The sequence below is a fragment of the Candidatus Neomarinimicrobiota bacterium genome (assembly GCA_016784545.1).
Classification (GTDB): Bacteria; Fidelibacterota; UBA8477; order UBA8477; family JABMPR01; genus JABMPR01.
Genome location: JADHUM010000017.1, coordinates 1 through 57,671, shown reverse-complemented (window position 1 = coordinate 57,671; position 57,671 = coordinate 1). Strand labels below are relative to the sequence as shown.

Here is a 57,671-nt window from a genome sequence, read left to right as displayed (position 1 = left end):
ATCAATGAGATTGAGCGTCTGCTCTTTACCCTCATGTTCATAGAGAAAGGTCACCAAAAGAGGGGGACGACTTGCAAAATTGTAATCATTACTGGCAAATAAACTCTCTGTGTATATGGGTAGAAAGGAGTCTTGCTTATAAACGATAGCCAGATGCATAAAGGAGGTTTCATCAGAAATAATCACAGAGTATTGATCAAGCTGATCAACGATATCCTCGAGAGCGCCCTTATCTTGAATCTCCTGTAAGCAGTAAAAATCAGCATTCAGTGAATCCATAATTAATTCAACTCTATCAGTGGTACGTTTCCCCTGTTGCGGGAAATTTTCAATGTTCCAGGTGACGATGCTAATGCTTGCATCGCTATCAATTGAAGGAACCTGTGGTCCTGTGGGCAAATCTGAATCAACCGGTTCCGCACAGCTGAATAATAAGAGCAAGATGATTGGAACAAAATTAAAGAAGAATAGTCTTCGCGAAGGAGCTTGCGACTGCGGCGATCTCGGACTTGAGATTGCTTCGCTGTACCCGCAATGACGGGTGAAGGATTTTTGAATCATCAATCTGCAGGTCAGTGTGACATATTGAGCTGCATCAGAACAGGACGGTGATCTGATATGAGCAGCTCATACTCTTCCCAGCTACCTAACCAGTCAGCCACGGGTAAAGTTTGTATGGTACTGTTATTTTCAAATTCATCAAAAAAGCCCTTCCCGATCAAAATATGGTCAAGAAAACTGGGCCAACTTGGATAAGATGCCTGTTCCACATCCCCGGCAATACGATCTGTGGCAAATCTGAAATTTTTCCCATCATCAAGAAATGCTGTAAAGCTCTGGACAACACCTACATCATCGATCTGGTCATTCCAGTCTCCCAGGACGATGATATTTTCCTCACCCATTTCTATACCAAGACTCAAATATTCATGCAGTTCCGCCACTGATTTTTTGCGACGTTCAAGACCGTTGCCACAACACTTCAAGTGCAAATCGATAATTGATACAGGCTCGTTTTTGCCATCCACAGTCCATACAAAATCAACGCGCAATGGAGGACGACCGGCAAAATTATAATCGGCGTGAGCAAAAGGTTCTTCCCGACCTACATAGGCCAGCACACTTTTTTTGTAAATCACAGCCTGGTCAAAGAAACTTGATTGTCTGGTGACCTGATAATCATAGGCCGGTAAAAGATCCATCATGGCTGCGAATTGCTCAAGACTTCCAATTTCCTGGACGGCGTAGACGTCTGCATTAACTTTTTGCATAAGCTCTGCAACCGCAGTAATCGTACTATCTTTTGATTTTGGGAACCATTCCATATTCCAGGTGGCTACATCGAGATAATTATCTCGATTGAAGTCGGGTACATCAAATTTCCATCGCTCAAGTTTTATGGATTCGCCTGCATCAGGGCTATTCTTGGCCTTGCTAAAATCGCGTTTCCCTACAAAGCTGCGTTTCTTTTCCAGATCAGTGAGATGTTTTGCCATGGTCTGGTGTGGGCGAATATCATCAGTGCTCAGCGTAAACAGCACGCCTCTGGAAAATGGGTTCTTATAGCCGGCCAATGTGCCTGTCTTGCGATGAACATAAAGTACGATGTGTCCAATATTACTGGCTCCCCCATAACCCTGCAAAATGATAGTATGGGTCTGTGGATCCTCCCAGGGGGTGTTGTAGCCGGCATTGGTGCCACCAGAAACAATAAGATCAATTCCTTTTACCACATGTCCCAATTCAAGATTTGTAATGACTCTGTCACTGAAATCACTCTCATCTTCATAGGTATCGACAAATTCAGCAAATTCATCTTCACGCTGATAGGGTACACCCAGATGAGATAAACCGATTATACAGTTGGCTCCCTGATCTTTGAGTGCTTTAACCTGTGCTTTGGCAGATGGAATTTCTCTTGAAAATTCAACACCTTTTGTTTGCTCTGGTAACAACTTTCTCGGTGTATTGGAAGTGGATAAGCCGAATATCCCCAGTTTGACACCTTGAAATGATTTGATGAGATGAGCCTGGGGTGAATAGTTATCACCCTTCAGATTGGCACCCAGGAAAGGAAATTGAGCCTGCTTGTCCAGGACGGCAATATTATCCATTCCAAACATGAATTCCTGCAACCCAACTACTGAAGCATCATACGCCATCTCGTTCATCCAGTCAATCATGGCACGACCTGAATCAGCCATACCCAGGGGCGTTCCCTGGAATATGTTACCGCCATCCAGGAGCAGGACTTCTGAACCTTCTGTGGCTGCCTGCTCGCGAATCTCTTTTACATAAGTGAACATGGAAGCACCGCCACCAAGATCAGGTGGGAATTCGGGATTCATGAACCAGGCTTTGGAAGGAGCGATCCCCCCGTGCAGATCATTGGTGAAGAGCAGGTGAATTTTCAGGTATTCTGGAGAATCGAACTTTTTATTGAAAGTTGATGTCTGGGCATCCACAATATCTGGTTGCACAAGCACCAGCATCAATGCGACAATCAAGAGACCCAGTATAGGAAGCCGTTTCACAGGCTATAACTCACTGATATTGAATAATTAGTTTTGGATTCGCGGACATTCTCATAGGAGTTAGCTGACATGCCTACGGGAACAAAGATATCATAATACTTATATCCTACCGATGAGAGTTGCACTGCCACATCGAATTGAAGGGGTCCACTTTTCCACCCTGAACCACCGCTGAGAACTGCCTGAGAGAGATCACTATCAAGAGGTGATTCTGCCCAGGTAAAACCTGCTCTAAAGGGTACATTTTCATTCACCCAATGTTCGATACCACCGCTTAAAGTAAAGGTTTCCTGCATGGGGTAATCAAATGGGGAATCAGCATCCATGAGCGAATCACCATAGCTTACTTCGTATTGGGTCCAGTCCTGATAGGCCAGGGACAAATAAACCGATGTTGGCAAGCTGTTGGAAGGTTTCATCCTCAACCCGAGCTCCATGCGAGCCGGAATATCAACAGTGGAGCCAATGGAATCGGAAGACCATTCCACAATTGGCAAGCCCAGTGTGAGATCGTACATGGGTATGGCGCCCTGACGAGTGGCTTCAATAGAATATGCCGTCTGATAACTCGCACTAATTCTCCAGTGCAATCCAAAATCTTTGATGAGTCCCATATTGACGATGAGCGGTGTGTTGTCCAACTCCCAGCTCTCGGCTTTTAGAAGGTTTGAACCAGCTGCCAGGGCAGAAACATCTGCACTATCCAAAACTGATATGCCCCACTCATTTTCCAGATCGACCCCGTGGAGCAAACGCATTCCAAGACCAACAGACCAGGACCCGAAAGCCGTCCCAATACTGGCGCCACTGGCCTGTATTATACCAGCTTGATTCAGGTGATGGTATCCGATGAGAGGATCTCTATTGATATTTGGTGAGTAAAGGCTGCCTCTGATCTCCTCTTTAAACGCAAATGCAGGGGTCAGGAAGGGTGTAGAGGCCAGGGATAGCGACAACAGCCCCCTACCCCATGTTGCACCCCCGGAAAAGGTGTTTTGCATTCCCTTGGAGACCACATAGATGTTATTGGTGACCACATCCCCAAATTGATCGATGGCAGGAAAGGATCGATTTTCATTGGTAGTAATCGCACCAAAGGAACCACTCAACTTGAGACCGATAAACCCCGCCTGATTGGCAGGATTGCTGAAAGTACTCATGGCCGAACTATAATCTGAAGTATTTGCCCCTGATAAGGCCACATCTCGACTATGGGACAATCCCAATTGATTCATCAGGAGTGGATTAAAATAGCTCTGGGAAAAAAGCGTGGAGCTTAATAATAGCAGCATAGCCATGCTGAAAATTCGGGTTGGTCTCATAGCATCCATAGAGGTCTTCTTATCATTCATTTTAAGTATCTTTATCATAGTCACTACCTAGAAGGCATAATCCAATTGAATCCGGAAATCAGTAGCCTCTGTATAAAAATTTATTCCTGTCTGAGGTGACCTGGTTGACGCGGAAGGTGCGCCAAAGGCATAATTGGAAAGTGCAGATCCTTCGTCCCAGGTGAGCTTGGCTCTGACTGCCCAGTGATTTCCCAGACGGGAGAAGGCGGTGAGATACCAGCGTATTGCGCCATTGGGTGAATCAAATACCTGGAAATCCGTATCCTCAAAACTCCAGAAAAAGCCTTTGTAGTAGGCGACATGTCCAATGAGCTTGAAACTTTCCGTGAAATTGTGAGTCACCGTGAAGCCCAGGGCATTTCCAGGACTATATGCCTGTCCCACAGCAGAGTTATTATTTGCGCCAGTGGCCAGATCAATGGTTAATCGCCGACGAGGATCAAACTGAGTCCCAGAGTTGGCGTATATGACCTCCAACTGATCAAAGCCTGAAAGTCTCATTCTAGCGGTGAGGATAGTTTCCCGATTTTCATAACCGGTTGGTGCAAAGATATTGAATCTTCCACGGGCTTGCCATTTTTGCCGTACCCGGAACCGATAATTAAAGGTAGGCCGATATTCAAGCGTCGCCACAGTACGGAAATATCTGGATGCATCAGCTACCCGAGTCCAGGTATCGAAATTTGTTGTCAACAGCCAGGCGCGATGCATCTGATAACGGCTACTGACATAAACACCCCGCTCCGCCTGCGGTTGGGATGCCCCATTGTATAGGTAGGCAAAAGCAGGATTCTTCAAGTAATAGTAATCTTCCAGAATACTGCTTTTGTAGCGCTGGTAGTTTGAAAAACTGCGTTGATAGGGATTATCAAACCCCAAATCATAGTCCCGATAGAGAACCATGAAATTAAAATTGTCAAATTGGAGATATGCGTTGGCCACCAGTGCTCTGGGGTCGTTTTTAACCGATAATATCTCACTATCCTTATCCAGGACAGCCCATTCAAGCTGCAGCGCCAGATTGCTGATAACCGTGCTGAACTCAAGTCCTTGTACCCGCCGATTGGATTTGGCTGCATCCCATAATGAAGATGCTGCTGAAGAGGCATGCATGGCCGCCACTTCTGTATCAGCACCATTCCCAGAGGAATTCAGAAACAGGCCTGTGTTGGCAGGAAGTATGAGCGTGAGGAGTGGATCTGGTCGCAATTCCTTGTCATAGAGACTTTCATAGCTGGAAAATCCCACAAAGGTTCCTGGGGTGAATTCATACCGAATGTTGCCGCCATAGGTCACTTCCTCAACTGCATTGAGCATACCCAGAGTGTCTTGTACAAAATATCCATAGTCATCCCGTGGATACATGGTGATCAGGGATGTGAAAGATTCTCCATCTGGATTGAGTATTGCATCCCTGTCATTTTTGGATGCAAATGCCATGAGCTTGATCTTATTGAATATGGAACCCTGAATACCAGCGCCCCTCAGTGCGTATTGTTGAGTCCTGGAGAGGTCAGAAAAGATACCATTGACACGTTTATTCCATCCATAGCCGGAATAGCGAGGTGATCGAAAATCAGTGGATTGCATGACCAGCCCCTGGGCGATAGTGGCGGAAAAGTTTCCCAGTACCAGACGATCCAGATGAAGAGGTCCCAAATTGAAATCTGAAACTGTAAAGGAGAGCTTCACCTCTGGAATATCACCATCATCAAAGTAGCGATGAGATTCACCGAGATGACGATTGTAAGATATGCCAGCCTTCCAATGCCTGCTGTTACTAAAAGACAATTTGTGGAGGATATCCGGCGGTCCTTTCTTAAGAAAGAGCTGACCAGACTCCTCTTCAGTGGAATTTGTTGAGGGGATGGTTTTCATGACCATATTGTACCAGACATGCATTTCCCCACGCTCTGGCTCATTGTAGGTCACGAATTCCCGCAAATTTCGATATCCGTAGTATGAGAGACCTACGGCATTTCTGAGCCATCTTGCAGATCCAATGGAGTCAACTTCAGCACGCAGTTTTAACACGGCTACTGCATCGATCTGACTCACATTCTGGAAGGAAACCAGGTCATCATAGGAGGCTGTATTCACGTTGATGGGTTCTGCCAGACGTTCCAGCCAAAGCTCCATCAATCCCTCACTGGCACCCTCAGTGGATGTCCAATCCTCCACTTTCCTGTATTGATCTTGAAGACGTGTATTAGTTGCAGCGTTTTCATCTGGTTTTAGCACGAGGAGTGGCTTTAATGCTTCTATATCACTATGTTTCAGCTCGGCAACATTTACCAGCTCGTAGATACTTTCAAGGGGGCCATGATATTGGACAAATTCATAGACAGCCCTGACCTGTCCCTCTGTGAGCGGCAGATCCTGAAGCTCTAGAAGGGATGCGTTATTGATATCCACAGGGTTTGCGAATAACACTCCCAGCGAAAAAATACTGAAAGCTATGACCCGTCCCATTTTATTGAATATCTCTGTCATTTGTCTTCTCATTGGATAGCCTAGAAAGGATCAACAAAGTCATAGGCCAGCGATAATTGATGGGTCGCAGGAAGAACTGGATGGGTTAACAGGGCATAGTCTAAAGCAATCCCTCTGGCTTTGAAACTGAAACCAGTCCCAAAACGGTTGGGTTGTGATTGAATCCCGGCACGCAACGTGAAAAAAGTATTCAGGTCATACTCCAGACCAGCATGCAATTCAGTATCAAAACCGGGGCTACTCACCAACATAAAGCTGGTGACGACCTGCTGGGTGGGTGCATAGGAAAAACCAGCCTGAACGTCACGATGGAGATTAAAGCCTGCGCTTCCTGAACCAATCATGGGACGGTTGATATTGTGGACAACCACACCAAGCCAGTGTCTTTTGGAGAGTGTCGCCTGAAAGCCCAGATCAACTGCAAAGGCTGTAGCACTTCCAAGATCCATACCATCAGATCCGTCGCCAGTTACACCGGCAGATTGGCCATAATTAACGGATAGATATTTAAGTGTATAGCCCATATTTAAACTTGATATCCTGTCTTCGCGCAGGTTAAAGGCGTGAGATAGTCCCAGGGCAGTTTCACCGCTCAGCGTGCGATCCTGGTAGGAGACGGACATGGATTCAAAACTTAATCCAAGCTTCCCCAGCCCGCTGGGCAGGTCCATGACTGTCGCCAGGATACTGTGGGGTAAATAGGCCTGATTATAGATGCGCTGGGTACTGGCTAGCAGCGTTCCATCTTTAATATTTCCAATGGCTGCGGGATTGAGGAGTAGACTGCTTCCATCAACAGAATAAGCAATATTACTTCCCATCAGCGCCCCCATTGCTGGGCTCTTGTAGGAAACATCAGTTGTCACCTGTCCAAATGAATATCCAGTCAACAGACAAAAAATTGTGCACCGGAGAAAAATTAAATTCTTCATGTTATCTACTCCCGATGACTACAGGAGCCATATCTGTCAAAATCTCACCTGTTGACCGATTTACTGTTTCCAGATGCATGATATAGGTCCCTGGCGCCACAACCTGATAGATTTCATTGCGACCGTTCCAGGTTTTTGTCACCTCAAGTGCCAAACTTCGATAATCTTCAAAAAGTGTGGTTACAATGTGTCCAGACATATCAAAGATTCTGAGAGTCACCCGAGAGTTTGCAGGAAATTTATAGGTGTATTGAATTTTTTCGGCCAATTGTGGTACAAAGGGATAAGGAGCAACTGTAAGACTGGTTCCACCCTCACTCTCCTCACCTTCCTGGTAAGGTTGTATGTCACTGGCGTAGGCTGCCAGGAGCTGACCATCTCCATTGTATTGACTGGCAATACCGAATACCTGGACCAGATTGCCTACCTGGAGCAAACTATCGGCAGTGGGATCATCCAGTAGGTGTGTTGTATCCCAAATTCTAACAGTAAGCAGGCCATCAGCATCCTCCAAACCAACATTAGATCCACCACCGACACCATCACTTCTGGATTGGACAGCGCCCCAGACTTTGACAAAACTACCCTGATTTGCATCAGCAGCCAGCTCAGCACTGGTAATGGTTCTGATACCTGGTACAGGCCTACCTGTAGCAAGAGATGTACTTGAAAAATTAATTATTTGTTTGGTCCCATTATACTCAGACACCTCACCAACCAGGTTGATGGAGTCACCCTGAACCAGGGCTGGATTTAAAAGTCCCGTAGCTGACAGCACTATACCATAGCCAGATTCATCCTGGACATAAGCTTCTGTTCTGTCAGTTCTGGTAATTCCAGAACCTATCGCTACCACAACATTCAAATTCACGATGGTGCCAGAATAGCTACTAAAATTATCCCGAATGGTCTGAATGGTTACCGGTGGAGGTGGATCGGCGATGGTTATTCCTTTTATCGAACTGGTCCGAGATAGACCACTGGTGTTTACGGCCACTATATAGTAGGCCATGGTTCCAGCTGCATTGGTGGCGGGAATCGTGACGGTGTAACTATTCGCCCCTGTTGCGGTCATGGCCACGCTGGTGGGACTGCCTGTTGCTGATGGGAAAGTATAGGTCAGGGTTACCGTGCTCAGACCACTGGCATCTGTGACATCAGCGGTGATAATGATGTCTTCAGTTGTTTCAGGATCTGATGGTGTGGCAACAATGTTGGAAATAGTTGGTTTTACGATGGTCAAGTCAACAACGGACCAGGTATGAGCCAAATTTTCACTGGTCTCATCATGACCCGTGATACCATTACCTCCACTGCTGGTTTCAGTCCCCTCCAGGCTATTTCTGATGAGCTTGAATCCATCGGTGTGGGTTGTCATATAGGACTGGCTTGTCACGGGGGTATCTGCCAGATACCCAGCGACATCACGCTTATCCAGCATGTAAACTGCTGCTGAAGCATTATCCGTTCCCCAGATCAGATATTCCACATCCTTCACCGTGGTTGAGGTGCCATCCCAGGAAAATAAGACCAGGGTTTCAGCCACATTGTCAAGTTTGACATTGGGTGAACCACCAATGGTGGTAACCCCGTCCACTGCATTCAGCATATCGTCCTTTAATGAAAGATGAGGAGATGACCCATAGGTTGTTACATAATCAATTGTTCGACCCAACCCAAGAATAAGTGAACCCCCAGCTGAAATCGTAGTATCAGGGAAGCGCGCTATAAAATCTGTGGAGCCACCCGACCAATAATCGGCGCCAGAGGGCAGATTATAATAATATTTTCCAGTGGTTGTATCGGTAGCATCTGTCAGATAGTAATCGCTGAGATTGATAGTGCTGCTACTCGGGTTGGTGATGCGGATGTATTCACCTGCTGAGGGCTGTAATACAATCTCATTGATCAAGAGATGATCAACCGCCATGGCCAGATAGGGCATGAGCAGAAAAAATATGCTTTGAATTGTTATTCTCTTCATTCTCTCACTTCATCATATAGTAAAACATTAAAAAAACACTCTAGATACAAAAGGCGCCCGCTGAGGACGCCCATTTGATAATCTCAATAAAACTATTTCAGCAGCATGACCTTCTGAATGGCTGATTCACCTGGGGTAATCAACTGAATAAAATATACTCCTGAACTTAATTCGGAGGCATCCCATGACATTGAGAACTGTCCAGGGCCACTGTTGCCTTCAGTCAATCGGGCCACCTCGCGGCCTTTCACATCCATAACCCGCAACATCACCTCTGAAGTTGAGTCCAGATTCCAGCTCAAAGTTGTGGAGGGGTTAAAAGGATTTGGATAAGCTGGATTCAGGGCAAACTGTGAAGGTTTCGTATCTATCACGTCAATGTCACTGGTGCTTATGATATCAGCATCATAGGCTACAAGAAGTTGGAAAACACTATTATACTGACTTTCAACACCCAGGAATGACCATTCTGTGCCCACGGTAAGTGGCGTGACATCTACCCCTGTTGTTTCCCAGATTCGAACCACACAGGTGTCCGATCCATCACCAACCAGAACATTTTGACCACCCCCTGCTGACCAAGTGTCTGTGACAGTACCAGTTATTTTGAGCCAGGTTCCTTCGTATTCAGTCTCGTTGGCCTCACCAGGTGTGAGCGTAACGGGATTTGGCAAGGCATTGCCTGTGGAAATAAGCTGGTATGAAAAATCTTTGATCTCAACGGTTGAGAGATACACATCAACCACACCAACTGCCTTGATCATATCGCCACGATTTAGCGCCAATTCATCATAATGGAAAAGATTGATTCCACGACCAGAAGCATCCTGGATATAGGCTTTGGTGAGACCTGATTGAAGCAAACCAGAACCAATAGTCAGGACACCTTCAACTGTTACCACCTCTCCAATTACAGGATTGGCTTGAATGGAGGCAATCGTGGTGATTTGAGATGAGGCAATGGCCAGCTCGTATGTCCAGGAGTCGAACTGGCTACCATCATTGGTTGTGGCAATAATCTCATACTCCAGGAAGGTATTGGCTGCCTGGGCTGGAATGATTCCCATCCAGGTATTGCCATTGTCCAGCCACATTTCGCTTTCATTCAGGAGCGTGCCATCAGTTCCATACATAATCACTGCAGAGCTAATGCTTTGTGTCTCGTCTCCAGGAACAATATCAATAGTTATTGTGATCTCACTGGCAGATGTGGCGAATTCAGGTGAATGGGTTTCATTTGAGAAGCTAGGTGTCACGATATCTGAGATAAAATCTGAGAGTAGACGGGGTAAGATCTGATAGGTCCCATTAAACTCTGAGACCACACCGATTACATCCATGGGCCAAACTGGTTCTGAAGAACCATCGATCTCCGTTTCCTTGTCAATACGCATCACCGTTGATCCAGAGGCATCAGAAATATCCACGTTTGCATTTGCGCCTGAGGCTGGCCATGATTCTCCAGTACCTGCATTACTTACAGCATTGATCTGTATTAATTCACTCTCGTAGTTCTCACCATTGCTGGCCAGTTCAGCAGCTGTAATCACCTGTGGGTCAGGAAGGGTATTCCCGGTACTATTGACAACAATATCACCTGATGTGGCTGGGATGATTTCATATTTGCCGCTGTATTCAGCAGTTTCTCCAGTTACAGTGATCTCATCACCCAGACCAAGATCCAATACGCCACCAGAGAAATACATGTCGATACCAGCAGTGGCATCTTCAACGGTGTATTCAGAACCGCTGCTAGAAAAATTTACACTATTTACCAATCCAGTGATTGTGATTAGCGTTCCCAGGGCCTGTCCACGTGCTTCCAGAATGGTCATGGATGCGCTGATCTGGACTGAGATAACTACCTCATCTGTGTCAGTAGCACCATCATCATCCGTGACAGTCAGGGAAAAACCCCAGCTTGTAGTCTCTGTCACTGTGGGGACCACAAAACTGGCGCTTGCTGTTGTAGCACCGGTCAGCGTTACTGTGGAACCGGAAGTTTGTTCCCAGAGGTAGCTGGCAATGGTTCCATCTGCATCTGCACTGGCGGTTCCATCCAGAGTAACGTTGGCACCACTTTCCACTGATTGATCTGGTCCAGCATTGGCTGAAGGTGGATAATTGACTGTGGGATCAAAGGTCTGATTGGTGTTTATGGCACCAGGTGAAAAAGGACCGTATTCCCAGGGAGAACCGTCAACACCAATTCTACTGGCTGAGGAATCGATACCTGAAAAATCACCCTCCAAACTCTCCATGGCATTCCCATCAGGGTCGTTCATCTCCCCTTCCCAGGCAATTGCATCCACGATACTGCCATTCACCTTAAGTACCATGCCATCTGGAGCACCATTTTGAATGGAACCGGAAAATTCATAGTCTACATTTGGGACACCGGCAACACCGAAGACATAAAAACCATATCCTGAAGCTTCATCACTAAGGGTAAATGTAGGAAGATCAAACGACCATATCAGCGCTCCACCGTTTCCATTGTAATGGTCAAGAGTTACATTTTGATAGGTCCCTGCTGGTCCAGCGATCTCTAAAAATTCGCCAGTATCAGTTCCGGTCTGATCATAATCGATCTCATTAATAAAGAGTTGTCCAAATGCCAGGGTGGTCATCAGCATAAAGCTGATAGACGCAAGTAATGTTCTCATAATTAGAGTCCTTTTTTGTCCCATATTGTAATATGATTTGTTTAAATATTTTGTTGTGTACTTAATCATTGGACCGTGATAATAACCTTACACAGGCGCCCATCCAAGACAGTTCAGAGATCATAGGATAATCTAATGTAAATGTGAGTTTTTGGGTGAGTTCTGGATTTAGAGAGATTGCCCATGCATTTTCAGCTAAATCAAACAGATGTCCCATCCCGATGACAGCCGCATATGCTCTACCAGAGAACCGTCAAAAACACCCCTCTATACCCTATACCCCATAACTTCTAACTTTTAACTTTTAACTTCTAACTACCTCACTTCCCCTCATTCCACCCAAATTGGCAAAACAGAATGGGAGCGCCAAAACTAATCCAGCCACCCAGAAGTGTATATCGAATAAACATAGCCATATCTGTCGTGTAACCGATGGAAAGGAACACCTGTTTCAGACCCATCCAGATCAAGACAATACCCACCAGACCCAGGACCAGCTTGGAGATGACCAGGTTCATACCAGGCTTTAAACTACAAGACAGATATTTCTTCTCATGAAGGTACCCAGCTAAAAACCCAATAAATGCAGCCCCGCCCTTGATAGCCACTTCTGATAGCTCCGGGACCAGCATGAACAGCCCCATGAGAAGGACAAAAATGATCAGACTCTGCCGAGTAGGACCGAGACGCTTCCAGCCTGGAGGTGATAACTTCAATATCCAGGAATAGATATATAAGGTTATAAATCCAATCAGGAACCCACCAAGAACATCTATTGGGAAATGTACACCAAGATAAATCCTGGAGAAACCCACTCCAGCGATGAGAATGGCAGCAATGATATAGGCACGTCTGTCCTTCAGCTCATAGGCCAGCCACCCCCACAACACCATAGCGCCCTGAGAATGACCACTGGGAAAGGACCAGTCATCGGCGTGGACGAGATGCTCAATTACCTCGGGTCTCGGTATCTGAAAAATACCTTTAATGACTGCATTTAGAACAAATGTAAAAAGCAAGACCATACCTACTCGACCCATGACTTGTTTTCTCCACAACCAGTAAGTCAGGGGCAGAAACAGGAGGAAAAATTCTTCATCGCCAAGAAATGTGAAAATTTTCATTAGAGGCGTTAGCCATTCAGCACGTACTGATAAAACCCACTCCATTGCATCCTCCTGTCGATTTTGAATATGGAACTAACTTAGTGTCTGGATTGGGATCAAACCATATAATTGAAGAATGATACCAAGGGAATTTCACGGGGTGTCATGTTGACTGTCTCACGCTGAGACCGCCGAGCTGCAAATATTGAAAAGTTTAACTATTGGACACGAATTACTCGAATGGGACGAATTGACACAAAACAATTAAAGTCAAACTGCTACAAATTTAGTTCGTAGATTTCGTCGGATTCGTTGTAAAAACAGTGTTACCCATGTCCTGATTTTACCTTTTACCACTTTCGACTTTCGACCTTCAGACTTTCGACTCTCGACCTTCAGACCTTCGACCTGGGACTCCTATTTACAGATTCCATACAAGACGTGCCTGATAGCGCCAGGCCCAGGGTTCCTCACCCTCAATCGGGTGAGATTGCCAGAGTGGGAAATAAAGACCCGCTGTAAAAAAAGATTTGTGCTCAAAACCGAATCCAGCGGCATAGTGAGGTTTAACTAAATCCCAACCGATCTCATCCATATCTACAATCATACTACTGGTAAATAATTTCAGCTGAATACCTTTCATCCAATAACCACCCGATATACTCAAACCCATATAATCATTGGTGTTTTCAGTGAGCTTGGTTTGCCCCCGAAAATTTGGGATGGCGGCCATTCCATCCTGCCAGGCATAGTCATGTGTGAATTGGTATGGACCTGGTGTCGATCTACTCTGAAACCCCGTCACAAATTGAACGCCACCTACGAGCCAACCCCAAAATACACCTGAAAGATCAGTCTGGGCTGTGATTATGGAGAAATTACCCTGAGGACCCTTACCGGAAGCAATATTAGATCTAAAGTAAATCCGATCTCCCAGTTTGGTGAGAGAGAGACCAGAATAGGAGCCTTTTACTATTTGAATATTTTGATTTTGATTCCAGATCAGACTATCTGCATATCTATCGTATTCAAAAGCAATTCCTACTCGCTGATACGTCAGGCGGGGTCCTTGAATCAGGTAGGTTTGTTTACCCACATAGCGAGTAAGACCGAAACTGAGACCTGTCCAATCATTATAGGAATGCGCCGTGAAGTGAGAGAAGAGACGATTATCCAGATTTATGGGGTGACCATAACTGACGCGCCCGCCCCAACTCGTTTTTGAATCATATGCTGAGTGACCATTAAGCTCAACACTGACGCGATGACGATAATCACTGGGATAGGCTGGCCAAAGATCCACACCAAAACCAGAAGTCAATTTTAGACCAAATCTTTTTTCTCCATCCCAGTCGGACCAGACGGTGGGATTAATTGTCATACGATAGCTGCTCCAATCCGGTAGCGCACCAAAGGGCTGGATGTGAATATTGTGATGCAAACGAGGCCAGCGATTGTTATATCTAAAATATTCAGCCAGAAGATGATCGGCATCCAGTATGACTTCCGCTACATCAATCTTAGGTATAGTCAGAGGCGTGGTTTGGTTCAATTCATAAATGTAGCTGGTACTGTCCCCAGAGGTGGAAATCACCAGGACCTCTACAGGGAAATGCCATATCCCAAGATGTTCGATGCCAATTTCAACTGAATTTTGCCTGGTTTTAACATAGTCCAAATTGACATCGCTCCATCGTGAACTGGTAAGAGCTCTTTCAAATTGTAGGGCAAGATCACCACAGCAATGGGTTGACATACTCTTGATGAGTTCATCTGTTATACAGCTAGGATCGGCGGAAAATTGAATGGCATCGTTCACCACTACGGTAAAGAGAGAATCTCCAATAGTGCCCTGTAGCATTCGCAAGTAGCCAAAACCAGCCACCTCCAGGATGAAGCGTTCCTCTGTCCTTAATTTGTTGAAGACCAGGTCTTCCCTGATGGACATTAGATTTCCATTGGAGAGGGCTCCCCCGGCCAATTCAACCAGATATCGTGGCGTCATATATTTGAAATCACTCCATAGGGCAGGAACTACCGCTTCAAGTCCTGCAAAGGGAACGTTTTCACCCTTTCCATTATTGCTCAGGAGCAACATGGCATAGGAACCAAAAAACCAGGACCCCTGATCCAGAGAATCCCCTTTCCAGTTACTCAGGGTACGACCCATTTCATCGATTTCATTGAGGTAGAGATCAAGTGGATGTACAGGAGCTTTTGTTGAATCAGGTGAGATTGATTGAGCCGCCAGCGTACCTGCCAGAAGGATGAATAATAGAGTGCTTAGGCTGTTAAAACGTATTGAGTTGATTGTCTATTTCTTCCTAATAGGCAAAAAGATTAAATCTCATAATCTCAAAATAATCCTCAGTTTTAAATCCTACTGTAACTGGGTTAATGAGATAAGCTCCAGGATAAAACGCGGCACGATATGCCTCCTGGTGTTTTTTAAACTCTATTGAGAATTCAAGTTTTTCCGGGATGGGAAGTAAACCTTGGGAGAAGTCGCCATCCATGGCCTTGGTCACCCCTGCATTTATCATCCTCAAAGATTGAATTGGATGTTGCGAGATGACTGAGCTGCCTTCACCACGGATAGTGGCCACTGTCTCAATGCTGGGGTTGTGCTCTGCAACTTCCTGGCACAGACCTTCATCTCCTGAGACGAAAATTGAGGGCACTCCATAGTAGGAGGCTGCCAGGCCGTGTAGATAGAATTCTGACATATCCTTACTATTGAGGGTCATTCTGGCAATTCTAGCTGAAGACATGGTATGCGCCAGGGTATTCGTGTTTTGTCCTGCTCGAGAATGATATCCAACAAACATAATAGCATCAAAACTTTGATCTACTTCTTGAACCATGGACAAGGGATGACCGGCCCAACCCCGTACAACTTTACAGAGCTCAGGCAATTCATCCAGGATAAGATTTCTTCCAGAATCATGGGCATCTTTGATAAGAATTTCGGTGGCACCGCCTGCAATGGCAGCTTCCGCGGCTGCTGCAACTTCTGATGTCAATTGTTTTTGAAACCAGGAATATTCATTGGGGAAGGCTTTATCGGTTTCGTTCCAGTGTCCAATGCCGGTGATACCTTCAATATCTGCAGAAATGTAAATCTTCATTTCAACTCCTTGAAATAGGGTGAGGTGATTGTTTTTGAACTGAAATCAAATAAACATTTATCAAGGATAAATGCACGAAGAAATTCTTTAATTATAAAAAAATGAGTGAATTGTCTGAGGCAATAAATCAGCTGTGGTTTTGCCTCGAGGGAAACATGGACCCTGGCACCCTTCGACAATATTCTGAATAAGCAATTGGATAGGCTTGATCCAGTTGGATTTCCTCCCTGGGGATAAGTCTCTTGATTAACCATAACATCACGATAAACATCATAGCCATCAAAATGGACATGAGAATAAAAGTGAGACCTGCTAAAACCATAAGAGCAGATAAATACATGGGGTGTCTGAGATTTTTATAGGGACCATGTAAGGTGAGATAGTCTGTTTGGCTTGGTTTCACTCCTGCAAGACGGAAACTGCGACGCAGTGAAAGTCGACTCCAGAGGAGCAGCATAGCGCCACCCAGAAAGAGCATCAACCCAATGGATTCAAATACAATATTCAATGGAGTGGAGGGCATGGTAATGCAAATAAAGATGGGGATGTGAATATCCAGAAGCATCATGGCACCACATAGGGGTATTAATACCAGAAAAAACAGGAGATTTAAAATATTGAAGGTCCATCCCTCCCAGCCACATTCGGGTCGCTGTAAACGAATTGAGCCCGGGGCAAGAATGAGTATCCCCCCGATGACACCAGAAGCAACCAGAATGATGGTTCCTAAAATTTGACTGTATTGTGCGATCATGGCTGAGTCTGCTTCCCTGGGTTAGGTGTCTCTTCTTATATGGATATGGGGCAAATAATATGCCGAGGTCAAATTTTTGGGATGGTTTATTTCTCATAGTTTATAGATGAAATACTTTGGAAATTAAGAGATTTAACAAGCATAGCTCTCACTGGAAAGTGAGAGGATCATACGATAACGCCTTAAGCTTAAGCTGCTTCCTGAGAAAGCATCGCTTTGTTCGATAATTGTATCCATCCACGGCATATTCGCTCTGCACTCCATTGCATGTGAGTCAGCTTAAAGCTTTTGTTAGCCGGCACTTCTAAACTTAGAGAACCTCCAATCTAGGAAGTCTGGATTTGGTTTCAGAGCTCTCCGCCGTGGGATTCGGAGGTTCTGATTATGAAGATTCTTTAGTCCATGCTGGAGAACTGGACCATCTGTCTCACTCAGGATATCCCCCCTTATGTAAATCTTATAATCCGGAGAAATTCCGATGAAAAGTGAATCGAAAGCAGCATGGTGTAACTTACAGAGGGATAGTCCGTTTGAAACAGTTTCGATGCTGTTTGGTTCACTATCTGGTACAATATGTGCTGCATCGAGCAACTCACGATGTTTCAGGTTGCACACCGCACAACTTGTCCTGTATGCTTCCAACACCCTCTCACGAAACTTATGCTGATGAATCCGCTGCTTGATTAGTTGTTGTTTGTAAGCTTTTTGAATACTGATGTCTTCACTTATTTGATATTCATCAATATCTCCGACAAGTGATACACTCTCAGCAAGGGAGACTTCAAAAGTTAGCGTATTATCGTTCGCTCCAATGATAAAAACGGGCCAATTTGCTAAATATCTGTTCTTCGCGACACCATGAAAGTATATGAGGGGTACTTGATCCACCATTGCTTGCTTTAAGGCAACATTATCCCAGAAGTTAGGATTTGTCCCACGATATCTATACTCTAAGATCTCAAACTCAGAGATTGTGTCTGTGTATGGACTATCAGGAGTTGTAGTGATGGAAAGTGGATAGCTTGCTGCTTTGGGTTTGAAAATACCAGAAGCGCCAAGTAGAGGTATTCTTAAGCTCCCAATCTGAAAACCCTGTTCCAGCAATGGCCTCCGTTTCAGGATTGGACCATATTTTGAAGTCTGATTCTGAATCCAGTCGAATGCGGCTGTTCTTAATGCACGATCATCCAATTTCGTTCTCCTGAGTTTCTGGTCCGGCTAACAAACATTGTGCTGCTGTATTCGAAGAGAGTATCGCTGGGCTTTAAATCATCAATATGTGGAATGGGTCAGAATAGAAAATCTATATTTTCCTCTGTCATCTCAAAGGGATTGGGACTCAACATGCTGACCTGGAATATGGTTTGGCCCAATACACCAGGAGAAGGTTCTTTCACTGTGCGGAGAACAGCTGATGTTCCCTCAGTAGTTTGATATGGGACTGCATTTTCTTCAAATACATGTCCGTATTTTTCGAAGTAGGCTTGCTTAAAACGCTTGGCATTATAGGGATAGTCAAAGTTATAAAGCACTTCTATGGAGTGGATAGAGACCTTAACATCGGCTTTGATGTTGAACCAGACGTAGATCTTAGCAATCCCCTTCTCTCCAATACGATATGAGTAGCCTGACAATTGGCGATTGTCAGTGTAATTCGTCTTTGTAGCTAATTTTTTATCTTTAAAGACATCCTGAAGCGCAGAATCAATTTGGACTTCAGTCATGGACCAGTTCAATCCCCAATATACCTGGGGGGTTTGCGATAGAGCGGGCAGGGAGAATCCGACAATAAGGATCAGAGAGAGATAAAATTTTCTATTCACGGGGAGCCTCCTACCAGCTTAACGCTATGCTCATTCATTGATGGACAACTATGGGTCTAAAAATATGCAGTGTAAGAATTTCCGCAAGTACTGATTACTAGGCAGGCTGCTGAAGTCTAGAGACGATGGGGTTTACCCACATGTTTATCCAGAACCCATGTAACCGACCAATTGTGACCCAGGCGATGTCCATCCATGGTAGGCGGCAATTCATGAGATTGATAAAATGGCAAATCCACTTCCTGGGGATCACTGGCCAAATCTCTGAATGCTCCATCCTGGGCATGGACGGTTTTATGTTGAATGAGACGAACCGATTTATTCCACTCAGGGTATATCAGCTTATCGCCAACATCATAGCTCAATTTTTCACATTCATCCAGTAGTTTTGGAAAACCGCTCAATGGCGCTGCAATAACATGGATATCGGTCTTTAGCTTCCCAAGTCCAGAGGCTGCATATGTCACCACCATCCCTCCGTATGAGTGAGCAAAAATGACCACTTCCTGGTAATTTCCCAGCTTCTCCAATTTTTTTATCTCAGTGGTAAAATTCTCTGCTATCTGGTCAGGACATTGTTCCCAATCATATCTGAAAAAGAATACGGACCCATAATGACCCGCCAGATTTTTTAAGCCAGTAATCCACTCATAACCCCTTGAGTCATATCCATGAACAGCCATGACCAAAACACTGTCATTTGTCTGCTCACCATCTCTTAATTCGATGACCCCCAGTGGCAGCTCCATGAGGTGATGTCCGGCAGCTGTTATTTCAGTTCCCTCACCAAAAAGTTGTACATCAAGGATTGGGATGTCGCCGATAGCTCTATGAGACGTATCAGGTGTCCCTGAAGTTCCTGGCGTGCCTCCTCCGCAGGATGACAGAATTACCAGGATGCTGATTACGCTTAATGATCGGTAAAATGTTGATTGAATGGACATTCACTCTCCAATTTTATTAAAGTGTCGGCCGGCTCTTGCACTTGCCAGGCCAGGTAAAAAAACGGTGGTTAGAAAGACGATTGACATCTCAAGGTTTCCCCCAAGAATACCTAGAATACCAGTCATCATAAGGACGAATCCCAGGAGGAAAAAACCGAACTGAAGCAGTTGTCGTGTCTTTGGATTGGTAAGTTTTATTCTATGTCTGAACATGATAGCCATGGACCCCAGGAAAAGATAATAGGCCACAAATGTAATTATTGTTTTCTGGTCTAGCTCTGAGGATTGAAAGGCTATGATTGCTATGATCAGCGACAGTCCAAATGTGAGGAACAATTGCATACCTGGGTCTAACCACTTCGAGCTCTTAAACGATGCTTCCATTGAACAATATAGTGAGCTCAGATAGAAGGTCATACTCATATCAAAACCCGCTCTATAAAATCTGAATATTTTGACCAAGATTCGCGTGTATTATGAGTTCAGATACTTAATTTCGTACCGATTTAAAATGAGAGGGTGCATATGCTTAACCGAGGTCACATCCTGATCATCAATCCTGGCTCCACATCTACAAAACTGGCAATCTACAGTTTTGACACCGTGAAAGAGCAAGTCCTTATAGTGGATGAATCCATAGTGGTTCATTCCGGTTTGGAGGGAAGCACTACTGAGCAATTGGATACACGTTATGAGGATGTAGATCGTTTTCTTGCGTCAACAAAGATTGAGGTTCAAATCATCATGGCCAGAGGGGCCCCCTTGCATCCCCTTCAAGGCGGTAGTTATGAAGTCAATGATCTCATGCTTGATGATCTCAGGACGAACAAATATTCTCACCATGCCAGCAATCTCGCCGCCCTCATTGGTGAGCGAATCGGCAAAAAGTATAATAAGCCGGTCTTTATCACCGATCCAATCACATCAGATGAATTCGAGCCTATTGCGCGAATTTCAGGGGTGCCAGGTATTCAGCGGAAATCTCGCAGCCATGCTCTTAACATTAAAGCCAGTTTGAGAAAACTTTGTGTACGCCTGGACAAGGACTATGAGGAGAGTTCCTGGGTCGTCTGTCATATGGGGGGTGGAATCTCAGTTGCAGCAGTGCGCAATGGCCACATAATTGATGTCAATGATGCCCTCCTAGGTATGGGACCGTTTAGCCCGGAGCGAGCCGGGGCACTGCCCACCTCAGGGATTTTGGATCTGGTATTTGAGGCAAATTATGACCGCTCCTCGATTGAGGATTTACTCTCAAAAGAGAGCGGTTTAAAAGGGTATCTCGGTACCGCTGATCTCCAGCAAGTTGAGCAAAAAATTCAGATCGGTGATGCTGAGGCAGATCTCATTTTTCAAGCCATGGTATATCAGATGGCCAAAGAAATAGCCGCCATGGCTTCTGTGCTAAAATTTGAGTTGGATGGGATTCTGCTTACTGGCGGAATGGCAAATTCTCAACTGTTGTGCGATTCTATCTCTGAGCGTGTCCAGGCACTTACTGAAATATTCGTTGAGCCCGGGGAGAATGAAATGGAAGCATTGGCCTCAGCCGGACTCCGGATCTTATCAGGCACAGAAGAAGTAAAGCACTACACCCGAGAGTAGGGATATTCAACAGCCTGCCCGACATATGACAATCCGAATTGCACAGCTACATGATCTTGAACCCTGCGTTGCCATTGACGCTCCAAATTTCAATATCTTTGATCGTGAAAAACGGCGAAAACATTTTCTTCATATGATCCCCAGAAAAATGATGCTGGTCCTGGAAATGGATTCCAGAATTGTTGGCTATGCCACCTTTGACTCAGATTGGTTTGGCTGCACTTTCCTCAAATTGGTTGTCACCGACCATGCCTATCGTCGACGAGGTCTGGCCACAAAGCTCCTCCAGCATATTGAATTCAATCACTGCCCTTCAGGAAAACTCTTCAGTTCTACTGAAGTGGATAATGAGCCCTCAATTCAAATGCACAAGCAGTATGGATTCATTGAAAGTGGCTGGCTTGACAACTTGCCACAACCCCACCGAGAGATTTTCTACTTTAAACCAACTGCATAATCTATGGGGTAACGATGGTATAATTTCTCAGCGATTAATGTGTTGCCTGATGTTAATTATCTTTTACATTATGTATGCGTTTATTAACATCTAGTAAAGGGATATTAACATGAATTTATCATATCAGGAAAAAAGTATCTGGGCTTCCCTCATCATAACCTCCCTTATGTTTATCTATTATTTCAGCCGAGTCTTGGGTGTTGTGGCGAATCCAGATATTCCTGAGAGTAGTCTGATCATCGTATTCATTGGAGTAATTACAGTCACCATATTTGCTCAGATTGTCATTCAGAGCATCATGGCCATCATTTATCGTGATGAAGTCAAGGATGGTGGAGATGAGCGGGAAAGTCTTATCAGGTTAAAAGCCACCAGCATCTCACATTATGTCCTGATTTCAGGTGTGTGGATCGCCTGCATGACCTTCTACCTCAATCCATCAGCGCTCATGCTCATGAATGTATTCATCGTCTTTTTTGTGGTTTCTGAAATCGTTGGTTTTGTAACTCAGCTTATCTATTACCAACGAGGTGTGTAATGGCTTTTTGCAGCATTCGAAACAATATGCGAAAGCTAAGATTCAATCGTGGTGAAATGACCCAGCAGGAACTTGCCAAAAACATCGGGGTGTCCAGACAGACGATAATTGCCATCGAAGCCCGGAAATACTCGCCCACCCTGGAGTTGGCTTTTAAGATTGCAGGGGTGTTTCAAGTCCCACTGGAAGAGATTTTCCAGTATGAACCAGAGAAATCCTAAGAATCACCACACTGATGGACCTTAAGCTTGCTAGCGGACCATCACTTCATCACAGAATATCCAGGATTTCTCACCAGCTCCTGGATGCCATTCTGGACATACCCCTCGATTTTTAGCCAGAACTCGGATATAACGTGTTGTCTCTGTTGGAAAATCGGCAGTCAATCGATTGATAGAAACATCCTCGCTATTATCAGACACCTCATTTTCAACTCGTTGGATAACTCTCCATATCTCACCATCCGGTGAAAAACTTACCTCCAGATACTCAGGCATAAATATCCAGGCTTTGGTTGATTGCAGAAAATTCACTTCAGTCCGAAAGATTTCTTTGCTCTCTCCCAGGTCAAGAATGAGTTCCAGGTCATTTCCTTCAAAACCCTGCCAGGTACCATCCTTTGAGTTATCCGACCCCAGAATTCCATCAACCAGACCCTGATCGCCACCACCCGTGTAGCGTACATGATATTTCATCATATATGACGTGCTGCTGCCCAGAGCTTTGTGAAAGGAGAAATCTCTTTCTGCAATGCGCCCCATGCTTGTGGGACCATCAAAAATCCCGGCTCGAATTTTAGCATCCTGCCTGATGACCAACTTACCTGTGTATAACAGGGAGCTCTCATCAGGGTCCCTACCATCAAGAGTATAGCGAACATCGTACTTTGTTTGTTCCGCAATTAACTGGACTTCCACTTCATCCTTTTGCAGAGGCCGTCCTGGTACAATATCTACCAGAAAGGTGCCTGGACTGTAGTTCCACCCCAGTGTCTCGAATCGAGGCAATAAACTTTGCAGCCGTTTTTGAAAGCCAGGCCAATCCCGCTGATCTTTTGCAGACCATAGCACCTCTGATAATGCAGTCATTCTCGGGAGCACCATATATTCTGCGTGTGAGGTGGTCTTGATGAACTCCGTCCACAAATTAGCCTGGGATCCCAATACAAATTTCGCTTCCTCAGCATTTAATGCTTCTGGAATGGGTTCATAGTCATACACTTTTTTGAGAGTTGTGTATCCGCCAATAGCCTGAGGTTCGGTTTTAGGGTCACCCTGGTAATAGTCAAAGTATACATGGGAAGTCGGCGTCATGATAACATCATGACCTGCCTTGGCAGCAGCCACGCCTCCCTTTACACCCCTCCAGGACATTACCGTTGCCCCTGGAGCCAATCCACCTTCAAGAATCTCATCCCATCCAATCAGCTGTTTACCCTTTGAGATGATGAATGTCTCCATTTTCTGGATAAACCAGCTTTGCAATTCATCCTCATCGGCCAGACCCTCAGTTTTGATCCGGTTCTGACATTTCTCACAAGTTTTCCAATATGTTTTTCGAGCCTCATCGCCCCCAATGTGAATATACCTTCCCGGGAATAAATCCACGACTTCATCCAGGATATTTTCAAGGAATACAAAGACCGAATCATTACCTGCGCAAAAAATGTCTTCTATGGGCCAGTAGCTGGCTGGACGTACTGGCAGGACCTCTCCCTTGCACGACAATTCAGGATAAGCCGCAAATATCTCAGAGGAATGTCCAGGCATTTCAATCTCAGGGACAATGGTGATCTGTCTTGCAGCGGCATAAGCCACAATCTGTCTGACTTCCTCCTGAGTATAGAATCCGCCATAGGTACTTTTTTCACCTTCTTTGATGGGCGTCCAATGCCGCCAGTCTTCATCATTCCGATCAACACGCCAGGCTGAAATTTCAGATAACTTCGGGTAACGCTTTATCTCAAGTCTCCAGCCGTGATCATCAGAAAGATGCCAATGAAATACATTCATTTTATGGAGGGCGATCATGTCGATATATTTTTTTACAAATTCCAGAGGGAAAAAATGACGTGAGACATCCAGATGCATGCCCCGCCATCCAAACCTGGGATAATCTTCAATATTGACGGCTTGAATTTTATGACCCACCAGGGTTGCAACACCCTGTTCAATAGACGGTGGTAAAAGTTGACGCAATGTCTGCATGCCGTAGAATATGCCAGGGTCATCCTGGGCCGTGATGCTGACTCCTTGACTACTCACTTGAAAATGATAGCCTTCTTCCGGCAAGTTGGCATCCTGGATGAGATCAATTTCAATATCTGCAGCTCCCTGCTTACCAACACCCAGGTTGGGAATCATTGACTTTAAATAATCTGTAAAAAATGCCTTGCTGGCAATCCCATCAGAAATCCAAACGGTTGTGGTCTGAGCAAAAACAAACTCACCCTTCTGTTCCAGTATGTGTTGTGGCTTGGGTATAATGTTCATATCCATACTTTCAGTTTTTGGTGCTCGTGGAGTTGAACAGGCCAGAAAGACCTGCATGATTGTCAATAATACAATCGTCTCTTTGGTAACAATTTTCATGGAAATCCCCTCTATGTTTTCACGCTCTGGTCCAGACGTAGCTTCGAGATGGAAACCAGGTCCTGGTCTATCTCAACCTCTGTAAGTGGCCGTAACCTGATAGCCATTCCCCCTCCAGGAGCTAATCTTGCTTTCAGTATATCAGTGTGTAAGACTTCATAAGACCCTATCCAGATTGGATATGGATTGGTATCCCAATGGGTATTTTCAGTATCCACATAGCATTCCGCTATCATTTTTCCCATAATCATCTGATCCATGGGAATTGCTACTTCTCGTGCATCCCCATTGGTAATGGCACCCAGGAACCATTCACTTCCATGGCGGCGAGCAATGGTGACAAACTTACCGATTTCGGCCTCCAGATAAAGAGTTTCATCCCAGTCCAGCTCAAGATCCCGGATGAACTGGAAGGCTGGCTGGTTATCATAATTCTCGGGTAGATCTGCCGCCATTTGAAGCGGACTATATAGAACCACCATGAGAGCAAGCTGCTTGGCCAATGTGGAGTGGACTCGGTTATCAGGTTTATATCGATCAAAGCGCAGGTCAAATATTCCAGGAGTGTAGTCCATGGGACCAGCCAGCAAACGGGTAAACGGTAGAATCGTGGTATGATTTGGAGGATTACCCTCGCTCCAGGCATTGTATTCCTGTCCCCGACCACCTTCACGTGTCATCATGTTTGGCCAGGTCCGCTCGATACCTGTGGGTTTGATAGGCTCATGTACATCAATACTCACCTGATATTGTGCTGCCATTTTGACGACCCGTCGGTAATGCTCAACCATCCACTGACCATGATGGTGTTGGCCAACTGGTCGAATTGCCCCAACATAGCCGGTTTTTACTGCAGGGATACCCAGGTCATGGGCATAGGCAAAGGCATCTTCAAGTTGACGTTCATAAAAATCTGCATCTGCACCCGTTTCATGGTGACCAATAATAAAGACGCCGCGTTCCCGGCCATAAGCTGTAATTTTCTCAATATCGTAGTCATCATAGGCTTGTGTCATAATAAAGGCATCGGGTTGCCCCCACCTTTCCCAACCAATATTCCAACCCTCGATGAGTAAGCCCTGAATTTGATTCTCTGCAGCGAAATCGATGTAGTGCATGGCATTTGATGTGGTTGCCCCGTGTTTGGGTCCTTGGACCCAGGTCTCTTTGTTGAGATGCATGCCCCACCAAATACCCATGTATTTCATGGGATGAATCCAGTCTGTATTCTCAATGGCACTGGGAGGATTGAGATTCAGGATCATACGGGATTTCAGCAAGTCTGTTGCCTGCTCACCAATGGTGATGGTCCGCCAGGGTGATGTCATCTGGCCTACCTGCTTGACTTTGTCTCCATCAGGCCAGGGAACCAGATCACTGATAAGGCTGAACTCAGCCTGTGGTGATTTGCGCAGGGTCATTCCGGGATAGTCTGTCAGATTGGCCTCATGCAAACTTACATGGAGACCATTGTCCATGATCATGGTAAAGGGAGTATTAACAACCTGGACTTCACCCAGGGGGGTTTGGGTATATAAGTATTCATAGCTATCATAGTCACCGGGAATCCACCAGGTCTCTGCATGCGTGGTAAAATTAAATTCAGACAATTCTTCAATCACAAAAATTGAATCAATTCCTGGTTGTGGTGGAATCTCATATCGAAACGCCACGCCATCATTTAAAACACGGAACGTCAGATTGAGTTGCCGATGGGGAACAAACTGTTCTCTCAGTTCAAGCTTGATGCTCCTGCTCAAGGAATGGATGGACTTTTCCTGTCCCCAGACGGGCTCCCAACGTTCTTCAAGCATCTCTGTTTTGGAATTCATCAGCTGAAAGGGACCCACCAGATCTGGTTGTTTTCGAAAACGATATCCCAGGGTTGAGGGGTTGATTAAATATTTCCCATCAACCAGGATGGCGTAGGAGGGCATCCCCTGATTAAGTTTCAACTCAACCTGAATTTTATCATCCGGGCTGGATACGATGATGTCTTGTGGAATCTCTGGTTTACATGCGATTAAAAATAGTATGCTGAGAATGAGGGCTTTATTCAATCTGTTCCCACCTTACAATCAGTTATTCTGATCTAAAAATCCTGAATATCAGAGGTTGTTATGGATCTACCTTCTCAACCCATTGGGTTTTGCCATCGCGGTCACAGAGCAAGACCATTCCAGTGCTGGAATTACCTGTCCCCAGGTAAGCGCTCATTTTCCCATATTCATTGGCTGTTCGGAGAAATCCATTACCTGCAGTGCCAGTACCTAAAAATGCGGTCTCATTTCCAACTTCATTGTAGGTTGTGAGTTGACCCCCACCTTTCTCACTCGTGCCGAGGTAGACAGTAGGAGATTCATTCTTATCAAAGGTACGAATAAATCCACCACCCATTTCACCAGTTCCCAGGTGGGCACTCATCTTCCCTTCCTGGTTGTAAGCAACAAAACCTCCCTGCCCATCCTCATTTGCACCCAGTGTCATAGATGGTGCTCCCAGGGCATTTTTGAGCATGATGGTGCCACCACCTTGACCTGAGCCTGATATGAGAACGGTATTTTCGCCAGCATGGGACAGAATTCTCAGCCCGCCCCCCTCGCGAATCGTAACGGAACTCACACTGAGATCACCCATCTCAGGTTCATTTTGTCGGGCTGACATAAGTGACATGAATAGCAAAGTGGCCAGCACGCCAATGAGTATGCTTTTTACATCAAATTGCTTTTTCATTACTTCACCATCCCCTTGAGTTTATCCCAAATTTTATTTCCCAGCATGTCAGCAGCTACATCCACTATCTGTTGTACCAATTCCAGTATGTTCTGCTCGCCGGCCCAGTGTCTGGTAACGATAGTGGGCTCACAATTCTTCATGACTGAATTAATGACATAGGCTGCCAGCGCAACATCATCCAAATATCCCAGAGGTCCAAAAAGCGCTTCAGGGATAAGATCTATGGGGGAGATAAAGTATGCCAAGGCACCAGCAATTTTGGCTTTTTCTGAACTGGGAACCTCTTTGTCCATGGCCAACTTTGCCAGTAGATGGAAGAGATCCGGCGCTAATAGCAGATACTCTGACCACTGGCTCTCTTTTCCAGTTTTGGTTTGGATCCATTCCCGAATGTCCAATCTCATTTTTTGGTAAAAATCCTGATTCATGATTCTACCCTCCCGTGGGTGATGTATTTTATTTGAGCAAAGTTAATTTTTTTACCTGCTGTTGCGCAGATGTTTGCAGGACGAATAAATATACCCCTGAACTGACCTCATCTCCATTTTGGTTTGTCCCGTTCCAGGTGAGCAAATGCTCTCCGCTCCCAAAATCGCCCTGAGCAAGCGTGGATACAAGCCTTCCCTGCGTGTCATAAATAATCAAACTAGTATGCATATTTTGTTCCAGATGAAATTGAAGGGAAATCTGAGCATTAAAGGGGTTGGGAAAGGCATCAATTTGGAATTGACTGGGAACCTCGATCTCATCAACATCTACACCTTCAGGGTAGGGCGACCCTGCATTTACCCAGGCTGTATACCAGATACTTGCCAGGTCGACAGCTGCACGATTCAAACTCCAGGTGGTGGTATCTCCTAGATCATCCCACATCATGGAATAATAGGTATCGTTGTGGTTTGGATCAACAAGGTATGCTCTATCATCAGCTGCCATGATCAGATCAACCAGAGGGAAAATTTCCTCGATATAGTTAAAAACAGAGTCGATGGGGCTCTCCCAGTAGTGTGCTATTGAATCTGGGAAGGATATCTCATCCAGACGAGGATTCATCATCTGGGTCTCATATCGTGAATGAATGCCATAGTTACCGGAGAGTTGCCCATTGTAATTCAGGGTGAGGTGTAAGGCCTGGTGTGAATCACCAACATAGTGACCCAGTTCAGCAGCAACCTGCCAGACATCATTCCAGTTTCCATCTCCCATAAGAGTTGTCAGGTCATCCAACCACCATTCGATCACCCAGGGTACCAATCCATTGTCCTCCATTGTACCCTGGCCATACAAATCAATCATCCCCTGCCAGGTATGCGGAAGGGTACCAGCAAAAAATTCAGGATAATAATCAATATCGATATAGTGATAGTATCCAGGATCATCATCCGTATCGGGATCAGCGGAGTGGTCAGACAAGTAGTTCCGGTGATCCATAAAGAAGGACATGGATTCAGGGAGATGATTGACTGCTGCATCGTTAATAAAACGATGAGAACCCCAGCCCCAACGCCCAAAAAGATTTGTGATTGTCAATAACGTGACCAAAAGAATGAGTATATATTTTTTCAAGTATCTAGTTCCATATGAATTCATTTTTAAATGTCTGACAATATTGGGGTAAATCCTTTAAAAGCACAATGAAAAGACAGGTCGTGTCCAGGATATTGTAAGGAGAGTCTCTTTATTGACAGTTAAATCTAGCGATTTAGATGATGGCTTATGGCATGGAGCAACAAGTCCATTTCATCTGGAGTGTTGTAGGCGTTAAAGCTGAGTCTTAGGATAGACTCCTCCCGCCATTTAGTGATCATGGCCTCAATCTTGTGTTCATCCCATAAGGTCTGCCAGAGTTTCCCCGGGTTTGAGTCGGTGGGTAGCAGAACACTGGCAAGCTGGGCCAGCCAGGATTCATTGCATATCAATTCTCGCTTGAGACTTGTGGCAAATAGTTCTCGATACTCGTACAGAAGATTCCTTGATTCTGACATCCGGGTTTGCCAGTCGTGTTTCTCCCGAAACTTCAGAGCCGTTGGTATGCACAAGAAGCCTGCCATATCCCGCGTACCCCACATTTCGTGTCGCAAGGAAAAGGAGGGTTGGTTGATTTCTGCCCAACTAATTACCAGAGGTTCAAATGCTTCTCTCTGGGTAGCGTGGACATGCAAAAAAGCAGTTCCCTTGGGGGTGAGTAGCCACTTATGACAATTGCTGGTGTAAAAATCAGCATCTATTTCTTCAAGGTCCATAGCGAGCTGCCCAACCGCATGGGCGCCGTCAATCACGGTGATAATCCCAGCTTTCCTGGCTCGTGCGCATATCTCTTTAACGGGTAAAACCAGGGCGGTGGCCGAGGTGATATGACTCATTAAAATCAGTTTTGTACGGGGAGTTACCTGTTTCCAGAAATAGTCGACAAATTCAGCCTGTGTGGTGACAGGCAGATCAATTGCTACCTTAGTAAGCATGGCATCGTTCTGAGCGCATTTTCGAGCCCATGAGGCCATAATGGTGCCATACTCATGATCTGTGGTCAGAACTTCGTCATGGGGTTCAAGTTGAATGGAATGGGCAATGGCATTCAGGGCAACCGTCACATTGGGCGTGAAAATCAAGCCTTCTGCATCTGCGTTGACAAAGTGGGCCAGTTCTGTTCGGGCTTTTTCCAGGGGGCCACTGGCTGCCTTGCCAAAGAGGCCTTTCAGTTGCCGGGTAAAGTAATCAATGGGGTTCCGTTCAAGAATACGCTGCCAGTTTTGGTAATCTTCAAAAACCTCTTTGGGGCAGGCACCAAATGATCCGTGGTTCAGATAGTGAATATCTGGATCGAGGAGGAATTCTGATCTGAGATTGGCCAGCATGTTTTCTCCCTTAAATGATATGGTGTTTTTGTAAGATTCCCAAACTTCTAAAAAAGAAAATCCCCCTGAATCCAGAGGGATTATTTGTGTGTGCTAAATTCTATATTATTTCAGCAGTTGAATATCCAGAATAGTCAAGGTTTTGACACCATCAGGCAGATCAAGAGTCAGCGTATCACCAACCTTTTTGCCCAGAACTCGTTGAGCAAAGGGAGATGCCGTCGTGACAATATTTTCGTATAATTCCAATTCGTATTCTGCAGCACCAGCCATTGAAACCGTGATTGGATTTTCACCATCAGTATAGGTAACCTGCGTTCCAAAGGACACGCGATCAGCCTTTACATCCCCAGGCTCCACAACTTCTTCATCCAGGTGTTTTTCGAAACGATGACGCTTGTTATGCAAGTGCGCCTGATTGTCTTTGGCAGCATGGTATTCGGCATTCTCTTTCAAATCTCCAAAATCGGCTGCTCTTTTTATGTCTTTTGTATTCTGCTTGATTTCAGCATTTATCTCATGAATTCTCTCAACAATCATATTGTAGGTACTGCGGTATATCATTCTTTTCGCCTTTTATCTTATTCCTGATTTCTTCAACCAGCTACTCTATATTTAAGTTCTAATAAACTCATTTTTGCCGGGTCTCCAGTATAATCGACAGGTATGCATCAGTCCAGCATTTAGGAGTCTGCCCGTCATGAGGATTCTGCCTGCTCATAAATCCACAAATCCATGTCCATCACCAGCGATTCTTCACTTTTTCAGCAAAGCCCAGGAGGTTCTCAATCTGTAAAACAGTTCCATCATCCAGGGTAACCTGACCAGAAAAAGTTCCAAAGACCTGGTGCTGCCAGGATTGGATGATCAGCAAATTGGTATTTGAATAACGATCGAGGATGGGTGCAAAATCCAATTCAAGACGACCGTCATTACTGGAAAACTGCCAGGGTTTTAAAAAGTCATTCTCTGGGATATGAAAACTGACTGCATCCAATTTGTGACCCCGGCCATCCAGATAAATGATGTTCTCAGAAGCAGCTGAAGCGTCCCCAAAACCGTAACCAATGTTCAGTCCAAAACGTTGTCCCCCAACCATCCCAGATGCTGACCCCCAATACCAGGTGTTGGAGTAGGTCCAGACACCCCGGCCCCAATCCAGTACACCAAATGCCTTCTGACCAGTGAACACCAGCTCTCGATCTCCAAGTGTAAAGCTACCCCTGGCGGGCATACAATTAATCTTATGGTTATAGTAAAATGCCTTTGGGTTTTCCGGAAAAGGTGTGGCAATGAGCAGGGAGTCATCATGGGGCTGGTCCAGCTCAACACTTCCGCGTAAATCTTGTCCAGGTTGGAAATGCTTCCACTCAATTTCAATCACTCGGGATGTCTCTTTCCTAATAAATCGCAGGTTAAGATTCTTGTTTTGGAATATAACATCCCCCTGTTTACTGGATTCTGGCATCTTGAAGCCACCCTGGGGAAGCAGGGTCATCACTGAATTTGAAATCTCCTCAGCGGATGTAAAATCGAACACCGTTGCTGCCACAAAGCCGATATAGCCCAGATCTGAAACAGTAAATGAGATGCCCCCATCATCAGATAAAATGGCGTAATAGTCCCATTCCTTGATCTTAAAAGCCGGTGCAGCAATGTCCTGGCGATGATAATCCAGAATCATATCTCTGGCCCAACCGCGCTGGATAAGCTCACCCTGCCCGTTGAGTAATTTTGAAGATTTGAGAATCTCGTTCTGCATGGAGCCCCCTATAAATAATTAAAATCAAATATGTGAGATGGCAGCCTGCTAAGCAATGATTCTCTTGCCTGGGATGTAAGATTTAGGGAATTCTCGGGCGAAAGTCCGCCTATTTAAAAGATGATATCTGCCTGGATTTGACTGGCATATCTCGTGATCATATCAGCGTATTTGGGGTGATCTCTAAGGGCATCGTATTCTGGTTCCAGTATCAGCAAGGCCAGACAAAAATCGCCAGGTGCAGCAAGGGTTTTGTCCAGGTAGTAGAGGGCTTGATCATAATCCCCCACCATGATAAATAAGCTGGCCAACTGATCCCATAGCTGGTTTCCCGATACCCCATCAGAGGTTATTTTGGTCATGTCCAGGAGCTTGTCTGCCGACATTCTGGCACCTCTCAGATTTCCTGCCCCAGCCTGGGTGACACCATAATCAACCAAATTCAACCAGTGGTCCGGGTCTCGCTGAAGGGCAACCAGAGCCGTGTCTCTGGCCAATCCGTAATAGTGCCTGGAGGAGTCGATTAATCCCTCCAGTCTAAAGTAGAAGGCCTTGTCTTCCATTTTATCAGCAGGACCACGATATTTATCTGCTTGCACAAGTTCTCTGGCCGTTGGGAAATCTCTTGATAAATAGGCCTTCATCTCACGAGCGGGAGCCATGGTTTCTGCCCCATACTCCTCAATCAATTCACCAAGGATTGGCTCAGCAAGTGACAGATCACCTGTTGACGAAATAGTCAGAAAGTACCTCAGCTCAACCAGGACCGGATTTCGTCCGACCAATGTGATCATCTGTTCCAGATATTTCCTGGTTTTTTGCCAGTCACGAGTAAACAGAGTGTTTTCAGCAACCGTGTTGGTCTTGCCTGCAGATCGAGGATCCAGATTTACGGCTCTCTCAAAGTATTCCGTTGCTTCATTCCACAAGCCCATACGTCGTTTCACCAACCCAATGGCCAGAAAAAGGTCGCTGTTGTTGGGCTGACTGATGCGAGCGATTTCAAATTCTGCCAGTGCCGATTCAAAATCACGATCTGAATAATAGTGGTAGTATCCCTTTGCCAGATGATAGTCTGGAGATTCTGAATCCAGGGAGGCCAGTTTTACCAGATAATCCTGAGCTTTTTGTAAATATTTGCCATCTGGGTCATAGCCAGCAAAATATTCATAGGCATACAGGCGGATGAGCCTGGCATAGGGCAGGGTAAACAAGGGGTCCAGACGGATGGCTTCTTCATAGAGTGTGATAACGGTATCGCCTTCATCGAATTGTTTATCCCCAAGGATATTTGCTCTGAGATAAAGATCCCAGGCAGCTTGGTTGTCTGTGGGTCGGGTGGAAAGGTAGTCCTCTTCTGCAGGGGTAAGTGAGGCCTTGAGCGCGCTGGCTATGGATCTGGCAACTTCGGTCTGCAGGGAGAAAACATTCTTGTAATCACGATCAAAAGTTTCCGCCCAGAGGTGCTCATCAGTTTGAGCACGGATGAGCTGACCAATGATACGGACCTTATCCCCTATCTGCTGAACACTTCCTTCCAAAATATTTGCAACTCCCAACTCAGCAGCAATCACAGGAATAGATTTGTCGCTGTTTCGATACTGAATGGTTGAGGTTCTGGAGATAACTTTTAGATCTCTAACCTTAGCCAATTGAGTCAAAATGACATCTGTGATACCATCTGCGAAGAATGAAGATTCCTCACTGGAATTGAAATTGGTAAAGGGCAACACCGCGATAGATTTGGGGTTGATTTGCAGCTCAGCAGGTGATTCACTGGAATCCCATATATTTGGGATCACCAAAAGGGTAAGTATGATACCTGCCAGGACAGCAATGATGATGTTGCTGGTCAGTGGCTTCTGATTCACTGTTTGGGGGAGATCAGAATCCTGGGCTTTGTCCATTCCATCCGGGGTAATTTCATAGAACCAGGATAAAAACAGGGCCGCAGGAAAGCCGGCAGCCAGCATGCCCAGTATAAGTGATATGGTCCAATCAGGTATCCCCAATCTGGGGAATATCATATCGCATGCTTCCAGAATCACAAAGCCTGTACCCAGATATACAGTGGCCGCTCTGAGGACACGTCTGCGACGGAGCTCAGCGTAAAACGATGCTAATCTTGAGGGCTTGGTAGTCACTTTAACCAGATTGTTGTCCCAGCAATTTCTTAAAACCCGGATTGTCTCGAAGCGGATCGTAATAAGGATCAATAAGGAAGTCGACACGGTTAACCCAACAGGGGACACTTAGCACTTGTTCATAAATTTCAATCGCTTTCTCCTGATAGCCTGACCACATATAGATATCTCCGAGAATATTGAGTGCATCAGCACCTGCCAAAGCATCCCGACTCAAAGGCATCATTGCAACTGCTTTATTCCCCAACTGAATTGCTTCTTCCAACCTTCCCTGCATAGCAAGAGTCACCCCTTTATCAGCATAAGGTGCCCAATTCTCTGGTGTTTCAGCTAGCTCTACCTCAATGGCTACAATAACCGAATCTAAAGCCAATTTCAGCCTCGAGCCTCCAATGGAATGATAGAGAGTGACTAATTCCTCGCCAGCCAGATTGCCATCCTCGTAGGCGATAGCCAGGGCTCTGTCAAAATTTCGTTCCAGGCGTGCTTGTCTAAAACGCTTCGACCGATTTAGTTCTTTACCAGACCGGGCCACAATGTCATCCAGAACAGCTCGGGCATGTTGAATATCACCACCTGATTGCCAGAGTTCCAGATAATAGCGCCCTGTGGCAACCTCAGAACCCTGCCAGGAGGTGATCGCTTCCAGGCGCTCCTGATACTTCAGTGAGCTCCCCCAATCTCTCTGCATGGCAAAAATATCACGGGTTTCCGACACTTTCTGGGCATTATTTGGATCAAGGGAAACCGCCTTCTCCATGAAGCGAGTGGATTCCTCCCAGAGACCCAGTCGTCGCTTTATGTAGGCAATTCCAGCAAGGAGTTCTGTATTATTGGGTTGCATTTCAAGGGCCAGACTCATCTCTTCCATGGCTGCTTGATAATTTCTAAAGCCGTAGTATTGGAAATAACCTCGAGCCATATGTGTTTCTGGTGCATCAGAATGCAATGATTCAGCTTTTGCCAAAGCTTGCTTCGCTTTTTCAAATCTTTCGGGGCTAGGATCTGTCCCAGTCCCATCGAAATAAAACCAGGACTGTAGCCTGGTAAGAAGCACATAGGGTAGTAAAAAATTGCTGTCTTGAGCGATGGCTCTTTCAAGCTGAGTGATGACAGAATCTTTGTCTGCAATTTCAGCGTCATAAAGCAATTTCGCTTTCAAATACCACTCCCAGGCTTCGGGATCATCTGTATACCGTGATTCGATATAGGATGCTTCCCTGGGTGTCAAGCGAGCTTTTAGAGCTGAAGCAATTTTCTTGGCCACATCACTCTGAACAGCGAAAATATCCGCATAACCCCGGTCATAGGTTTCCGCCCATAGATGTTCATCGGTTTCAGCATTAATGAGCTGGGCTACAATACGAATTTGATCACCAGCCCGACGGACACTCCCCTCAAGGATGTGTGCCACTCCCAACTCTCTGGCAATATCTGAAATAAGCATAGTGGTTTCTTTGTACTGCATGACTGAGGTTCTGGAAATCACTTTTAGATCGGCGACCTTGGAAAGCTGGGTAAGAATATCATCATGCATGCCATCTGCGAAACTCTGATCATCCTCAGTTTTGGTAAAGGGTGTGAAGGGCAAAACAGCTATTGATTTGGAATCTAAAACCCCACCCGATTCTTCATTTGATGATCCCAAACGACCTGGCGAAAAGCTCTGGTAGCTTAGCAGCCCAGCTATAATGACCAACAGAACGACGATGGCAACATTACTGGTGAGGGGTTTCTCACCTGATGTTTGTTTCTCACCCTCCTTCGGGGACCGCCGAAGTCCATCTGGGGTCATTTGAAACATCCAGGCCAGACCCAGGGATATTGGCAACCCAAAGACAAGGATGGCCAGAATGATTTTGACGATGGTTTCGGAGAAGCCCAGCATGGGGATGATAATGGAAGATGATTCCAGAATAGCATAGCCGACACCCAGATACACAGCTGCAACCCGAAATACTCTCCGATTACGGAGTTCCTGGATCAGCTCGGACATTTTACCTTGAGAGGTGGTCATTGAAATTAACTGATCTCCCCAACGAGTTTCTGGTATCTGGGTGATTCTCTGAGATTGTCAAAAGCTGGACGTAGTTTAAGCATCCATATTGTAAAATCTCCTGGATAGGAAAGTAATTCATCAATTATATCCAGGGCGAGATCTGTTTCACCCAGGATTGAATAGGTCATTGCCAGATCCACAAGGTGATCGGGACCACCCAAGGCATTTTTGCTGACAGGCTCAAGCTCTATAGCTCGCTTAGCTGAAAGAATTGCCTTTTCATGCTGTCCCATCAAAGCATGTAGCATGCCTATTCTATCATGCAAATAGGGATCATCCGGTCGTACCTTGAGATGTGAATTATGATTGGAGAGAGAGCGTTGAATTTCCGTGTTCATCTCATCCATCTTACCCATACCATAAAGAATCAGACTATTATGATAAGATGGGTAATCCCCTTTATAATCCTCTCGAACGAGCTTTAGGGCCGTTTCAAACTCTCTCGCCTCCATAGCCAGATTGATTCGCTCTACAGCCAGAGCCTCTGGGCTATTTACATTAAGTATGCCATCGTTCAGTATCTGACGGGCTCCAACTAGATCTCCATAGGCATATCTCCTGAGTCTGGCATGAAAGCGATAGCTTAGGAAAAATTCCGGAAAAGATTGAATAGCTATGCGAAACTGTTTTTCTGCCTGCTCATACTTTCGTGTAATCGAGTAAAATCCAGCCAACCAGGCAGCGTGCCCAACCACATCCGGATCCAGTTCAAAGGCGTTTTCAAGATATATTCCTGCTTTGGTCCAATTTCCAGTTTCAGCATATAACTGACCCAAATGATTGGCAACTTCTCCATTCTTGGGTTGAGCTTCCGCTGCTAACTCAAACTCTTTAATGGCAGAATCCCTGTCGCTAAGACACCAGAGATAGTAAATACCATGGGCAAAATGGGTCTCACCATGATTTGGAATAAGATCAATTGCCTGGTCCAGGGTCTTTTTCGCAAAAGCTTTTCTTACTGGGCTTGGATCCCAGTCAGGTTGTTGAAATAACACAGAATGTGCAATGGATTGACGGGCATAGGCTAAACCAAAACTGGGATCAAGCTTGATGGCTTCTTCGTACATGGCAACGGCTTTCTCGTTGCCTTCTTTGGTAGTCTTGGTATGCCAGTAATAATTACCTTTCAGGAAGAAATCATAGGCCTTCATATTCCGAGTTGGAATTTCATCAAGTTCAGCCTTTTCTTCAGGACTTAAGGCTGATTTCAGGGCACCTGCGATCTTTTTGGCAACATCACTCTGAATGCTAAAAATATCGGCATAGTCACGGTCATATGTCTCCGCCCATAAATGCTCGTCCGTACTGGCTTTGATGAGCTGGGCTACTATCCTCACCTGGTTTCCGGCTCTGCGCACACTGCCCTCCAGCAGATTGGCGACACCGATTTCTTGAGCAATTTCCTTAATACTTTTTTCCGTGTTCTTGTATTTGACCATAGTGGTACGGGAGATGACTTTTAAATCTCTAATCTTAGACAGTTGGGTCAGAATATCATCATGGATGCCATCAGCAAAATAAGCATCCTCTGCAGAAGCAGAAAAATTTGTAAAAGGTAATACAGCCACGGCCTTGGCATCAAGTGAATCAGCCTGTTGATATGTGACAGCCACATCTGGTGGCGGCGAGGACTGCATTCTGGGATAAGCCAGGAGCCCTACAATGACCAGAAGCAAGACGATGATCATGGAGTTCCCCGTAAAGGGCTTCTGCGCTTCAGTTTGCTTTTCCCCTGATTTGGGTGATCGTCGCAAGCCCTCTGGGGTTAACTGGAAGGTCCAGGCCAACCCGATTGCTGCAGGGAATCCAGCAATCAGCAACCAAAATACTGTTTTGACCACATAAGCAGGTAAACCCAGCATAGGGATGACAATATCTGCTGCTTCCAGGAGGGCAAAACCCACTCCTAGATACACTGCAACGGCTCGGAAGACCCTCCGATTTCGGAGTTCTTGAATTATTCCGCCAGGACCGTTTTTTTGCTCGCTCATGATTTCCCCATCAGGTTTCTATTAGAATGGCTGAAAATGGTCTGGAGGCCATCGAAATGCAATATCTATTTTAAGATATAAATGGTCATGTTTAAACAGCTTATGTCTCTGGGGGGCTGAATTGTGATCAGATTATTGTCTATTTCAAAATCTCAGAGAAAGACAACTCAAGCCACCATCCAGCTTCCTGAATTCGGAGACATCAACTTCCAGGACAGCATATCCGGCCTGGATGATGGTCTGGAGGGCCTGGGGATATCCCGTTGGGACGAGAATTGTATCATTCACCCAGATACAATTTGCGGCATAACTTTCAGATTCATGGATGGGTAAAATATTGAATCTCCGGAAATCAGGATGAGTGAGAAACTCACCACAGGCTAAAAGATTATTGCGTTCCAGATAGGCTACTCCTGTCTTCAGATGGAGAACCTCCTTCAATTCAACCACAGATCCTGTAAGTTCATATTTTTGGAGATGAACGATCAGCTGATCCGCTCCCAGTTGGTTGGTACGGGCAGATAAGCCGATAAAGAAATGTGAATCCACCATCATCACATCCCCTGCTTCCAGAGTTCCTGGAGACTTGATTTCTTCGATACTCTCATAGTGGTTCTCAAGTAAACTTCGCATTCCCTCGATTTCTCCACGCCGGGAAAGGGCTCCAGGATTGGTAATAATGGCACACTCAGGGGTGAGTAGAGCCACATCTTCTACAAAGGTTGAATCGGGAAATGCAGGCATAGCTTCCAGACAGGTTACCTCCAACCCACATGATTCAAGCGCTTCGATGTATGCAGCATGTTGCTTGAGCGCCAGATCAAAGTCTGGTTTGCCGAGATTGGCAGAGGTGAGTCCATTGATCATAGAAGGTGCTGGGGTTCGAACGATGGCTTTGGTGAACATTTCCTGCTCCAGATCTCAATATTTTTAATGGAAAATATAATCATGTTGAAAATAACCGATTCCCTATTGCTCACAAGGTCTCAAAAAGCCACTCCGGGAATAGCTGATTGAAACAATTGCTAATTTTGGAAAAGAGTATCAATTTTTGCAGAATGGTCTATTTTGAGTTGAATCAAAATAAATGGGAAGAACGGGCAGACAATTGCCAGGTCATTCACGTAAGTGACCCATAATTCTACCAACAGAAAAATAACGAAGAATGGAGTACTTCAATGATTATTGATATCATTTTACCCCTATCCCTGGTATTTATCATGTTTAGTCTTGGGCTGAGTCTCACCATCAATGACTTCAAGAATGTTGCCAAGCAGCCAAAGGTATTTGCAGTGGGTATCCTGAACCAGATGGTGCTGCTTCCTCTGGTTGCATTTGGAATCATCCTGCTGTTTGGACTCACCAAGGAAATGGCTGTGGGACTCATGATTCTTGCCTGTTGCCCTGGCGGTGTCACCTCCAACATCTTGACTAAAATGGCCAAAGGAGATACGGCACTCTCCATTTCATATACAGCAGTGGTAAGTATCGTAAGCGTCATCACCCTGCCAATCATCACTGGCTTTTCTATTGCTTATTTTATGGGAGCTGAAGCTCCGGAAATCAGCGTCCTCTCACTTGGGTTAACCATGTTCTTGATCACAGCCATCCCCGTTGCTATTGGATTGTTGGTACATCATAAGGCGGAAACATTCACCCATGGCTTCGAACCCAAAGCCAGCAAGATTTCCGCCATTCTATTTGTCATCATTGTTATTGGTGCCCTCTCCAGTGAATGGGATACCTTTGTGAATAATGTTACCATTCTGGGACCTGGCATTGTAACCCTGATAATTATCATGCTGCTCATGGGCTATAGCAGTGCTCATCTTTTTAAAATGAATGAGGCTCAAGCTGTCTCTGTGGCAATTGCAACGGGAATTCAAAATGCCACGGTGGGCATTACAGTTGGAAATCTGATCCTGCCCTCTGGTGAAGGTTTATCTCTCCTCAGTTTGCCCTCAGGTGTGTATGGTATTCTTATGTATCTAGTTTGTCTGCCCATAGTTTTTGGCTACGTCAAATGGGTTCACACCAGGATTGTTGGAGTCCCTGCAGGATAATCTAGGTGAACCGGCTTATCTCTCAGGGATGAGACTTTACAAAAGCAGTAATTGATTAAAACCAATAGCTTAGGCCATATCATTTGTATATGGATCTATATCAGCACAATAACATATTGGCTGTCTATTATCAATTAATCCCTTTCAGTATACACCATTTAATACAATAAATAACACGCAGTTACAGTTGCTTTCTTCAAATAATGGCATGGGGATTGACAATGTAGAGAAGTGACAAGAGTTCTTTAACAAAATTCGCCGATGAAGGAGACCATCATGACAACATTGATGAAATCAGGTCTTATTATTTTGGCTGCAGCACTTGTTTTGAATGCCAATCCCATGGAGGCCGATGTACTTACAAAGCCCCAACCTGTGGGTGGCATCCCAGCAGTGTGTAAACATGTTATTTATCCTGAACTCGCAATGGAGCTGGGTCTGGAAGGAAATGTTACCCTGAGGTTTATGGTAGATGAATTTGGAAATGTTTCCAACATCCAGATTATTCAAAGTGGAGGCTATTTACTTGATGAAGCTGCCATGGCTGCAGTTACACGCACCGAGTGGATTCCAGCCACCCGCAACAATGAGAACTATTCCGTTCTGTTCCAGATCCCCTTCAAATTCTGCATCGATTAGATCACGTACCTCTCTGAGAGGTAGTCAGGATAAATAGCCTGTTTTGTCCTGACTATCTCTCAAAATAATGAATTCCAGGCACCCCCAATTGGGTACAGCGTCAATATGTTAGTTGATAAAGCGGGTACTGAATTTGCGAAGGGGCTATCAGTTAAAGTTACGATTACCCTTGCTGAGTGCCTTACTTACTGATCTTAAAAATTCTGGAACATCAAATGGCTTTTCAAACGTGTACTTGACACCCAGGGCTGAGACAAATTTTAGATACTCCGGGAAGCCTGCTGACATGGCAATTATTTCTGGAGCAGGGTGGTACTTCAAGAGTTCCATGCATACTTCAAAGCCTTCCTTGCGGGGCATAATCATATCTGTAATCACAAGGTCATGGTGCTCTTTGTTATAAAGATTTATGCCCTCAATTCCATCTGGGGCCAGATCAACTTTATAACCCTCCAATTCGAGCATTGTTACCATGAATTCACCCATGGATTCTTCATCTTCTATAACCAATATGTTCGACATAATTCACCTATTCCATTTTCCCCACGAAAACTGCATAAAGCATAAATTTACCACCTCTTACAGTTCAAAGATTGAGCCATTCTAAATTGATCTACTTATATCGCTGTTATTTTTACACTTACATAAACTTCTACAAAAATTGTGTAAACCACATATGTCAACAATTATTTACAATTCCTGCTGGATTGTAGGATTTATAGCACAGTTTGTTGGATTGTAATTCGGAGCGTACCAGGCTTCAGTATCCCCAAGATTGGAAAATCTTAATTCTTCTCCACCTTGAGGAGATCGCTGGACAACAACGCCAGCTTAAAGAATGGATCGATCACCTCGCTGTGTCCAAGCGTGGTAAATACGGTAACAATTTTTGAAGTCTTCAAGTCCGCTTCAGAGACATCATTTTTATCAAACCTTTGATTGGGAATTCCCCAGTCTGTCAAATCTTCAATCAATTCTGCGCTGTTTCGGCTCGTCCCCCCATTTGGTGTGGTAATATTGATCATTCTACCCTTATCGTTTTCAAGCCAATGGGTATAATTTTCCACCTGACCATAGAGCGCATCAAATAGATAGACTTCTGATATATGATCAGTTAACCCTCCCCGGTTTAGGACGAATGAAATAACGCGATAAGCGCCGCTATGGCCGGATAGAATGATTTTTCCAGGCACGGCTTTATCTATCTTTTTTTCGTGGCTGAGAAAAGCCAGTACATCTTCAACCAAAGCCTTAAAAATGAGGGGCTCCTCCAACTTGCCACCGAAAGAGTCGGAAGCATCCTTGGGACCTTCAGGGAAGACGAATATCGCATTTGCGTTGCTGGCGGAAAATTGGTCCAGCAGGTTAAATTTTTCTATTGATTCCTGAATACTATTCCCCCAGCCATGAAAATAGAATACCAGATCCACAGCATCTGTTTTACGGTAACTGTCTGGTACAAAAATAGCCACGGAGGAATCATTATAATGTTCTTCAAAACCAAAGTGGGTATCATTGTAATCATGGCCGTCAGCTCTCAGAGGATGCGGGAAAGAAGTATGTGAACTAGTAATTATGGTAAGCTGCCCAGCAGAAACTTGTGTCCACTCAGTGGACTTGCACATGGATAGACTGGCCATCAGAAATATTACCAGGAGAAATATTATTTTTTTCATGGGAGCCTCGCTTAATTCAGGGAATCAATTGTCCCCTAAACTAACCTCCAACATAGGTCTGGTCCAAGAATGAACCACCCAAGCAAACAGCTTAACACCCATTTTTACAACGAAGTAAACGAACAGAACGAATGGCCCTGTGCAGCTTCGTGATCTTCGTCAGACTTGTCTATCGAAACCCATCGGGTGTAGATAGATTCGTTGTGAGAGTAGAACAAATTAACGCTTTGCCCATGTCCGCATGCTCAATGACCAAATCTTTAAATTTAACTTTTAAGGGTGTTAATCGCTTCATTCACGATTATGTCAATAACAGTCATGTATGCAAAAATCCGCCTCCTACCCTAATACCCATATACCCCGTATACCCTATTTCCCTTATTCCCTTATTCCCATATACCCTTTACCCCAACTCCCCTACACCAAAAAAAGAGACCGCCCTTTTGGGACAGCCTCCTGTTGTTTATTGCGTCTTATTAAGGAGTTTTAGAAATAGGCTGATACAGCTATGGAAGTTGTTTCGTTGTTCGTGGCATAGTTAAATTTATAGCCCGTCAACTTGTCATAACCATCATCATAGGTGCCATTTTCATTGGTATCCAGATATACAAAAGCAGTGAGATTGCCTTCAGCACCAGATCCCAGGACGAATTTCTGAGTGGTTTTTTTGTTAACTTCGATTGGAAATTGATCGAGAACTTCTATTGTCGCACCTTCGCAATTTGAATAGCATCCATCAGAAATAGCCAGATACCAATCACCTTCTTCTGAAAAATAAGAATCATCGGTCCAGATCACGCCTGCATCCACGTAGCGAGGGTTTTCACAATTGCTTAAAACCAGTGCGATTAAAATGATAGCGATGATGTTTAAATTTTTCATGTCGGGCTCCTTGTTGGTGATTTCCTTGACACTCCCAGGTTAAGGATCACATCAATTTGAAACGTAAGGCTATCCCTAGTTGTGTGAATAAAAGTCCCCCAAAGAGATGGCATCTTTGGATTAGGCCAGGGGATTATTCCCCTAGAGACCCTTGTCAATACCATTTCTACTCCAGGGATTAGAAACTTGAGGAGAAGTAGTTAATCACACCTAATTGAAAAATAAATGAGTGGCAGGCCCTTGGTGGCAACTCTGTTGTGAGGTCGAGCTGGGCTGCTTGGAAATATTTTCCAAGCAAATCACAGAGAGGAATTATTCCACCATTGAAAAGGGTGGATTGTATAGTTCTGCTAGCTGACTATATTGATAGCGAAGTCACTATAAATATTGAAAGTTATTCATGTCCAACGTCTCCAGCGCACTTATAATTGAAAAAGAAATACCTACACGGATTTTGATTGTAGAAGATGATCCACAAATGGCAAAATTTATCAGTTTTAAATTGGGCTATCTTGGATATGAGGTAGTTGGGCATGCAACCAATGAATCCATGGCCATTCAACTGGCCAAGGAACTTCATCCAGATCTCATCCTCATGGATATTCTCCTGGACAATGATGATGACGGGATAGTGACTGCCAACAAGATCCTCTCCTTTACAGATGTTCCCATTGTCTATCTCACAGCTCAAGAAGATGATGCCGTATTCCAGCGTGCGAAAATAACGAAACCCTTTGGATATCTGTTAAAACCCTTCAATGATCGCGATTTAAATTTGGTGGTAGAAACTGCCACCTACCGACAGGACCAAAAATTAAAGTTGGCCCGCGCTTTGGAGGATGCTCGAAGCATCATTAACAGCTCCTTTGTCCTCATCATTAGCTTGAATCGTGAGGACAGAATTGTTGAGTACAATCAAGCCGCTGAGTGGGAACTGGGGTATCCCCATGATGAGGTTATCGGTAAAAGTATTCTGGATTACCTGTACCATAAGGAAGATCTTATTTTTATCAAAGATAATATTGCCCGGGGGAAACGCTGTCAGCTGGAAATAGAATTTATACATCACAATGGGAAAAACTTGAATTGTCTGCTTTCCCTCTCCCTCTTAAAAGACTCCCATGACAACAATAATGGAATCTTGATGATTTCACATTAGGGTTTCCAGCAGCTCCACATCATTACCCCCCTATTCTGACATTTCTACATCTATACAATGAGATTCTATAAACCCATTTATTCATGGAAATTTAGGAAACTATTTATTGGGAGGATTGGAATCGCTGGTGAAAGCTGAGTCTTGCTAATTGGATTTTAGTGAAAAAGTAAAGGCTGTCCCTTCATCGGGCACACTCTCTACAGTTATGCTGCCACCTAGTTCATCCACAAATTCCTTGACTAGAATTAATCCAAGACCACTGCTGGGTTCTCCATTGGTCCCATTCCGTTTTAATTCGTTTTCCAGGGTGAAAATATTTGCATGTTCTGCTTCAGGGATGCCAATTCCGTTATCTGTGACGCTCACAAATACATGAGAATCAGCTCTGGATGCTGAAATTTTAACCTCTCCCCCTGGGCGAGTAAATTTGATGGCATTGGATATCAGGTTTCGTAAAATTGTGCCCACCATATCTGAATCTGCAAAAACCACAATATCATCATCAATCGCGCTGCTGAGAGATATGTTCTTCTCCCGTGCCTGATTCTCGTGCAGTGATAGTTCATGATGTATTAATTTACCCAGGTTTTCCTCAACCATATTCACCTGCATCACCCCGGTTTGAAAACGTGACCAAACCAATAAATTCTCCAGGAGTCTGAAGGTATTTCTAGTCGTGTCGCTCATTGTCGTCAGCAGATCCAGAATTTTATCTCTGGAGAGGGTTGGGAATAGTTCTATAGCAGTTTCCATAAGTTGCATGGTGCCACCCAGAGGTGATCGAAGATCGTGAGAAATGATGGAAAAGAACTTATTCTTGGTGGCGACCAGACGCTCAAGCTCATTGCGTTGGGCATCCACAACCTGTAAGGTTTTTCTTTTTGAGAGATACATAAATATGAGTATAAATGAGAAAACCAGGATAGAAAATATTACTGCAGCTAATAGCAGCTGTGTGGTTCGCTGTTTATCCAGCTTAACTTTTATGAGGTGATTTTCGAAATGAAGCGTATTAATCTCCTGGCGACGCGCTTCCCGGTCATGAAAGTTTTTCATGCCAGTTATTTTCACTGAAGCCAGCCGATCAGCAAGCCTTTGGGTTGAGGAGGTCTGAAAGGCCAGGTAATCATAGGCGTTCTCGAGATCTCCCTGCTCACGATACATGTCCGCTAACACCCCATATAATCTATTCTCCATACGACGTTGTTGAGAGTCAGTAGCCAGCTTCAATCCCGTTTTTGCTGTATCTATTCCGGCCTGCTGTTGTCCCATATCATATAATGAACGACCCATGTATTCATAAATTTGTGTTAACACAAGTACATCCTTGCCACTTTGCTTTAGCACTCTGGATTGTTCCAGATAGTCAATGGCCTTGGGGAAATTTTTGAGCTCATATTCGATTTTACCCAAATTTTTCAGGGTAATCGCAAGTCCATGTGAGTTGTTGGCGGTGGAATGGATTTTGTAAGATCTTAAAACGAATTCCTGTGCTTTTCCGTACAGTTTTTGGCCAAAGTATATGTCCCCAATCTGATCCAGGCAGATGGCTACTCCAAGGCTATCCTTGACCTCCCTTTCATACGTATCCAGACTTTTATACAAATAATCCAGCGCTTCATCGTGCAACTCTAAATCTTTATAGATATTTGCCAATGAGTACTGAATCCAGGCTGCCCCTTCATTGAAACCAATTTCGGTATAGTGTGTCTCAGCTTTGGTGATATAATTAATTGCTTCTTCATATTCTCCCATGATTCTGTGGATATTTCCCAGGAGTGAATAGCAAGCTCCCATGGTGCGGTGATCTCCTGCCCGGGTCGCAGCTTCAACGCCATCAAGGTAATTTTTTATGGAAGCTGAATTATTGCCCTGGGCACTTTCCAAGACACCCAGCTGAATAAATATTTTTGCAGTGAGTTGATCATTACCTGACTTCCGCGCCAAACCCAAAGCGCTGGCCTGAAATATTTTTGCCTGTTCCAGATTCCTACGATTGAAATAAAACATTCCCTGATAATACTGTATGTATGCCAGATGTGGTTTGTACCCCTGTAATACAACTATCAAGGAGTCAAAAGTCTCCTCAACACCTGACGAGTCAATGGGAAATCGGGTTTTTACTTCTTCCAGAATGTTTTGGAGCTCATCGACTTTATTGATAAGGGTGCGGTCTGGATCAGCTGCCAAAACCTTTCCCATTCCAGAAAGTGATAGGAGTACTGCTACGGTAACGATAAATGATTGAGGAAGCCGTGGATTTTGAAAATATCTCATCTCAGAAGTTCCTAAGAACTCCCTCAGGGATGCTTTTAATATATTTTTTCCTTTAATTGGATTTACTCCCCACAAATAATTAACTCTTTTTGCCATCCACGTTTGATATCAGCTCTGGTTCATTGATTGAGGCATATGCAAGCGGAACCGATTTCCTCTTGTTGTGTTTGGTTCAACCCAGACCCTTGCATTATGGGCCTGAGCAATGCGTTTTACAATGGCCAATCCCAGCCCCCGCCCCACCTTCTTTTCTTTGGCGAGTTGGATATTACGCTCAAAGACGAGACCCCTCTCCTGCTCAGAGATCGTTATTCCAAAATCATCCACACTAATCTGAACACCAGCTTCTTCCCAGGCTTGAACAATTATTCTTTTTCCCATACTGGCGTATTTGATGGCATTGCTAATATAGTTTTTAAAAACTTCACTCAATATGGGATTTGCATGAATTTCAAGATTGGCAGGACAGTTCAATTCCAGGGTCATATTTGCTTCTTTGAGGAGCCCTGAGAACTCATCAATTGTTTCTTTTAGCATGTCATGTAAATTCAACACTTCAAGTGGGATCGTTTCCCCTACGACTGTCTGACTCAATAAGGTTGTGTTCTCCAGTACCTGTAGAAGCCGTGTGCTCCCCATATGAATATGTTCAATCAAAATATTATCAGGAAATTGTACGCGGGCTAATTCGGAGAAATTATAGATACTCCCTATGGGATTTCTAAGATCATGGGTAATAATATCCAGCAATAATTCTTTTAATCGCTCAGAGACAGCAAGTTTATCATCAGCCTGTTTTGCAACAAGGGAAGTCGCTATCTGGGATGAAACAAATTCCAGCAGACTGAGGTGACTCTCATCAAAATGATCCTCATCGTCATAACTTTGAACGACAATGACTCCTACACATCTAGCCCCAATTATCATGGGAGTACCCAGCCAGATTTTAGAAGGGGTTCCCGTTAGAATTATGTCTCCTTTTTTGTCCATTCTGACCATATCACCTGCATCAGCCATCAATGATTTTTTACTATTTATCACGTATTCTGTCATCCCTTTCCCAAATAATACGGTCCCAGGATTATCGTCAAACTCATCAATAAAAACTGGGAATGACAACTTTTCGTGCTCTGAATCAGTGACAGCGATATAGAAATTTTTTGTATCCAGTACTTCACCTAGATATGAGTGTATACTTTGACACAGGTCGTCAAGGGATTTGGATAATTGCCCGGCACTTGCGATCTGGAACAGGACTGCTTGCAATTGATACTCTCTTCTCAGCTTCTCCTCAATATGTTTCCGCTCATTTATATCCAGTGAATATTCAATAACCTGACTGACTTCGCCACCTTCATCAAATATTGGATAACTATGAACTTCGTAATGGGTGGGATTCCCATGAGGGTCGAGATGAATATGTTCCACAACGGCAGGTTGCTTTGTATTCTTGGTAATAGCTAGCGGACAGGAATGCTCCTTAGAATCACAAGGTATATCACGACCATGACTCAGTGCATAACAACTCGAGGCTGAGCTGAATTGGGAGTCACGAGCGGCTGGATTAGCGAGTATTAGGGAATAGTCGTTGGCGTCAATAACCAGAAAGGGGTGTTGCAGGGAACCAATAACATCTTCCAGAAACCTGGATTGCTTTTCATATTCTATCCGCGTCTTTGATATATCAGTAATATCCCGTGAGATTCCAACCGTACCGAAAACCTCTCCGTTGGCATCTTGCAGGGGCCATTTGGTTGCGGATATCCAACGATCTCCATCATCGCTGGAGTAATGCTCCTCCCTACCTATCAAAGGTTTTCCAGTTTTTAGCATGCTCTGCTCATCTTCAAATGCCACCTGCGCCAGTTCCTTTGGGAAAAAATCATAATCCGATTTACCAATGGCTTCTTCAGGATCACTGAGGTTTAAAAATTTTGCCTACGATTTGTTTATCCTGATAAATCGACTGTTCAGATCTTTGAAATAGATATGATCGGGGGTGTGATCTATCAATCCATTGAGAAGAATCCTCTCTCTGACCAGTTCTTGCATGATGGCCTTGTTATGCTTGCTGCCGCGATGCATTGAATAGTACAGGAGCAGGAGGGCCAGGGGAATGATGCCCAGGCTAATTATTAAAATACCCCAATATTGAGGTCTCAGAGCAGTACCAATTTCCTGATCAACTACACTTTTTGAACGATGAACCCCAACCATCCAATTCTTTCCAGGAACCGATGAAAAGGCAGCAATTTGAAGCTCTCCATCGCTGGACACATAACGTCCCACATAATCCGCATGCCTTTGAACCAGAGCGCCAAGCGTGGATGTTGTAAGATATTCTGAATCTACCAGTTGATTATCGGCAATATCATTTCCCACAGTATGAGGTTGGGCACTATGCGAGAGAAGTAAAGATGAATCATTAACTACACAGATATACTCATCTGCTGGAAGATCTGGACTGGACTGCCAGGATCGATTTATCTCAACCAGCAACATTGAGTCTGAGAAGGAATGACTAACCGAGGATATTGAAGCCAGGGAGGTGGCCTTTGCCTGGTAAAATTTTGCGATTTGATCTTCAATTTTTTGGGAGGTCACTTCAAGGACACTGACGCCCAGCAATAGACTCCCAACCGCTGCCGTAAGACCAAGCGCTATGGCAAAGAGAGCAATGATGAGTCTTTTTTTCTCAACCCTGGAAAATTTATTCTGCATGAGAACGCCGGTCGCCTGTGGCTAGTGTATTAATTACTTGTCTCCCAATGCTTCGATGTGTTTCTCCAGTGAGGCTATCAGGACACCACTCATGATTGGCTTTGTGAAAAACTCAGCTGCACCTGCTTCCATTGCCTCTATCCGGTTCTGGGGGAAAGCGTGGGCGGTAAGTGCAATGCAGGTCGGTTTCTGGGGATATTTTTCGCGCATAAACCTCATCAAATCAATACCGTTTTCTCCACCAGGTAATGATATGTCTATAATGGCTACAGAGAATTCAGTTTTTGCCAGCGCTTTTTTTGCTTCTACAACGGTTGAAACAATTTCCAGATCAAAACTGTTTTCAAGAATGATGGTATAGTATTGCTGTGAGGAAAGATCATCTTCAACAATCAGTATCCTGGGTTTCGCTTTATCCATGGTCTTCACCCTTATATTTATTCAAAGCCTCAATCAGTGTACCGGCTAAGATTGGTTTTGTGAAATATTCATTTGCCCCTGCCCCAATAGCTTCTGAACGGCTGTGTGCTTGGGCGTTGGCTGTGATGATAAGGATGGGGGTAGTGATCCTCGCCGTTTTTCGGATATGTCGCAGGAGTCCAATTCCATCTTCATCCCCTGGAAGTGAAATATCAACGATAATCATGCCATAAACACGCTTACCCAGCACATCTCGTGCAGCCTGTGCCGTTGGTAGGATTTCCAGGTTATAGGTTTCTTCGAGAACGGTGGCAAAAAATTGTTGAGAGGAAAGATCATCCTCAACAATCAATATCCAGGGCTTATCATTAGACAACATCTTCAGCCTTAACTATTGGGAAGGTGAGTTTGAATGTAGTCCCGACGTTTTTCTGGCTCTCCAAATCGAGCGATACATCATTTAAATCAAGAAATTGTTTGGTGATTGCCAATCCCAAACCAACTCCTTGATACACTTTCGTAAACCCTTCACTTTCCTGGGTATAAGGTTCAAAAACCCGCTGCTGGTTCTCTTCAGAAATACCGATACCCGTGTCACTGATTGAAAGGATAACCTGATCTTCTATCACATCAAGCACTAAACTGATGCCACCTTCCTCTGTGTACTTGATTGCATTATCAGTCAAATTGCCAATAGCGGAACTGATGCAATTCTTATCTACAAATACCTCGGCCACCAGCCCTGAATCGATCAATTCCATGGAAAGATGCTTCTTTGTTGCCAGAAACCTGAAATTATTGACCATAGTGGCTGTCATCTGGTTCAAATTGACAACTTCTTTATGAACCGAAATGGCACCAGATTTGAGCATGGACATATGGAGAATGGAGTCCACGGTGTGCATCAACCGGTCACTGGAATCTGTGATATAGTCAAAAATTATCTTGTCTTTTTCTTGAATGGCATCTGAATATCTTTGTTTAAATAAATCTGAAAAACCCAGGATGCTGTTCAATGGAGTGCGTATCTCGTGGGAAATATTGGCGATGAACTGATCCTTGACTTCATTGGCTTTTTTCGCTTCTAGTAGGGCATTCTCTTTTTCTATTTCTGCCTGCTTGCTCTCGGTCATATCCATTCCCAGGCCAACCAAACAAGGTGCTCCATCTACTATGATTTTTTTACCACTGAATCGGTAGGGCGTTCTCTGGCCACCTTTGGCTACAAACCGGCCTTCGGCTTGATCCTCACCATGAGTAAACACCCTTTTAATAGCCGTAGCAATCACCTGCTTGTCCTCACCATCAAACAAATCCACTGGGCTGATCTTCAGCATCTCTTCCGCGGAACGACCTGTCACCTTTTCAAAATTTGTATTCCAGCGTAAAAATTTCCCCTCCTCACTAATGAGATAAAACACACCAGGTAGACCATGAATCATGGATTCGGAGAATAGTTTTTCTGTCAGTATAACTTTTTCAGCCTGTTTGCGATCGGTGATGTCAGAGACAAGAGATTCAATTTCTATGATATGGCCCGCTTCATCCCTCTTCGCGTTGATGGAGACCAGAACATGGATCAATGACCCATCTTTTTTGATAAGGCCAATCTCCATGTTATCAATAAACCCTTGAACCCGTATTCTTTCGAAAATTGCTTCTCTTTCCTGGGGATTTGCATACAAATCAATGACCGGTGTATCAATCAATTCCCTGGGATGTGCATAACCCAGCATGCTGGCGAAACTGGGATTGACATACAGTAGGATTCCCTCTGCACTGCCAATGGTGACACCCTCTCGCATATTGTGGATTAATTTTGTGTACTTTCGTTCACTGGATTTATAGGTTTTTATGGTCCAGAGAAATACAAAATATACTGAGCCTGAAAAAAGAAGCATTGAAAAAATCAGCATTATCACTGAAGTGGTCTGCTGAGCCTGTGATTCTTTCAGGAATTGTATGGCTTTATTATCAGCAAAATCGATCATTGGGTCAAGGGCAGCGATTATTCGATTTATTTGAGAGGCGCCCTTGTCAGTTATAAACTGAAGTGCTGCTTGATTTGAACCAGCCTTGCTGAGGACGATGACTTCATCTTGAATGAATTTATAGGCTTGCAATAAACCGTAGGCATGATCTATGTGTTTTCGGTCTCCCAGATATTTTTCAGAAATCAGCGAAAAATCTTGCTGTATATGTTGCTCATGACTCCTGAGAACAGCCAGAGCAGTTTCAAGGGACTCAGGGGTTTCACTGACTGCCACATCCTTGATGGCCCGGTGCATGGCGTGAATATGGGATTCTATTTCCTTCAGGGTCTTGCTGACTGCCAGGGGATGGTTATACATATCATCTGTTAGTTGAGATAGTTTGTTCATTTGTACCAGTGCAAATCCACCCTGAAGCAGGACAATCAAAACGATGAGCAGGACACCGAGCTGAATTTTAGAATTTGGATTTAAATCTTTTAATCTCATATCATTGTTCACTGTATATCAAATTCTCTAATTTTTTTACCATTCATATTCTCTTGTCCCTCAGTCTTTCTAGGATAATACTTCCGTCGAACTTGTTCATGCTGGTAGCCGTCTCATTTTCAGTGGGCAATGAGAGTCGAAGATACTTGTTGCTGAACTGAGTTCATCACGCTCAATCCATACCGTATATGTATATTTTAGGTTTTAATGTTACGTTATTTAAAACATAAACAAGATAATAATTGAGTTCAGCATGCATTTCTGAATAATACCTTACTCTACTTTATGCCAGGTTCTGTCTTCAGATGTTTATTCAAACACTCCTGAAGCGTTTTCGCCAGGATTGGCTTCGAGAAAAATTCACTGGCCCCGACCTGCATGGCCTCAAACCGATTCTCGGGAAATGCATGGGCAGTGATGACCAGTATTGGTGAATTCAACCCTATTTCGTTTCTGATATGTCCAATGAGTTCAATCCCATCTTCCTCTCCTGGCAAGGAAATATCTATAATGATTACCCCATACTTTTTGGCCTCTAGAGCTTGTCGTGCATCTTTCGCCATTGGTACAATGTCCAAGTTATATTCGTCTTCCAGAACCACTTCGTAGTACTGTTGAGAAGAAAGATCATCTTCAACAATGAGTATAACAGGTTTTTGGGGTGTTATCATCCTGCCACCTGTTTGGTGGGAAAAGCCAGGGTAAATGTGGTTCCCACTCCCAATTTTGAGACAAGTTTAAGGGCGATCTGGTTGAGATCGAGATATTGTTTGGCGAGAGCCAGCCCCAATCCAATTCCCTGATAAGTCTTGGTGAACCCTTCACTTTCCTGGCTATAGGGAGTAAATATTATGCTCTGGTATTCCTCTGACATGCCTATGCCTGTATCGCTGATGAGCAGCGTAATATTTCCGTTTATCTGGGTAACTTCCAGCTGTACCAACCCCTCATAGGTAAACTTGATGGCATTTTCTGTGAGATTAAATATTGATTGGTAGGTGCAGTATTCATCTGCATGTATCATGGCAGTCGTGTCACCCATCAAAGCATTCAATGTGAGCCCCTTGTCCTCTGCTCCACCCCTCAGCTCAGCAATTATCTTTGAGACCAAGAGGTTCAAATCTATGTCCCTGGGTTGCAAGGTCAAGTTTCCTGCCTTCAAAAGAGAGATGTTCAGGATGGAATCAACTGTGCTCATGAGCCGGTTGCTGGCCTTGGTTATAAACCCAAAAATTTCCTTATCTCTGGGCGCGACCTGATCACCATAGCGTTGAAAGAAGAGGTCCGAAAAACCAATAATGCTGTTCAGGGGGGTTCTGATTTCGTGAGAAATATTGGCGATAAATTGATCCTTGACCATATTGGCATGTTTGGCTTCCTCCAGAGCCTCACCAATCTTCAAATCTGCCGCCTTCCTTTCAGTAATATCCCGGATGATAGCAGTAAAATTTCTTTCCCCTCCAACCTGCCATGAGGACAATCCCAATTCTACTGGGAACCTTGACCCATCCTTCCTGATAGCCTCCATCTCAATTTGTTTGCCGATTATTTTTTCTTTTCCGCCCAGGGCTAAACGATTAATCCCCGTGGAATGACCTGAAATGTGTTCAGATGGAACAATCTTTTCCAGATTGCTTCCCATCATTTCCACCGCAGTGAATCCGAACATTTTCTCTGCACCATAATTCCAGGTGGTGACCAGACCATTTTTGCCTATGGAAATGATAGCATCGGCAGCAGTGTCCGTGATGGCCCGATTTAATTGCTCACTTTTAGAAAGCTGATTCTCAGCATACTTGTTTGCCGAGATATCCATGTGTGTGCCAATAATTCTATTTGCTTGACCGGAATCATCGAAAAATGCTTTGGCTCGCGACAGAATATCAACCCAATGCCCCTGCTTGTGTTTCATCCTGAACTCAAGGGAGAAATGATCTATCTTGCCACTGATCAACTGCTGTTGCATTTCCCAGGATTTTTTTACATCCTCAGGTTCTGTGAGCTGCTCCCAGATTGAGAAATCGTTGGGCAGTTCATCCTCTTCATAGCCCAGCATCCGCTTCCATTGAGGAGAATAGTAAATCGTATTATCAACTAAATTCCAATCATAAAGCCCATCAGAAGTGGCGTCCATTGCCAGATTGAATCTTTCCTCACTGATTTTAAGATTTTCTTCGAAGACCTTCCTGTCAGTGGTGTCTTCATGGCTGATAACTATATTTTTTACCTTCCCCGCACCATCTTTCAGAGGGTAAATCTGGGTCTTCAGCCACCTGACTCTACCCAATCCCTTGGCTTCTGTAGCCCCGGTCGGGTCAAACTGGTATTCTGGTACCATGACAGCATGACCTGCATAAGCCTGGTTGATATATTTTAGGAGACCGGTATCTTCCACTTCTTTGCTCTTCAGTATATTGAATTTATTAACAGTTGTTTCTTCAGGGAAACCCCATAGCTCCTCATAGGCCTTATTTACTCCCACTTGAAGCCCTTCAAGATTGTAAACTTCAATGACGCTGGGGGATTGCTGAATGACCATCCTTAAACGTGCTTCACTTTCTAGAAGCTCTTCCCTGACCTGGTTTCTACTGGTGATATCGCGAATGATCGCCGTAAAATATTGCTCGTCTTCCAGGGACCAGCTGGATAGGGTCAACTCAATGGAGACGCTGCTCCCATCTTTGCGCAACCCTTCGAGCTCGAGTACCTTTCCAATCAGGGTGGAAATATCTCTTAACCTGAGTTCGCATGTTTCGCCTCCCACAGTTACTCGACTTTTATGAGGAAGAATCAGTTTGACTGATTTGCTCAGGATTTCCAATTTATTGTACTGAAACATGGCTTCAGCAGCCCTGTTCCACGATATGACATTTCCGGCTTTGGAGATTGAAATGATTGCATCAACTGTTGATTCTGTGACGCTCCTGAATTTATGCTCTGATTGCTTTAAAATTGCTTCATAGCGTTCATTACCAGACAGGTCGGAGACAGTAGACTCTATTTCTTTGAGATCCCCGCTCCTATTCCTCTTTGCTATGACGGAGACCATAACATGGATCAATGACCCATCTTTTTTGATGAGATCCAGCTCCATATTATCAATAAATCCCTCAATCATTATTTTTTCCAAAATGGCATCCCGTTCATCTGGATGGGCATATACATCAATGGCTGGATTGCCTATGAGCTCGTCGGGATGTGAATAGCCCAACATGGTGGCATAACTGGGATTAACATACAGTAAAACCCCCTCTGCACTCCCAATGGTGACACCTTCCCGCATATTGTGGATTAAATTTGTGTACTTTTGTTCACTGGATTTATAGTTGCGAATAGTTGAGCTCAAAACAAAATAGGCCGAACCAGCAATAAGAAGGAGGGTAAAAATCAGCCATCCCATTGAGGTCTTCTGTCTCGCCTGAGATTCATTAAGTAATTCTATGGCTTTATGTTCGGCAAACTCTAGCATGGGGTCAAGAGCCTCAAAGATACGTTTTATGTGAGGTGCCCCCTTGGTGGCCATTATCTCCATGGCCTCCTGCCTTGAACCAGCCTTCAGGAGGGCGATGACCTCATCTCGAATAGAGTTTGATTCCAGTGACAAGTTGTAGGCAAAATCTATCTGTTGACGCTCTCCCAGATATTTTTCATAAAGAACCGAATAATATTTCTGTATCTGTTGTTCATGGAACGCCACCATCAAAAGAGCAGTCTCCAGCGCTTCAGGCGTTTCACTTAATGCTGCATCCTCTATGGATCGTTGCCTGGCAATTACATTTGCCTCTATCTCCAACAAAGCCTTGCTGACTGACAGTGGATGGTTATACATATCATCTGTCAGCTGCGATAATTTATTCATTTGCTGGATGGCGATTCCACCCAGGAAGAGAACGATGGTGACAATCAGTATAACACCAATCCGAAATTTGGAGTTTGGCTTTAAATCTGTAGAGCTCATAACTGTAGCCAATAGTCTCTGTAGCGTTCAATTTGATTAGTCATGAGTTTCCTGCTGCTGTGGTATTCCAGCTTCCGCTTGTTCCGCTATGTTTTGCAGGGTTCGGGCCAACACCTTGGAACCTGTGCCCTTGTCCAGGAAGTAATCAGCACCAAATTCAAGACAGCGTTCTTTGTACTGAGGAATCGCATAATTCGTAAACATGATGATTTTGGGACAGTCCGGACTCTTTTTTAGTTCCTTTAGTAAATCGATACCACTACCATCTCCCAGCCGGATGTCCAGGATCACAACATCCGGTTTAAGCACTAGAATTTTCTGCGCTGTCCCGTCGTAGCGATTAGACTGCCCCTTATAGCTGAGCTTGGGATTGTCTGAGATGAGAGCAATGACCCGTTCAAGCAACAGTTCTGAATCATCTACAACATATACACTAGTCATTATCATATTCCTTATCAGTTAACTCGATTGAAATATAGTGTGATGTCAGCGACTACAGTGTAGGACGATGTGGATGCGTCATGTAGGATGATTCCTACAAGAACTATGTTCCTGAGTGATAGGTATTAGATACTAACCAAGCCAAATGTTGTGATCCTGAACAGTCTTCGTGAGGGAGTGAAGCGACCGTGGCGATCTCGATCCATCCGCTATCCAAGGATTCGGAGATTACTTCGTCGCGAGGCTCCTCGTAAAGACTCGAATGGGGCAACTTTAAAGTTACCAGTAATAATTCAGGATTTGGTTACATCTTACAACGAACTGGACGAATGGAACGAACAACCGTAATACAATTCGTCCCAGACAGTCTTCGCGAGAAGGTCGAAGGTTTTAAGTTAAAAATGCAAAGTTAAAAGTTGGTGGTACTCTGGGGTTTTGGCTGACACAAATACATTACCCCGTCCTTCAGGGCGGGGGTAGGAACAACAAAAGAGAAGGGCT

At 44.5% G+C, this 57,671-nt stretch carries 46 protein-coding genes (1 of these 46 running past the window's edge); 7 read left to right on the top strand and 39 right to left on the bottom strand.

The genetic code is table 11. The features are described 5' to 3' along the window. The 15 genes from ISR87_05680 to ISR87_05610 form a co-directional block, all read right to left on the bottom strand. Positions 1 to 399, bottom strand: partial view of a hypothetical protein gene (locus ISR87_05680; GenBank protein MBL7024928.1) — the 5' portion only. Its footprint begins 417 nt before the window's first position; 399 of the gene's 816 nt are visible here — the first part of the coding sequence; it begins with the start codon at positions 397 to 399; the stop codon falls past the left edge of the window. Positions 400 to 572: 173 nt separating this feature from the next. Then, complete coding sequence (locus tag ISR87_05675; GenBank protein ID MBL7024927.1) at positions 573 to 2,534, bottom strand: hypothetical protein; 1,962 nt, start codon at positions 2,532 to 2,534, stop codon at positions 573 to 575. Continuing rightward, entirely contained in the window at positions 2,531 to 3,904 is a 1,374-nt protein-coding gene (locus ISR87_05670) for a hypothetical protein (protein MBL7024926.1), read from the bottom strand. Before ISR87_05670 ends, ISR87_05675 begins: the two co-directional genes overlap by 4 nt. A gap of 9 nt (positions 3,905 to 3,913) precedes the next feature. Then, entirely contained in the window at positions 3,914 to 6,379 is a 2,466-nt protein-coding gene (locus ISR87_05665) for a helix-hairpin-helix domain-containing protein (protein ID MBL7024925.1), read from the bottom strand. A 20-nt stretch (positions 6,380 to 6,399) separates the two neighbouring features. Next, positions 6,400 to 7,200: a hypothetical protein gene (locus tag ISR87_05660; protein ID MBL7024924.1), complete on the bottom strand. Its 801-nt coding sequence runs from the start codon at positions 7,198 to 7,200 to the stop codon at positions 6,400 to 6,402. Between the two features lie 112 nt (positions 7,201 to 7,312). Continuing rightward, entirely contained in the window at positions 7,313 to 9,295 is a 1,983-nt protein-coding gene (locus ISR87_05655) for a lamin tail domain-containing protein (protein ID MBL7024923.1), read from the bottom strand. A 92-nt stretch (positions 9,296 to 9,387) separates the two neighbouring features. Next, on the bottom strand, positions 9,388 to 11,961 hold the full coding sequence (locus tag ISR87_05650) for a T9SS type A sorting domain-containing protein (protein MBL7024922.1): 2,574 nt from the start codon (positions 11,959 to 11,961) through the stop codon (positions 9,388 to 9,390). A 320-nt stretch (positions 11,962 to 12,281) separates the two neighbouring features. After that, complete coding sequence (locus ISR87_05645) at positions 12,282 to 13,130, bottom strand: phosphatase PAP2 family protein (protein MBL7024921.1); 849 nt, start codon at positions 13,128 to 13,130, stop codon at positions 12,282 to 12,284. Positions 13,131 to 13,488: 358 nt separating this feature from the next. Next, entirely contained in the window at positions 13,489 to 15,237 is a 1,749-nt protein-coding gene (locus ISR87_05640; GenBank protein ID MBL7024920.1) for a hypothetical protein, read from the bottom strand. A 154-nt stretch (positions 15,238 to 15,391) separates the two neighbouring features. Beyond that, positions 15,392 to 16,195, bottom strand: coding sequence for a M55 family metallopeptidase (locus ISR87_05635; GenBank protein ID MBL7024919.1), 804 nt, complete (start codon positions 16,193 to 16,195; stop codon positions 15,392 to 15,394). A 127-nt stretch (positions 16,196 to 16,322) separates the two neighbouring features. Further along, positions 16,323 to 16,949 carry a hypothetical protein gene (locus tag ISR87_05630; protein MBL7024918.1) on the bottom strand — a complete coding sequence of 209 codons (627 nt, stop codon included), beginning with the start codon at positions 16,947 to 16,949 and terminating at the stop codon, positions 16,323 to 16,325. Positions 16,950 to 17,240: 291 nt separating this feature from the next. Then, positions 17,241 to 18,140 carry an HNH endonuclease gene (locus ISR87_05625; protein ID MBL7024917.1) on the bottom strand — a complete coding sequence of 300 codons (900 nt, stop codon included), beginning with the start codon at positions 18,138 to 18,140 and terminating at the stop codon, positions 17,241 to 17,243. A gap of 98 nt (positions 18,141 to 18,238) precedes the next feature. Further along, positions 18,239 to 18,772, bottom strand: coding sequence for a hypothetical protein (locus tag ISR87_05620; protein ID MBL7024916.1), 534 nt, complete (start codon positions 18,770 to 18,772; stop codon positions 18,239 to 18,241). A gap of 116 nt (positions 18,773 to 18,888) precedes the next feature. Continuing rightward, positions 18,889 to 19,716: an alpha/beta hydrolase gene (locus ISR87_05615; GenBank protein ID MBL7024915.1), complete on the bottom strand. Its 828-nt coding sequence runs from the start codon at positions 19,714 to 19,716 to the stop codon at positions 18,889 to 18,891. Next, the gene (locus tag ISR87_05610) at positions 19,717 to 20,058 is read right to left on the bottom strand and encodes a hypothetical protein (GenBank protein ID MBL7024914.1); all 342 of its coding nucleotides are present in this window, start codon (positions 20,056 to 20,058) and stop codon (positions 19,717 to 19,719) included. It abuts the gene before it with no gap. A gap of 183 nt (positions 20,059 to 20,241) precedes the next feature. Between ISR87_05610 and buk the strand changes: the two genes are divergently transcribed. The 4 genes from buk (at position 20,242) to ISR87_05590 (ending at position 22,537) form a co-directional block, all read left to right on the top strand. Then, positions 20,242 to 21,321: a butyrate kinase gene (gene buk / locus ISR87_05605; GenBank protein ID MBL7024913.1), complete on the top strand. Its 1,080-nt coding sequence runs from the start codon at positions 20,242 to 20,244 to the stop codon at positions 21,319 to 21,321. Positions 21,322 to 21,346: 25 nt separating this feature from the next. Then, positions 21,347 to 21,778: a GNAT family N-acetyltransferase gene (locus ISR87_05600; protein MBL7024912.1), complete on the top strand. Its 432-nt coding sequence runs from the start codon at positions 21,347 to 21,349 to the stop codon at positions 21,776 to 21,778. Between the two features lie 109 nt (positions 21,779 to 21,887). Then, positions 21,888 to 22,316 carry a hypothetical protein gene (locus ISR87_05595; GenBank protein ID MBL7024911.1) on the top strand — a complete coding sequence of 143 codons (429 nt, stop codon included), beginning with the start codon at positions 21,888 to 21,890 and terminating at the stop codon, positions 22,314 to 22,316. Beyond that, the gene (locus ISR87_05590; GenBank protein MBL7024910.1) at positions 22,316 to 22,537 is read left to right on the top strand and encodes a helix-turn-helix transcriptional regulator; all 222 of its coding nucleotides are present in this window, start codon (positions 22,316 to 22,318) and stop codon (positions 22,535 to 22,537) included. Before ISR87_05595 ends, ISR87_05590 begins: the two co-directional genes overlap by 1 nt. A gap of 30 nt (positions 22,538 to 22,567) precedes the next feature. Here ISR87_05590 and ISR87_05585 read toward each other — a convergent pair whose 3' ends face one another. From ISR87_05585 to ISR87_05530, 12 genes are all read right to left on the bottom strand, one after another. After that, a complete protein-coding gene (locus ISR87_05585; protein ID MBL7024909.1) occupies positions 22,568 to 24,907 on the bottom strand; it encodes a family 20 glycosylhydrolase in 2,340 nt (779 codons plus the stop codon). Positions 24,908 to 24,918: 11 nt separating this feature from the next. Further along, positions 24,919 to 26,967: a glycoside hydrolase family 97 protein gene (locus tag ISR87_05580; GenBank protein MBL7024908.1), complete on the bottom strand. Its 2,049-nt coding sequence runs from the start codon at positions 26,965 to 26,967 to the stop codon at positions 24,919 to 24,921. Between the two features lie 58 nt (positions 26,968 to 27,025). Then, positions 27,026 to 27,640, bottom strand: a complete 615-nt coding sequence (locus ISR87_05575) for a hypothetical protein (protein ID MBL7024907.1) — start codon at positions 27,638 to 27,640, stop codon at positions 27,026 to 27,028. Next, the gene (locus ISR87_05570) at positions 27,640 to 28,071 is read right to left on the bottom strand and encodes a DUF1232 domain-containing protein (GenBank protein MBL7024906.1); all 432 of its coding nucleotides are present in this window, start codon (positions 28,069 to 28,071) and stop codon (positions 27,640 to 27,642) included. Before ISR87_05570 ends, ISR87_05575 begins: the two co-directional genes overlap by 1 nt. A 28-nt stretch (positions 28,072 to 28,099) precedes the next feature. Beyond that, complete coding sequence (locus tag ISR87_05565; GenBank protein MBL7024905.1) at positions 28,100 to 29,209, bottom strand: T9SS type A sorting domain-containing protein; 1,110 nt, start codon at positions 29,207 to 29,209, stop codon at positions 28,100 to 28,102. A gap of 128 nt (positions 29,210 to 29,337) precedes the next feature. Next, positions 29,338 to 30,498, bottom strand: coding sequence for an aminotransferase class V-fold PLP-dependent enzyme (locus tag ISR87_05560; GenBank protein ID MBL7024904.1), 1,161 nt, complete (start codon positions 30,496 to 30,498; stop codon positions 29,338 to 29,340). Between the two features lie 105 nt (positions 30,499 to 30,603). After that, positions 30,604 to 31,062, bottom strand: a complete 459-nt coding sequence (locus ISR87_05555; protein ID MBL7024903.1) for a GreA/GreB family elongation factor — start codon at positions 31,060 to 31,062, stop codon at positions 30,604 to 30,606. Between the two features lie 178 nt (positions 31,063 to 31,240). Further along, a complete protein-coding gene (locus tag ISR87_05550) occupies positions 31,241 to 32,260 on the bottom strand; it encodes a DUF2804 domain-containing protein (protein ID MBL7024902.1) in 1,020 nt (339 codons plus the stop codon). Positions 32,261 to 32,373: 113 nt separating this feature from the next. Then, positions 32,374 to 34,491 carry a hypothetical protein gene (locus tag ISR87_05545; GenBank protein MBL7024901.1) on the bottom strand — a complete coding sequence of 706 codons (2,118 nt, stop codon included), beginning with the start codon at positions 34,489 to 34,491 and terminating at the stop codon, positions 32,374 to 32,376. After that, on the bottom strand, positions 34,406 to 36,421 hold the full coding sequence (locus ISR87_05540; GenBank protein ID MBL7024900.1) for a hypothetical protein: 2,016 nt from the start codon (positions 36,419 to 36,421) through the stop codon (positions 34,406 to 34,408). Before ISR87_05540 ends, ISR87_05545 begins: the two co-directional genes overlap by 86 nt. Before the next feature lie 5 nt (positions 36,422 to 36,426). Then, a complete protein-coding gene (locus ISR87_05535; protein ID MBL7024899.1) occupies positions 36,427 to 38,454 on the bottom strand; it encodes a tetratricopeptide repeat protein in 2,028 nt (675 codons plus the stop codon). Positions 38,455 to 38,598: 144 nt separating this feature from the next. Next, positions 38,599 to 39,360, bottom strand: coding sequence for a N(G),N(G)-dimethylarginine dimethylaminohydrolase (locus ISR87_05530; GenBank protein ID MBL7024898.1), 762 nt, complete (start codon positions 39,358 to 39,360; stop codon positions 38,599 to 38,601). Positions 39,361 to 39,632: 272 nt separating this feature from the next. On the opposite strand from ISR87_05530, the gene ISR87_05525 reads away from it, so the two are divergent. Together ISR87_05525 and ISR87_05520 are read left to right on the top strand one after the other, a co-directional pair. Continuing rightward, positions 39,633 to 40,517, top strand: coding sequence for a bile acid:sodium symporter family protein (locus tag ISR87_05525; GenBank protein ID MBL7024897.1), 885 nt, complete (start codon positions 39,633 to 39,635; stop codon positions 40,515 to 40,517). A 276-nt stretch (positions 40,518 to 40,793) separates the two neighbouring features. Continuing rightward, positions 40,794 to 41,156: an energy transducer TonB gene (locus ISR87_05520; protein MBL7024896.1), complete on the top strand. Its 363-nt coding sequence runs from the start codon at positions 40,794 to 40,796 to the stop codon at positions 41,154 to 41,156. A 147-nt stretch (positions 41,157 to 41,303) separates the two neighbouring features. Here ISR87_05520 and ISR87_05515 read toward each other — a convergent pair whose 3' ends face one another. The 3 genes from ISR87_05515 to ISR87_05505 all read right to left on the bottom strand — a co-directional run bounded on the left by ISR87_05515 (position 41,304) and on the right by ISR87_05505 (position 43,714). Beyond that, complete coding sequence (locus ISR87_05515; protein ID MBL7024895.1) at positions 41,304 to 41,678, bottom strand: response regulator; 375 nt, start codon at positions 41,676 to 41,678, stop codon at positions 41,304 to 41,306. A 263-nt stretch (positions 41,679 to 41,941) separates the two neighbouring features. Next, positions 41,942 to 42,832, bottom strand: coding sequence for a hypothetical protein (locus ISR87_05510; protein MBL7024894.1), 891 nt, complete (start codon positions 42,830 to 42,832; stop codon positions 41,942 to 41,944). 486 nt (positions 42,833 to 43,318) lie between these two features. After that, entirely contained in the window at positions 43,319 to 43,714 is a 396-nt protein-coding gene (locus tag ISR87_05505) for a hypothetical protein (protein MBL7024893.1), read from the bottom strand. Positions 43,715 to 44,114: 400 nt separating this feature from the next. Between ISR87_05505 and ISR87_05500 the strand changes: the two genes are divergently transcribed. After that, the gene (locus ISR87_05500) at positions 44,115 to 44,873 is read left to right on the top strand and encodes a response regulator (protein ID MBL7024892.1); all 759 of its coding nucleotides are present in this window, start codon (positions 44,115 to 44,117) and stop codon (positions 44,871 to 44,873) included. 144 nt (positions 44,874 to 45,017) lie between these two features. Here the strand turns inward: ISR87_05500 and ISR87_05495 are convergent, their stop codons facing one another. The 9 genes from ISR87_05495 to ISR87_05455 all read right to left on the bottom strand — a co-directional run bounded on the left by ISR87_05495 (position 45,018) and on the right by ISR87_05455 (position 57,170). After that, a complete protein-coding gene (locus ISR87_05495; GenBank protein ID MBL7024891.1) occupies positions 45,018 to 47,150 on the bottom strand; it encodes a tetratricopeptide repeat protein in 2,133 nt (710 codons plus the stop codon). A gap of 108 nt (positions 47,151 to 47,258) precedes the next feature. Beyond that, on the bottom strand, positions 47,259 to 49,007 hold the full coding sequence (locus ISR87_05490) for a PAS domain-containing protein (GenBank protein MBL7024890.1): 1,749 nt from the start codon (positions 49,005 to 49,007) through the stop codon (positions 47,259 to 47,261). Between the two features lie 81 nt (positions 49,008 to 49,088). Beyond that, complete coding sequence (locus ISR87_05485) at positions 49,089 to 49,871, bottom strand: hypothetical protein (GenBank protein MBL7024889.1); 783 nt, start codon at positions 49,869 to 49,871, stop codon at positions 49,089 to 49,091. A 33-nt stretch (positions 49,872 to 49,904) separates the two neighbouring features. Next, positions 49,905 to 50,291 carry a response regulator gene (locus ISR87_05480; protein ID MBL7024888.1) on the bottom strand — a complete coding sequence of 129 codons (387 nt, stop codon included), beginning with the start codon at positions 50,289 to 50,291 and terminating at the stop codon, positions 49,905 to 49,907. Further along, a complete protein-coding gene (locus ISR87_05475; GenBank protein ID MBL7024887.1) occupies positions 50,284 to 50,670 on the bottom strand; it encodes a response regulator in 387 nt (128 codons plus the stop codon). The genes ISR87_05480 and ISR87_05475 overlap by 8 nt, the downstream gene beginning before the upstream one ends. Continuing rightward, positions 50,660 to 52,771 carry a PAS domain S-box protein gene (locus ISR87_05470; protein ID MBL7024886.1) on the bottom strand — a complete coding sequence of 704 codons (2,112 nt, stop codon included), beginning with the start codon at positions 52,769 to 52,771 and terminating at the stop codon, positions 50,660 to 50,662. Before ISR87_05470 ends, ISR87_05475 begins: the two co-directional genes overlap by 11 nt. A gap of 278 nt (positions 52,772 to 53,049) precedes the next feature. Further along, a complete protein-coding gene (locus ISR87_05465; protein ID MBL7024885.1) occupies positions 53,050 to 53,442 on the bottom strand; it encodes a response regulator in 393 nt (130 codons plus the stop codon). Beyond that, positions 53,439 to 56,729 carry a PAS domain S-box protein gene (locus ISR87_05460; protein ID MBL7024884.1) on the bottom strand — a complete coding sequence of 1,097 codons (3,291 nt, stop codon included), beginning with the start codon at positions 56,727 to 56,729 and terminating at the stop codon, positions 53,439 to 53,441. Before ISR87_05460 ends, ISR87_05465 begins: the two co-directional genes overlap by 4 nt. A 36-nt stretch (positions 56,730 to 56,765) precedes the next feature. Then, on the bottom strand, positions 56,766 to 57,170 hold the full coding sequence (locus ISR87_05455) for a response regulator transcription factor (protein ID MBL7024883.1): 405 nt from the start codon (positions 57,168 to 57,170) through the stop codon (positions 56,766 to 56,768). Positions 57,171 to 57,671 lie beyond the last annotated feature (501 nt).

What these genes read in the sequence shown, in the direction of transcription:
- ISR87_05540 (MBL7024900.1), bottom strand. Translation starts at nt 36,421, where the DNA reads ATGACCACCTCTCAAGGTAAAATGTCCGAGCTGATCCAGGAACTCCGT.
- ISR87_05535 (MBL7024899.1), bottom strand. Translation starts at nt 38,454, where the DNA reads ATGAGCGAGCAAAAAAACGGTCCTGGCGGAATAATTCAAGAACTCCGA.
- ISR87_05600 (MBL7024912.1), top strand. Translation starts at nt 21,347, where the DNA reads ATGACAATCCGAATTGCACAGCTACATGATCTTGAACCCTGCGTTGCC.
- ISR87_05630 (MBL7024918.1), bottom strand. Translation starts at nt 16,949, where the DNA reads ATGATCGCACAATACAGTCAAATTTTAGGAACCATCATTCTGGTTGCT.
- ISR87_05595 (MBL7024911.1), top strand. Translation starts at nt 21,888, where the DNA reads ATGAATTTATCATATCAGGAAAAAAGTATCTGGGCTTCCCTCATCATA.
- ISR87_05660 (MBL7024924.1), bottom strand. Translation starts at nt 7,200, where the DNA reads ATGGGAAGTAATATTGCTTATTCTGTTGATGGAAGCAGTCTACTCCTC.
- ISR87_05590 (MBL7024910.1), top strand. Translation starts at nt 22,316, where the DNA reads ATGGCTTTTTGCAGCATTCGAAACAATATGCGAAAGCTAAGATTCAAT.
- ISR87_05610 (MBL7024914.1), bottom strand. Translation starts at nt 20,058, where the DNA reads ATGCAATTGTTCCTCACATTTGGACTGTCGCTGATCATAGCAATCATA.
- ISR87_05510 (MBL7024894.1), bottom strand. Translation starts at nt 42,832, where the DNA reads ATGAAAAAAATAATATTTCTCCTGGTAATATTTCTGATGGCCAGTCTA.
- buk (MBL7024913.1), top strand. Translation starts at nt 20,242, where the DNA reads ATGCTTAACCGAGGTCACATCCTGATCATCAATCCTGGCTCCACATCT.
- ISR87_05470 (MBL7024886.1), bottom strand. Translation starts at nt 52,771, where the DNA reads ATGAGATTAAAAGATTTAAATCCAAATTCTAAAATTCAGCTCGGTGTC.
- ISR87_05505 (MBL7024893.1), bottom strand. Translation starts at nt 43,714, where the DNA reads ATGAAAAATTTAAACATCATCGCTATCATTTTAATCGCACTGGTTTTA.
- ISR87_05645 (MBL7024921.1), bottom strand. Translation starts at nt 13,130, where the DNA reads ATGGAGTGGGTTTTATCAGTACGTGCTGAATGGCTAACGCCTCTAATG.
- ISR87_05455 (MBL7024883.1), bottom strand. Translation starts at nt 57,170, where the DNA reads ATGACTAGTGTATATGTTGTAGATGATTCAGAACTGTTGCTTGAACGG.
- ISR87_05500 (MBL7024892.1), top strand. Translation starts at nt 44,115, where the DNA reads ATGTCCAACGTCTCCAGCGCACTTATAATTGAAAAAGAAATACCTACA.
- ISR87_05465 (MBL7024885.1), bottom strand. Translation starts at nt 53,442, where the DNA reads ATGATAACACCCCAAAAACCTGTTATACTCATTGTTGAAGATGATCTT.
- ISR87_05520 (MBL7024896.1), top strand. Translation starts at nt 40,794, where the DNA reads ATGACAACATTGATGAAATCAGGTCTTATTATTTTGGCTGCAGCACTT.
- ISR87_05615 (MBL7024915.1), bottom strand. Translation starts at nt 19,716, where the DNA reads ATGTCCATTCAATCAACATTTTACCGATCATTAAGCGTAATCAGCATC.
- ISR87_05495 (MBL7024891.1), bottom strand. Translation starts at nt 47,150, where the DNA reads ATGAGATATTTTCAAAATCCACGGCTTCCTCAATCATTTATCGTTACC.
- ISR87_05570 (MBL7024906.1), bottom strand. Translation starts at nt 28,071, where the DNA reads ATGAATCAGGATTTTTACCAAAAAATGAGATTGGACATTCGGGAATGG.
- ISR87_05655 (MBL7024923.1), bottom strand. Translation starts at nt 9,295, where the DNA reads ATGAAGAGAATAACAATTCAAAGCATATTTTTTCTGCTCATGCCCTAT.
- ISR87_05650 (MBL7024922.1), bottom strand. Translation starts at nt 11,961, where the DNA reads ATGAGAACATTACTTGCGTCTATCAGCTTTATGCTGATGACCACCCTG.
- ISR87_05485 (MBL7024889.1), bottom strand. Translation starts at nt 49,871, where the DNA reads ATGCAGAATAAATTTTCCAGGGTTGAGAAAAAAAGACTCATCATTGCT.
- ISR87_05555 (MBL7024903.1), bottom strand. Translation starts at nt 31,062, where the DNA reads ATGATATACCGCAGTACCTACAATATGATTGTTGAGAGAATTCATGAG.
- ISR87_05635 (MBL7024919.1), bottom strand. Translation starts at nt 16,195, where the DNA reads ATGAAGATTTACATTTCTGCAGATATTGAAGGTATCACCGGCATTGGA.
- ISR87_05640 (MBL7024920.1), bottom strand. Translation starts at nt 15,237, where the DNA reads ATGGGTCGTACCCTGAGTAACTGGAAAGGGGATTCTCTGGATCAGGGG.
- ISR87_05670 (MBL7024926.1), bottom strand. Translation starts at nt 3,904, where the DNA reads ATGATAAAGATACTTAAAATGAATGATAAGAAGACCTCTATGGATGCT.
- ISR87_05560 (MBL7024904.1), bottom strand. Translation starts at nt 30,498, where the DNA reads ATGCTGGCCAATCTCAGATCAGAATTCCTCCTCGATCCAGATATTCAC.
- ISR87_05460 (MBL7024884.1), bottom strand. Translation starts at nt 56,729, where the DNA reads ATGAGCTCTACAGATTTAAAGCCAAACTCCAAATTTCGGATTGGTGTT.
- ISR87_05525 (MBL7024897.1), top strand. Translation starts at nt 39,633, where the DNA reads ATGATTATTGATATCATTTTACCCCTATCCCTGGTATTTATCATGTTT.
- ISR87_05575 (MBL7024907.1), bottom strand. Translation starts at nt 27,640, where the DNA reads ATGAAAAAGCAATTTGATGTAAAAAGCATACTCATTGGCGTGCTGGCC.
- ISR87_05530 (MBL7024898.1), bottom strand. Translation starts at nt 39,360, where the DNA reads ATGTTCACCAAAGCCATCGTTCGAACCCCAGCACCTTCTATGATCAAT.
- ISR87_05550 (MBL7024902.1), bottom strand. Translation starts at nt 32,260, where the DNA reads ATGCAGAACGAGATTCTCAAATCTTCAAAATTACTCAACGGGCAGGGT.
- ISR87_05475 (MBL7024887.1), bottom strand. Translation starts at nt 50,670, where the DNA reads ATGTTGTCTAATGATAAGCCCTGGATATTGATTGTTGAGGATGATCTT.
- ISR87_05480 (MBL7024888.1), bottom strand. Translation starts at nt 50,291, where the DNA reads ATGGATAAAGCGAAACCCAGGATACTGATTGTTGAAGATGATCTTTCC.
- ISR87_05585 (MBL7024909.1), bottom strand. Translation starts at nt 24,907, where the DNA reads ATGAAAATTGTTACCAAAGAGACGATTGTATTATTGACAATCATGCAG.
- ISR87_05665 (MBL7024925.1), bottom strand. Translation starts at nt 6,379, where the DNA reads ATGACAGAGATATTCAATAAAATGGGACGGGTCATAGCTTTCAGTATT.
- ISR87_05515 (MBL7024895.1), bottom strand. Translation starts at nt 41,678, where the DNA reads ATGTCGAACATATTGGTTATAGAAGATGAAGAATCCATGGGTGAATTC.